This is a genomic window from Bradyrhizobium sp. SRL28 (assembly GCF_018596315.1).
In the GTDB taxonomy this organism is placed as follows: domain Bacteria; phylum Pseudomonadota; class Alphaproteobacteria; order Rhizobiales; family Xanthobacteraceae; genus Bradyrhizobium.
The window spans coordinates 169533-224915 of sequence record NZ_JAHEAG010000002.1 but is presented as its reverse complement, the minus strand read 5'-3'; the positions used below and the strand labels follow the sequence as shown (position 1 = coordinate 224915).

The 55383-nt window shown below is 62.2% G+C and carries 58 protein-coding genes (2 of these 58 running past the window's edge); 21 read left to right on the top strand and 37 right to left on the bottom strand.

The genetic code is table 11. The features are described from left to right. The 3 genes in view from tkt to KIP88_RS05480 are tightly spaced (at most 13 nt apart) and all read right to left on the bottom strand, a layout consistent with a single transcriptional unit that may run on beyond the window. Positions 1–230 carry the start of a transketolase gene (tkt, locus tag KIP88_RS05490; protein WP_214486843.1) on the bottom strand. It extends 1810 nt beyond the left edge of the window, so the window shows 230 of its 2040 coding nt (coding positions 1–230); its start codon is at positions 228–230; the stop codon falls past the left edge of the window. After that, on the bottom strand, positions 227–1102 hold the full coding sequence (locus tag KIP88_RS05485) for a phosphoribulokinase (RefSeq protein ID WP_214486842.1): 876 nt from the start codon (positions 1100–1102) through the stop codon (positions 227–229). Before KIP88_RS05485 ends, tkt begins: the two co-directional genes overlap by 4 nt. Before the next feature lie 13 nt (positions 1103–1115). Continuing rightward, on the bottom strand, positions 1116–2153 hold the full coding sequence (locus KIP88_RS05480) for a class 1 fructose-bisphosphatase (protein ID WP_214486841.1): 1038 nt from the start codon (positions 2151–2153) through the stop codon (positions 1116–1118). A gap of 148 nt (positions 2154–2301) precedes the next feature. Between KIP88_RS05480 and KIP88_RS05475 the strand changes: the two genes are divergently transcribed. Beyond that, positions 2302–3273 carry a LysR family transcriptional regulator gene (locus KIP88_RS05475; RefSeq protein WP_214486840.1) on the top strand — a complete coding sequence of 324 codons (972 nt, stop codon included), beginning with the start codon at positions 2302–2304 and terminating at the stop codon, positions 3271–3273. A gap of 335 nt (positions 3274–3608) precedes the next feature. Then, the gene (locus KIP88_RS05470) at positions 3609–4919 is read left to right on the top strand and encodes an ABC transporter substrate-binding protein (RefSeq protein ID WP_214486839.1); all 1311 of its coding nucleotides are present in this window, start codon (positions 3609–3611) and stop codon (positions 4917–4919) included. A 92-nt stretch (positions 4920–5011) separates the two neighbouring features. On the opposite strand, the gene KIP88_RS05465 is transcribed toward KIP88_RS05470, so the two are convergent. The 6 genes from KIP88_RS05465 to xoxF5 form a co-directional block, all read right to left on the bottom strand. Next, positions 5012–6181 (bottom strand): Gfo/Idh/MocA family protein, encoded by a 1170-nt coding sequence (locus tag KIP88_RS05465; protein ID WP_214486838.1) that lies wholly within the window; start codon positions 6179–6181, stop codon positions 5012–5014. A 34-nt stretch (positions 6182–6215) separates the two neighbouring features. Next, complete coding sequence (locus KIP88_RS05460) at positions 6216–7406, bottom strand: fumarylacetoacetate hydrolase family protein (protein WP_214486837.1); 1191 nt, start codon at positions 7404–7406, stop codon at positions 6216–6218. 447 nt (positions 7407–7853) lie between these two features. Next, on the bottom strand, positions 7854–8423 hold the full coding sequence (gene gfa, locus KIP88_RS05455; RefSeq protein ID WP_214486836.1) for an S-(hydroxymethyl)glutathione synthase: 570 nt from the start codon (positions 8421–8423) through the stop codon (positions 7854–7856). 33 nt (positions 8424–8456) lie between these two features. Beyond that, the gene (locus tag KIP88_RS05450; RefSeq protein ID WP_214486835.1) at positions 8457–9563 is read right to left on the bottom strand and encodes an S-(hydroxymethyl)glutathione dehydrogenase/class III alcohol dehydrogenase; all 1107 of its coding nucleotides are present in this window, start codon (positions 9561–9563) and stop codon (positions 8457–8459) included. Between the two features lie 73 nt (positions 9564–9636). Beyond that, on the bottom strand, positions 9637–10116 hold the full coding sequence (locus KIP88_RS05445) for a c-type cytochrome, methanol metabolism-related (protein WP_308163299.1): 480 nt from the start codon (positions 10114–10116) through the stop codon (positions 9637–9639). Positions 10117–10223: 107 nt separating this feature from the next. Next, positions 10224–12029 (bottom strand): lanthanide-dependent methanol dehydrogenase XoxF5, encoded by a 1806-nt coding sequence (xoxF5, locus tag KIP88_RS05440; protein WP_214486833.1) that lies wholly within the window; start codon positions 12027–12029, stop codon positions 10224–10226. Positions 12030–12431: 402 nt separating this feature from the next. On the opposite strand from xoxF5, the gene KIP88_RS05435 reads away from it, so the two are divergent. Further along, complete coding sequence (locus KIP88_RS05435; protein ID WP_214486832.1) at positions 12432–13400, top strand: helix-turn-helix domain-containing protein; 969 nt, start codon at positions 12432–12434, stop codon at positions 13398–13400. Positions 13401–13510: 110 nt separating this feature from the next. On the opposite strand, the gene KIP88_RS05430 is transcribed toward KIP88_RS05435, so the two are convergent. Both KIP88_RS05430 and KIP88_RS05425 read right to left on the bottom strand, forming a co-directional pair. Then, complete coding sequence (locus KIP88_RS05430) at positions 13511–15943, bottom strand: TonB-dependent receptor (protein ID WP_214486831.1); 2433 nt, start codon at positions 15941–15943, stop codon at positions 13511–13513. Between the two features lie 126 nt (positions 15944–16069). Further along, positions 16070–17437, bottom strand: coding sequence for a histidine kinase (locus tag KIP88_RS05425; protein WP_214486830.1), 1368 nt, complete (start codon positions 17435–17437; stop codon positions 16070–16072). A gap of 229 nt (positions 17438–17666) precedes the next feature. Between KIP88_RS05425 and KIP88_RS05420 the strand changes: the two genes are divergently transcribed. The 7 genes from KIP88_RS05420 (at position 17667) to KIP88_RS05390 (ending at position 23724) form a co-directional block, all read left to right on the top strand. Further along, entirely contained in the window at positions 17667–18287 is a 621-nt protein-coding gene (locus KIP88_RS05420) for a response regulator transcription factor (protein WP_214486829.1), read from the top strand. 33 nt (positions 18288–18320) lie between these two features. Next, positions 18321–19166, top strand: coding sequence for an S-formylglutathione hydrolase (gene fghA / locus KIP88_RS05415; protein ID WP_214486828.1), 846 nt, complete (start codon positions 18321–18323; stop codon positions 19164–19166). Positions 19167–19282: 116 nt separating this feature from the next. Beyond that, positions 19283–20464: an ABC transporter substrate-binding protein gene (locus tag KIP88_RS05410; protein WP_214486827.1), complete on the top strand. Its 1182-nt coding sequence runs from the start codon at positions 19283–19285 to the stop codon at positions 20462–20464. Continuing rightward, positions 20461–21453: a YVTN family beta-propeller repeat protein gene (locus tag KIP88_RS05405; RefSeq protein ID WP_214487286.1), complete on the top strand. Its 993-nt coding sequence runs from the start codon at positions 20461–20463 to the stop codon at positions 21451–21453. The genes KIP88_RS05410 and KIP88_RS05405 overlap by 4 nt, the downstream gene beginning before the upstream one ends. After that, positions 21450–22271: an ABC transporter ATP-binding protein gene (locus KIP88_RS05400; RefSeq protein WP_214486826.1), complete on the top strand. Its 822-nt coding sequence runs from the start codon at positions 21450–21452 to the stop codon at positions 22269–22271. The genes KIP88_RS05405 and KIP88_RS05400 overlap by 4 nt, the downstream gene beginning before the upstream one ends. Beyond that, positions 22268–23116 carry an ABC transporter permease gene (locus KIP88_RS05395; protein ID WP_214486825.1) on the top strand — a complete coding sequence of 283 codons (849 nt, stop codon included), beginning with the start codon at positions 22268–22270 and terminating at the stop codon, positions 23114–23116. The genes KIP88_RS05400 and KIP88_RS05395 overlap by 4 nt, the downstream gene beginning before the upstream one ends. Beyond that, positions 23113–23724 carry a hypothetical protein gene (locus KIP88_RS05390; protein WP_214486824.1) on the top strand — a complete coding sequence of 204 codons (612 nt, stop codon included), beginning with the start codon at positions 23113–23115 and terminating at the stop codon, positions 23722–23724. Before KIP88_RS05395 ends, KIP88_RS05390 begins: the two co-directional genes overlap by 4 nt. Positions 23725–23727: 3 nt before the next feature. Here the strand turns inward: KIP88_RS05390 and KIP88_RS05385 are convergent, their stop codons facing one another. Then, positions 23728–24294: a PQQ-dependent catabolism-associated CXXCW motif protein gene (locus KIP88_RS05385; RefSeq protein ID WP_214486823.1), complete on the bottom strand. Its 567-nt coding sequence runs from the start codon at positions 24292–24294 to the stop codon at positions 23728–23730. After that, entirely contained in the window at positions 24291–25175 is an 885-nt protein-coding gene (locus KIP88_RS05380) for a substrate-binding domain-containing protein (RefSeq protein WP_214487285.1), read from the bottom strand. Before KIP88_RS05380 ends, KIP88_RS05385 begins: the two co-directional genes overlap by 4 nt. Before the next feature lie 224 nt (positions 25176–25399). Here KIP88_RS05380 and KIP88_RS05375 point away from each other — a divergent pair, with 224 nt between their 5' ends. Together KIP88_RS05375 and KIP88_RS05370 are read left to right on the top strand one after the other, a co-directional pair. After that, the gene (locus KIP88_RS05375; protein ID WP_214486822.1) at positions 25400–26323 is read left to right on the top strand and encodes a quinoprotein relay system zinc metallohydrolase 2; all 924 of its coding nucleotides are present in this window, start codon (positions 25400–25402) and stop codon (positions 26321–26323) included. Positions 26324–26377: 54 nt separating this feature from the next. Beyond that, positions 26378–27193, top strand: a complete 816-nt coding sequence (locus tag KIP88_RS05370; RefSeq protein WP_214486821.1) for a quinoprotein dehydrogenase-associated SoxYZ-like carrier — start codon at positions 26378–26380, stop codon at positions 27191–27193. Between the two features lie 18 nt (positions 27194–27211). Here KIP88_RS05370 and KIP88_RS05365 read toward each other — a convergent pair whose 3' ends face one another. Further along, positions 27212–27571, bottom strand: coding sequence for a hypothetical protein (locus KIP88_RS05365; RefSeq protein WP_214486820.1), 360 nt, complete (start codon positions 27569–27571; stop codon positions 27212–27214). 85 nt (positions 27572–27656) lie between these two features. On the opposite strand from KIP88_RS05365, the gene KIP88_RS05360 reads away from it, so the two are divergent. Genes KIP88_RS05360 through KIP88_RS05340 form a run of 5 tightly spaced genes read left to right on the top strand, consistent with a single transcriptional unit; the run spans position 27657 to position 31309 of the window. After that, on the top strand, positions 27657–28631 hold the full coding sequence (locus tag KIP88_RS05360) for an ABC transporter substrate-binding protein (protein WP_214486819.1): 975 nt from the start codon (positions 27657–27659) through the stop codon (positions 28629–28631). Between the two features lies 1 nt (position 28632). After that, positions 28633–29370 (top strand): ABC transporter permease, encoded by a 738-nt coding sequence (locus tag KIP88_RS05355; protein WP_214486818.1) that lies wholly within the window; start codon positions 28633–28635, stop codon positions 29368–29370. Beyond that, on the top strand, positions 29360–30088 hold the full coding sequence (locus tag KIP88_RS05350) for an ABC transporter ATP-binding protein (protein ID WP_214486817.1): 729 nt from the start codon (positions 29360–29362) through the stop codon (positions 30086–30088). Before KIP88_RS05355 ends, KIP88_RS05350 begins: the two co-directional genes overlap by 11 nt. A gap of 47 nt (positions 30089–30135) precedes the next feature. Further along, positions 30136–30927, top strand: a complete 792-nt coding sequence (locus tag KIP88_RS05345; RefSeq protein ID WP_214486816.1) for a pentapeptide repeat-containing protein — start codon at positions 30136–30138, stop codon at positions 30925–30927. A gap of 37 nt (positions 30928–30964) precedes the next feature. Then, entirely contained in the window at positions 30965–31309 is a 345-nt protein-coding gene (locus KIP88_RS05340) for a hypothetical protein (protein ID WP_214486815.1), read from the top strand. Positions 31310–31336: 27 nt separating this feature from the next. On the opposite strand, the gene KIP88_RS05335 is transcribed toward KIP88_RS05340, so the two are convergent. The 10 genes from KIP88_RS05335 to KIP88_RS05290 all read right to left on the bottom strand — a co-directional run bounded on the left by KIP88_RS05335 (position 31337) and on the right by KIP88_RS05290 (position 41109). Continuing rightward, positions 31337–31573 (bottom strand): hypothetical protein, encoded by a 237-nt coding sequence (locus tag KIP88_RS05335; RefSeq protein ID WP_214486814.1) that lies wholly within the window; start codon positions 31571–31573, stop codon positions 31337–31339. Between the two features lie 109 nt (positions 31574–31682). Further along, the gene (locus KIP88_RS05330; RefSeq protein WP_214486813.1) at positions 31683–32555 is read right to left on the bottom strand and encodes a hypothetical protein; all 873 of its coding nucleotides are present in this window, start codon (positions 32553–32555) and stop codon (positions 31683–31685) included. A gap of 294 nt (positions 32556–32849) precedes the next feature. Next, positions 32850–32930, bottom strand: coding sequence for a pyrroloquinoline quinone precursor peptide PqqA (pqqA, locus tag KIP88_RS05325; RefSeq protein WP_108512900.1), 81 nt, complete (start codon positions 32928–32930; stop codon positions 32850–32852). 329 nt (positions 32931–33259) lie between these two features. After that, positions 33260–33583, bottom strand: coding sequence for a hypothetical protein (locus tag KIP88_RS05320; protein ID WP_249790537.1), 324 nt, complete (start codon positions 33581–33583; stop codon positions 33260–33262). 585 nt (positions 33584–34168) lie between these two features. Beyond that, a complete protein-coding gene (locus tag KIP88_RS05315; RefSeq protein ID WP_214486812.1) occupies positions 34169–35665 on the bottom strand; it encodes an ABC transporter substrate-binding protein in 1497 nt (498 codons plus the stop codon). 56 nt (positions 35666–35721) lie between these two features. Next, the gene (locus tag KIP88_RS05310; protein ID WP_374226431.1) at positions 35722–36750 is read right to left on the bottom strand and encodes an ABC transporter ATP-binding protein; all 1029 of its coding nucleotides are present in this window, start codon (positions 36748–36750) and stop codon (positions 35722–35724) included. Positions 36751–36752: 2 nt separating this feature from the next. Continuing rightward, positions 36753–37766 (bottom strand): ABC transporter ATP-binding protein, encoded by a 1014-nt coding sequence (locus KIP88_RS05305; RefSeq protein WP_214486810.1) that lies wholly within the window; start codon positions 37764–37766, stop codon positions 36753–36755. Between the two features lie 2 nt (positions 37767–37768). After that, entirely contained in the window at positions 37769–38665 is an 897-nt protein-coding gene (locus tag KIP88_RS05300) for an ABC transporter permease (RefSeq protein WP_214486809.1), read from the bottom strand. Beyond that, the gene (locus tag KIP88_RS05295) at positions 38662–39612 is read right to left on the bottom strand and encodes an ABC transporter permease (protein WP_214486808.1); all 951 of its coding nucleotides are present in this window, start codon (positions 39610–39612) and stop codon (positions 38662–38664) included. Before KIP88_RS05295 ends, KIP88_RS05300 begins: the two co-directional genes overlap by 4 nt. Before the next feature lie 66 nt (positions 39613–39678). Continuing rightward, entirely contained in the window at positions 39679–41109 is a 1431-nt protein-coding gene (locus KIP88_RS05290; protein WP_214486807.1) for an amidase, read from the bottom strand. A 104-nt stretch (positions 41110–41213) separates the two neighbouring features. On the opposite strand from KIP88_RS05290, the gene KIP88_RS05285 reads away from it, so the two are divergent. Continuing rightward, the gene (locus KIP88_RS05285) at positions 41214–42101 is read left to right on the top strand and encodes a LysR family transcriptional regulator (protein ID WP_214486806.1); all 888 of its coding nucleotides are present in this window, start codon (positions 41214–41216) and stop codon (positions 42099–42101) included. 86 nt (positions 42102–42187) lie between these two features. Here the strand turns inward: KIP88_RS05285 and KIP88_RS05280 are convergent, their stop codons facing one another. The 9 genes from KIP88_RS05280 to phnG are packed head-to-tail and all read right to left on the bottom strand — an operon-like array spanning position 42188 to position 49083. Then, positions 42188–42799, bottom strand: coding sequence for a pyridoxamine 5'-phosphate oxidase family protein (locus KIP88_RS05280; protein ID WP_214486805.1), 612 nt, complete (start codon positions 42797–42799; stop codon positions 42188–42190). 13 nt (positions 42800–42812) lie between these two features. Then, the gene (phnN, locus tag KIP88_RS05275) at positions 42813–43412 is read right to left on the bottom strand and encodes a phosphonate metabolism protein/1,5-bisphosphokinase (PRPP-forming) PhnN (protein WP_214486804.1); all 600 of its coding nucleotides are present in this window, start codon (positions 43410–43412) and stop codon (positions 42813–42815) included. Then, on the bottom strand, positions 43409–44560 hold the full coding sequence (locus KIP88_RS05270) for an alpha-D-ribose 1-methylphosphonate 5-triphosphate diphosphatase (protein WP_214486803.1): 1152 nt from the start codon (positions 44558–44560) through the stop codon (positions 43409–43411). The genes phnN and KIP88_RS05270 overlap by 4 nt, the downstream gene beginning before the upstream one ends. 15 nt (positions 44561–44575) lie before the next feature. Next, positions 44576–45274: a phosphonate C-P lyase system protein PhnL gene (gene phnL / locus KIP88_RS05265; protein WP_214486802.1), complete on the bottom strand. Its 699-nt coding sequence runs from the start codon at positions 45272–45274 to the stop codon at positions 44576–44578. 8 nt (positions 45275–45282) lie between these two features. Next, positions 45283–46083, bottom strand: a complete 801-nt coding sequence (gene phnK / locus KIP88_RS05260) for a phosphonate C-P lyase system protein PhnK (protein WP_214486801.1) — start codon at positions 46081–46083, stop codon at positions 45283–45285. Then, the gene (locus KIP88_RS05255; protein ID WP_214486800.1) at positions 46076–46960 is read right to left on the bottom strand and encodes an alpha-D-ribose 1-methylphosphonate 5-phosphate C-P-lyase PhnJ; all 885 of its coding nucleotides are present in this window, start codon (positions 46958–46960) and stop codon (positions 46076–46078) included. The genes phnK and KIP88_RS05255 overlap by 8 nt, the downstream gene beginning before the upstream one ends. Beyond that, complete coding sequence (locus KIP88_RS05250; RefSeq protein WP_214486799.1) at positions 46957–48060, bottom strand: carbon-phosphorus lyase complex subunit PhnI; 1104 nt, start codon at positions 48058–48060, stop codon at positions 46957–46959. Before KIP88_RS05250 ends, KIP88_RS05255 begins: the two co-directional genes overlap by 4 nt. A 2-nt stretch (positions 48061–48062) precedes the next feature. Continuing rightward, positions 48063–48668 (bottom strand): phosphonate C-P lyase system protein PhnH, encoded by a 606-nt coding sequence (phnH, locus tag KIP88_RS05245; RefSeq protein ID WP_214486798.1) that lies wholly within the window; start codon positions 48666–48668, stop codon positions 48063–48065. A gap of 1 nt (position 48669) precedes the next feature. Beyond that, positions 48670–49083 (bottom strand): phosphonate C-P lyase system protein PhnG, encoded by a 414-nt coding sequence (gene phnG / locus KIP88_RS05240; RefSeq protein ID WP_308163296.1) that lies wholly within the window; start codon positions 49081–49083, stop codon positions 48670–48672. Between the two features lie 173 nt (positions 49084–49256). Here phnG and phnF point away from each other — a divergent pair, with 173 nt between their 5' ends. Continuing rightward, entirely contained in the window at positions 49257–49988 is a 732-nt protein-coding gene (phnF, locus tag KIP88_RS05235) for a phosphonate metabolism transcriptional regulator PhnF (RefSeq protein ID WP_214486796.1), read from the top strand. Positions 49989–50087: 99 nt separating this feature from the next. Here the strand turns inward: phnF and phnE (KIP88_RS05230) are convergent, their stop codons facing one another. From phnE (KIP88_RS05230) to phnC, 4 genes are all read right to left on the bottom strand, one after another. Further along, a complete protein-coding gene (phnE, locus tag KIP88_RS05230) occupies positions 50088–50936 on the bottom strand; it encodes a phosphonate ABC transporter, permease protein PhnE (RefSeq protein WP_214486795.1) in 849 nt (282 codons plus the stop codon). Further along, the gene (gene phnE, locus KIP88_RS05225) at positions 50933–51817 is read right to left on the bottom strand and encodes a phosphonate ABC transporter, permease protein PhnE (protein WP_214486794.1); all 885 of its coding nucleotides are present in this window, start codon (positions 51815–51817) and stop codon (positions 50933–50935) included. Before phnE (KIP88_RS05225) ends, phnE (KIP88_RS05230) begins: the two co-directional genes overlap by 4 nt. 78 nt (positions 51818–51895) lie before the next feature. Beyond that, positions 51896–52831 (bottom strand): phosphonate ABC transporter substrate-binding protein, encoded by a 936-nt coding sequence (gene phnD / locus KIP88_RS05220; protein WP_214486793.1) that lies wholly within the window; start codon positions 52829–52831, stop codon positions 51896–51898. 77 nt (positions 52832–52908) lie between these two features. Beyond that, positions 52909–53724 (bottom strand): phosphonate ABC transporter ATP-binding protein, encoded by an 816-nt coding sequence (phnC, locus tag KIP88_RS05215; protein ID WP_214486792.1) that lies wholly within the window; start codon positions 53722–53724, stop codon positions 52909–52911. 193 nt (positions 53725–53917) lie between these two features. Between phnC and KIP88_RS05210 the strand changes: the two genes are divergently transcribed. Both KIP88_RS05210 and KIP88_RS05205 read left to right on the top strand, forming a co-directional pair. After that, positions 53918–54553 (top strand): DapH/DapD/GlmU-related protein, encoded by a 636-nt coding sequence (locus tag KIP88_RS05210; RefSeq protein ID WP_214486791.1) that lies wholly within the window; start codon positions 53918–53920, stop codon positions 54551–54553. A 26-nt stretch (positions 54554–54579) separates the two neighbouring features. Then, positions 54580–55383 carry the 5' portion of an alpha-D-ribose 1-methylphosphonate 5-triphosphate diphosphatase gene (locus KIP88_RS05205; protein WP_214486790.1) on the top strand. The gene runs 390 nt beyond the window's last position, so only the first 804 of its 1194 coding nucleotides appear in the window; it begins with the start codon at positions 54580–54582; its stop codon lies beyond the right edge, outside the window.

The following is a 55383-nucleotide window of genomic DNA, read 5'->3' as shown; positions in this document are numbered from 1 at the left end:
GCTGACAATACGAACCGGTCGCGATCCGGCCACGCCGGATCGGCGGCGTCGAACTTAAGGAAGCGCGAAAACAGCACGGTGGCGACATCGGCCATACCCATCGGCATGCCGGGATGGCCCGACTTCGCGTTTTCGACGGCGTCGATGGCCAGAAAGCGGATCGCGTTCGCCATTTCAGCATGCGAGACGACCGGCTGGGTGGCGATACGGGACAGGGCGGAATCGTTCATAGCGTGCGCCTCTTGCGTTCCATCAGTTGCAGGATCAGCGGGGTGAGGATGAGCTGCATCGCGAGATCGAGCTTCGATCCGTGGATCACGATCGAATTGGCCCGCGACATGAAACTGTTCGGAATCATCGACAGCAGGTAGGGAAAGTCGATGCCGCGCGGATTTTTGAGCCGGATCACCACCATCGATTCGTCGGGCGTCGGTATCCAGCGCGCGATGAACGGGTTCGACGTGTCGACCGTCGGCACGCGCTGGAAGTTGATGTCGGTTTCGGTGAATTGCGGGCAGATGTAATTTATATAGTCCGGCATCCGCCGCAGGATGGTATCGGTGACCGCCTCGGCGGTGTAGCCGCGGTCGCTGCGGTCGCGATGCAGCTTCTGGATCCACTCCAGATTGATGACGGGAACGACGCCGATCTTGAGATCGGCATGCTGCGCGATATTGACCTTGTCGGTCACGACAGCGCCATGCAGACCTTCATAGAACAACAGATCCGACTTTTCGGGCAACGGCGTCCATTCGGTGAATGTGCCCGGGTCTGCGCCATAGAGCTTGGCCTCGTCATGATCGTGGACATAGTGCCTGACGGTTCCGGTCCCGGACTCGCCGTAGTCGCGGAACAACTTCTCCAGCTCCTCGAACAGGTTTGTTTCCGGGCTGAAATGGCTGAAATGCTTGTTGCCGCGCTCGGCCTCCTCAGCCATTTTTGCGCGCATCTCAAAGCGGTTGTAGCGGTGGAAGGCATCGCCCTCGACATAGGCGGCCGCGACCTTTTCGCGGCGGAAGATGTTTTCAAACGTCTTCTTCACCGAGGTCGTGCCGGCTCCGGATGATCCGGTAATCGATATGATGGGATAGCTGCGCGACATCTGCTCTTTCCGGTCAGCGAAACAGGCCGCGCCGCGCGAACAGCGGCGCGTCGCTATTGTCGAACATCGGCTCGATACCTTCATGAATGGCCGCAACGTCGCGAACGCTGCGCATCGACCCCATGATCAACGGCACCCGCTGGTGCGGCGTTTTCGCCGAAAGTTCGAGAATGCGCCGGCGGCCGGTGGACGCGGCCCCGCCCGCCCACTCCATCACGAGGGCCATCGGATGCGCTTCGTAAAGCAGGCGAAGACGTCCGTCGCGATATCCCGGGCGCGCATCCGCCGGATACAGGAACACGCCGCCACGGACGAGAATACGAAGCGACTCCGCGACCAGCGAGCCGATCCAGCGCATATTGAAATCGGTCGAACCGTTGCCGCTGGTGCCGGCGAGGCAATCGTCGATATAGGCCCGCACCGGCCCATGCCAGTGTCGCTGGTTCGACGCGTTGATGGCAAACTCAGGCGTGTTGGGCGCAATCCTCACGCGGCGCGCGATCAGCAGGAATTCCCGGGCACGCCTGTCCAGAATGAAGATGTCGACACGCTCGTCGAACGCCAGAACCAGCGTGGTCTGAGGGCCGTAGACCACGAAACCTGCGGCACACTGCGCCGTCCCAGGCTCGAAGAAAGTGGAGATGATATCGTTGCCGCGCGAACGAATCGAAAAGATGGTTCCAACCGAGATGTTGTTCTCGAGGTTGGCCGATCCGTCGAGCGGGTCGATGGCGACGCAGAGCGACGCCTCGGCATTGAGCACTTCAGGCAGTTCCAGTTCCTCGGACAGGACGGCAGCGACCGGGGTGGCACGTAACGCTGTGCGCATCATCGCGTCGGCGGCGAGGTCGATATCCTTCTGATGGTCGCCGTCGGAATTGACGCCACGGGTTCGCCCGGTAATGCCCGCCAACGGTCCGTCGGCGATAAGATCAGAGAGGCCGATCGCCGCAGCGGCAATCGCCTCGATCACGGCGGCCACGGCCGGGCCGGTCGGCGTCTCCGACCCTGCATGGTCGAGATGCGAGCATAGGGTTATGCGTGCGTCCATGGCCGTTCCCCGATTGGCGCCCTCTTCGGGGCCACCCAACGCGTCATGCCATCAGGCACTCCGCGCTCCAAGAACAACCCAATTTGCAAAATTAGTGAAATTTTCTTATCTTTGGGTTTGGCAAAGTTTTTCTTATGTTGGTGGACCCATGGCAGGCAGGTTTCCGCGGGAATTGACCATTCGCCAACTGCGCGCGCTCGCAGCCGTTCACCGGGATAGGTCGGTTACCGCCGCCGCCAAACACCTGCATCTCACGCAGCCGGCCGTCACGCTGCAGATCCGCAATCTGCAGGAGCTTGCAGGTTTGCCGCTGATCCAGCGCACCAGTGATGGTATGCTGTTGACCGATGCCGGGCGCGAGGTGCTCTCGCTCTCCGAGCGTATCGAAGCAGCGATTGCGGACTGCGAGACCTCGCTCGAGATGATGGCGGGAAAGACTGCGGGCCGCATTTCGATCGGCGCCGTCAGCACCGCGAAATATTTCGTGCCGTTCATGATCTCCGGATTCTCAAAACGCCATCCGAACATCGATGTCACACTCTCGATCGGAAACCGGCAGGAGATCGGCGAGGCGCTACGCGGCTATGATCTCGATTTCGCGATCATGGGCCGTCCACCGGCTGATATCGACATGGACGTTCACCCGATCGGCGATCATCCCCATGTCATCATCGCGCCGACGAGCCATCGCCTGGTGCGAAAATCCCGCATCCCGCTGAGCCACCTGGCTGACGAAACATTCCTGACCCGCGAACCCGGCTCGGGCACGCGCGGCCTGATGGAGCAACTGTTCGAAACGGCGCGAATTCGGCCGAAAATCGGCATGGCGATGAGCAGCAACGAGACGATCAAGCAGGCAGTGATCGCGGGTCTCGGAATTGCATTCATTTCGGCGCACACGGTTGCTACCGAACTCGACGAGCGGCGGCTGGTGACGCTCGACGTGGTTGGTCTTCCCGTCATCAGGCAATGGTTCGCCCTTTCCCGAAAGGACAAGATCCTGCTGCCGCCGGCACGCGCCATGCTGGAATTCCTCAGCGCGCGAGGCGCGCAATTCCTGCCGCGAACCCAAGGCAGGATAAGGATCACCCGCACGTCGGCACGCGGCAGACGCCGATAGCGCGATATGCGAATGCCGACGGACTGGCTGAACGCCAAACTCGTCAGCCCGGCGCTCCAACACAGAGATGCGCTGGAGCCTCTTGAACATGATGGCCACGCATCGCGCTCTCGATTGAAAACCAAACTGGCGAAACAAAGTTCGCATCCTCCCTCCGCTATCAGACTTTAGTTGGTGAGCCCTGCCGCCCTTGCCTGCCTGGCCACACGTTTCCGCAGCCGTGAGCGGCCCATGACGCGCGCGCGCAGGTTGACTTCCGTCCGTATTCTCCAAATACTTGACCGAGAACTGGAAGAACCAGTCCCGGCGATAATAATAATCAGTGGGAGGACACGATGCCGACTTCACGCAGAACGCTGCTGAAGACTTCTGCGGCTGCTGCCGCCGCATTCAGCCTCGATTGGACCCGCGCGCAAGCACAAGCCGAGACGGTGCGCATCGGCCTGATCTACGACTTGACCGGGCCCTTTGCCGCCGGTGGATCGGTCGCCTCCTCGATCGGTGCGCAGATCGCCATCGACCTCGTCAACGAGAAGGGTGGCATCGGTGGCAAGTACAAGGTCGCCCCGATCGCCGCCGATTCCCAGAGCAAGCCCGACGTTGCGATCAATGAGGCCAATCGCCTGATCGACCAGGAGAAGATCGACATCATCAACGGCGTTTATGCGAGTTCGCACGCGGTCCCGCTCGCGGCCAAAGTCGAGCAGCAGAAGAAGATCCTCTGGATCACGACCGCGGTTTCGACCGCCGTGTTCAAGGACAAGAACCTGCAGTATGTGTTTCGCGCGCAAATCCACTCCGACCAGTATGGCCAGGCCTTCGCGGGCTTCATCAGCGAACACGCCAAGGCCAAGCTCGGCATGGAGCCCAAGGACGTCAAGGTCGCGCTGATCCACGAGGACGGCCCCTATGGGGTCGGCGTTGCCGCTGCCGACGAGGCATATTCCAAGGAGGCCGGCCTTCAGGTCGTGCTCAGGGAAGGCTATTCAGCGTCCGCACCCGACCTCTCGGTGCTGGTGACAAAGCTCAAGCGTGCCCGGCCAGATGTCATTTCGCACGCGGGATACAACCCTGATATCACCCTGTTCCTGCGCCAGGCACGCGAGAACGGCCTCAAGTTCAAGATGCTGTTCGGCGCCGGCGCCGGCTATAGCCAGCTCGACAAGCTGCGGGCGACGTTCGCCGCGGACATCGACAATTTCTGCAATATCGATCCGGTGCCCGCTCAATTGCTCGATGCTTCGAAACTCGCGCCCGGGATCGGCGACCTCACCAAGATCATGGTCGCGCGCTACAAGGAGAAAACCAGCGCGACCGACGTTCCGCCGCACTGTTCGATGGGATTCAACCAGACCTGGGTCCTGCTCAACAGCGTGCTACCCGTGGCAAAAGAGAAATACGGCGGCTTCGATCCCGAGGCCATTCGCAAGGCGGCGCTCGACGTGGACATCCCGCCAGGCGGCACCATCCAGGGCTACGGCGTCAAATTCTATCGGCCCGGCACGCCGCTCTCAGGTCAGAACGAGCGCTCGACCCCGGTCGTGATGCAGAATGCCGGCGAGCATATCTCGGTGGTTTGGCCGACCAATATAAGGACGCAGGACCCGGTCTTCCCGCTGCCGAAATCGTCGGTGTACGCCGCCTGACGCGGGAGTGACGAGGACTCTCCGCGCATTCACATCGTTCGAATTTGCGGAATTGCCCCTCACCCCGCGAGAGCGGGGCGAGGGAGATCAACTCACAGCGTAACGCGACGGCCTTCTTCGGCGGCCCAATAGCCGGCATAGTTGACCTTGATGGTCTCAAAGGCCAGCGCCAGATCCGAGAGCGGCTGCCGGCCGGTCGCGACGCACTCCATGAAATCCTGGATTTCCTGCACGTAGCCGCGCGTCCATTCCTCCTCGATGCAGACATATTGCCAGCCGGTCTTCCGATCGACCTTTTCGGTGATGTAGACGCCTGCGAGCTTCTCCTCGCTGGTCTGATAGCTCATCATGTGCGTATTCGGCGTGATGTTGGCGAACAGCGAGCCGCTGCTGGTATAGGTTTCGATCAGGTTGCGGACGCCGCCGAGGATCATGTCGCCGGAAAAAACCGTGGCCTTGGTGCCATCGGAAAAGGTGGCCGTGAGCACGCCCCAATCCTCGACATCGACGGGATTGGCTTTGAGCACGGTCCGTTCGTCCGGGCGCAGGCATGCCGTGACGTTGCCGACGTCGCACGTCACGCTTGCGACGCTGATCGCCTCGCCACGCGCCTTCGCCTCGACCTGCTTGAGATAGAGTATCGCCGAGAGCGGATGGCACCCCATCCGGATCAGCGAGCCGCCGCCAGTCATCGCCCATTGCGCGGCGTGCGCAGCATGCGAGCCGGAGTGACTCTCCTCCCCCTTCATGAACAGGATTTTGTCTTTCGTGGCCTTGAGGATCTCCACGGTTTTGGTCACCGCCGGCGCGTAGATCCAGTCCTCGGCATACATGAAGAGCCGGCCGGTCTTGTCGATCGCCGCGCGGGTGGCTTCCATCTGTTCCAGCACGCGCTCGTACATCAGCGCTTTCGACACATGCTTGCCGATCGGAAGCTTGTCGCCTTCGCGGCCGAAATAGCCGGCGAACGGCTTTTCGCAGATCACGTGCTTACCGGCCTGCATCGCATCAACGATCATTGAGGCGTGCAAATTGGGTGGCGTGCAGATGTCGATGACATCGATATCAGCGTCGGCGATCAAGTCGCGCAAGCTGCGATACGCCGTCGGGATATGGTGGCGACGGGCAAACTCGACGACATGATCGCCCCTGGCCGCAACGGCCCTGACTTCGACATCCACGCCGTAAACGCGCCGGTAGGCATGCATGTGCAGCTCGGACACGAAGCCGCAGCCGGCCAGACCAACCCTGATTTTCGCCATTGCGGAAGTGCCTTCCGGTTGTCGTGGCTTGAGGCTAATTGCCGCTTCGGCTGGCACCTTTGCGGCGCATCAACGCGGCGAAGAGCTCGGTCAGGCCGAATTTCCAGGGTTCGCAATCGCCGCTGTGGCGCATCCGGTTGGTCAGCCGGCCGAGCTTCGGCGTGGCGACCGTCACCAGATCGCCTTCTACATGGGTGAACCCCTGCCCCTTCGCGGCACGGTCCTGGATCGGCGCGAACATCGTGCCGAGGAACAACACGAAACCGTCGGGATATTGATGGTTCTCGTTGATCGTCTGCCCGACGATGTCGGTCGGATCGCGACTGATCTGGGTTAGCGAGGAAGCGCCATGCAGAACGAAGCCTTCCGGCCCCTTCACTTCCAGCGAGATTTCCATCTTCCTGACGTCGTCGAGCGAGAAGCCCGCGTCGAAGAAGCGCACGAACGGCCCGATGGCGCAGGACGCGTTGTTGTCCTTGGCCTTGGACAAAAGCAGCGCCGAGCGTCCCTCGAAGTCGCGCAAATTGACATCATTGCCAAGCGTGGCGCCGACGATACGGCCGTCGCTCGTCACCACCAGCACCACCTCGGGCTCCGGATTATTCCAGGTCGATTTCGGATGCAGGCCTGCATCCACGCATGTGCCGACCGCCGACAGGACGGGCGCCTTGGTAAACACCTCCGCATCCGGCCCGATGCCGACTTCGAGATACTGACTCCAGGCATTTTGGGAAACCAGCACGTCCTTCACGTGCTGCGCTTCCGCCGAGCCCGGCTTCAACCGCGACAGATCGGTGCCGACGATCCGCGTCACCTCGGCCCGGATGGCTTGCGCCGAATCCGGATTGCCGCGTGCCCGCTCCTCGATCACCCGTTCCAGCATCGATACGGCGAACGTGACGCCAGCAGCCTTGATCACCTGCAGATCGATCGGGGCAAGCAGCCATGGCCTGGTCGGATCGCGGGTGTCGGGCGGCGTGTTGTTCAACAGATCCTGCAGCGTCCCTACCCGCGCGCCGCGCGCAGCGCGCAGCGCCCCGGCCGGATCGGCAGCGGCGGCAAGCTGGCTGGCGGTGGGAAAATCCTCGGTGATGTCGAACACGCCGTCCTGGCGGATCGCGACCACCGACGGGCCGGCAAGATCGGGGCGCCAGATCCGCCCCATCAGCGCGGCGCCGGCGAAATCGTCAGGCAGAATGAATACGGCGTCTGTGGCGATCGGCATCGTGGGGAATCCTTGCGAGGTCACGTCTGTGCGGTCAGGGCAGCATCGTCCATAGAAGGGAACCGCGCGATGGGTCAACACCTTCGGAAGAAGCCCGCCATCAACATTTGCGGCTGCCACGGCAAATCCATCGCGGCGCAGCATGCAAAATCAGACCATCGGTCAAGTGCAGCCGACCGCACACGCCGCAACCTGCCATGGACGGCATAGCGACTGAGCAAGGAACTCAGGGGGCGATGTCTGAGAATTGTGCGCGGGATGGTCGCGCCAGAGAGCCGCGTCGCCGGGATGGCTGCACGACCTTGTTGGCCGGGCAGGCATTCACCCGCCGGCATCAACGAAGGAGTTGCACGCCCCTGCGGCGGCACCCGGCTCCGCTGATGGCGGCGGCCATCAGCGCGAGTTCGGTGTCGCGAGGATCAGGCTGGCGCCTGCTTCAAGCTGCCCTCAAGCCGCCTTGGCCTTGGCCTTTGCCACATGGCTCGAGATTGCATCCATCAAGGGCGGTGACAGGCAATCATAGGGTTCGAGCCCGAGTTCCTTCAGCCGGGCCCTGATTCCATCCATCTCGGCCGGCTGGACGCCGGACTCCAGAACGGACGACACGAACGCGGCAAACCCCGGGGCTGCCGATCCAGCTTCCTGGAACAGTTCGGGATGGATGAAGTCGAGGCCGAAGAATGGATGCCCCGTGTTCTCGATCCGCCCGTACATATGCGTGCCGCAGGCCTTGCAGGCATAGCGCTGGATCGTCGCCGACGCGTCGACGATCTGCAGCTTGTCGCCGTTCTCGGCCACCTTCACATTGTCGCGTGGGACGACGGCGACGACGGAGAAGATCGCGCCCTCGGGCTTCCAGCATTTGGTGCAGCCGCAGGCGTGGTTGTGGGCCACATCGCCCTTGATGGCGACCTTGACCGGCTTGTCCTGGCATTTGCAGACAAGGGTGCCGCCGGCGAAACTGCCCGACCCCTTTTTCACGCCGCTATCAACCGATGGATGGATATGAGCAGTCATGGGCCTGTCCTCCTTGTGTTTGAAGTCTTTAAATCAGAACACGACAACCGAACGGATCGACTTGCCCTGATGCATGAGATCGAATCCCTGGTTGATCTCCTCCAGCTTGAGGACGTGCGTGATCATCGGATCGATTTCGATCTTTCCGTTCATGTACCAGTCGACGATTTTCGGCACATCCGTGCGGCCGCGCGCGCCGCCAAAGGCCGTTCCCTTCCAGACGCGGCCGGTCACGAGTTGGAACGGCCGGGTGGCGATTTCCTTGCCGGACTCCGCGACTCCGATAACGACCGAGACGCCCCAACCGCGGTGGCAGGCTTCGAGGGCCTGCCGCATGACGGTGGTATTGCCGGTGCAGTCGAAGGTGTAGTCGGCGCCGCCATCGGTGAGCCCGACCAGATGCTGGACGATGTCGCTGACCTTGGTCGGGTTGACGAAATGCGTCATGCCGAAACGGCGACCCCAGTCTTCCTTGGAATCGTTGATGTCAACGCCGACGATCTTGTCGGCGCCCACCATCTTCGCGCCCTGAATGACGTTGAGCCCGATGCCGCCGAGGCCAAATACGACGACGTTGGCGCCTGGCGTCACCTTGGCGGTATTGACCACGGCGCCAACGCCCGTCGTCACCCCGCAACCGATGTAGCAGCTCTTGTCGAAGGGCGCGTCCTCGCGAATCTTTGCCACCGCGATCTCCGGCAGCACGGTAAAGTTCGAGAAGGTCGAGCAGCCCATATAATGGTAGATCGGCTTGCCCTGATAGCTGAAGCGCGAGGTGCCGTCCGGCATCAACCCCTTGCCCTGGGTGGCGCGGATGGCGGTACAAAGATTGGTCTTGCCGCTGAGGCAGCTTTTGCACTGGCGGCATTCCGGCGTGTAGAGCGGAATCACGTGATCGCCGGCCTTGACCGACGTCACGCCCGGACCGACCTCGCGGACGATGCCTGCGCCCTCATGACCGAGAATCGACGGAAAGATTCCTTCGCTGTCAAAGCCATCGAGCGTGTAAGCATCGGTGTGACAGATTCCGGTCGCCTTTATCTCGACGAGGACCTCGCCAGCTTTTGGGCCGTCGAGATCAACCTCGATGATTTCAAGAGGCTTCTTGGCCTCGAACGCGACAGCAGCGCGGGTCTTCATTGCAGGCTCCACATTTTCTCTACAAGCCGCTGCATCGGGGTACCGAAACGTACGCCGCGAATGTTCGGCATGATCATTTGTTCCCCATGCAGGCTGTTTCCGCCTTAGTGTAGGCGTCGGGTTTGTCCTCACGCTTGGGAGGTCGCACACGGCCGACCGCGTCATGCGCGCGGGCGCGCAGATAGACGTAGAGGTCGTCCATGTAGCAAGCGACATTCGGATTGTCGCCGAACGCCGGCATGACGCTCTCCTGCGCGGTATTGACGTTCTTGCGACCACTGGCGACAACTTCGAGGAAATCGCCGTAGCTCATGGTCTTCAGCGAATCCTTCAATGCCGGCGCGTAGGTCGACCCCATCCCATCAGGGCCATGACAGACGTGGCATTCCGAGTGATAGCGACGGAAGCCGGAATAAGTGTACCAATCGACCGTCCCGTCGGCCGCGACGTTGAAGGTCGGGTTACCTTCCTTGTCGAGATATTTGCCATCCTCCGACTTGACGGCCTTGGGATCGTCCGCAGCGTGGGCAACCAATCCCGTCGCCACAAGCACGAGAGTGGCGGTAATCAACCAGATAATACGCAAGAGCTCATCCTCGAGTTCGGTCTAGATCAACCGGCGCGTGGAACGAGCCACGCGCCGGACGAGGCGGTCCTGCTTTACTGCGGCAGCGCGAACACGGTGAGCGTGCCGCCTAGCGCGGTGTAGTTGCTCAGCGCGGCGTAGCCACCGACTGCGCCGAGGCCTTCAGTTGGCTCGGTCAGGCCTGCGGCAAGGCCGATACCCGCCCAGCCACCGACACCGGACAGCACGGCCACATACTGCCTGCCGCCCTGCTCATAGGTGTTGACGTTACCGATGATACCGGACGGGGTCTTGAACTTGTAGAGTTCCTTACCTGTCTTGGCATCGACCGCCTTGAGGTAACCTTCGAGCGTTCCGTAGAACACCACGCCGCCGGCGGTAGCGAGCGCACCTGACCACACCGAGAACGGCTCCTTGTTCGACCACACGATCTTGCCGGTCTTGTTGTCCCAGGCGATGAAGTTGCCCATGTGGCTTTCGCCCTGAGGAGGATACATCGAGAGCGTCGCCCCGACATAGGGCTGGCCTGCAGTGTAGCTCACCTTGAACGGCTCATAGTCCATGCAGACGTGGTTGGTCGGCACGTAGAACAGTTGCGTATCCGGCGAGTAGGCTGCCGGCTGCTGGTCCTTGGTGCCGAGCGCGGCCGGGCAGATACCCTTGGTGTTCTTGTCCTCGCCGCCCTTTTCGGTTGAATACTGATCGACCACCTTCGGACGCCCGTAGGTCGGCGAACTCTTGTTCATGTCGACGCCGGTGGTCCAGTTGACCTTCGGGTCATACTTCTCGGCCACCAGCAATTCACCGGTGTCACGGTCCATCGTATAGGCGAGCCCGTTGCGGTCGAAATGGGTCAGAAGCTTGCGTTCCGTGCCGCCGATCTGCTGATCGCTGAGGATCATTTCGTTGACGCCGTCATAGTCCCATTCGTCGTGGGGCGTCATCTGGTAGACCCACTTGGCCATCCCGGTGTCGGCATTGCGCGCGAAGATTGTCATCGACCACTTGTTGTCGCCCGGACGCTGCTTTGGATTCCAGGTCGAGGGATTTCCCGAGCCGTAGTAAACGAGGTTCAGGCCGGGGTCATAGGACAGCCAGCCCCATGTGCAGCCGCCACCGATCTTCCACTGGTCGCCTTGCCAGGTCTTGATGCTCGAATCCTTGCCGATCGGCTTTCCGAGATCGGTGGTCTTCACGGGATCGACCAGGAGCTGATCGTCCGGCCCTTCGGAGAAGGCGCGCCAGACCTGCTTGCCTGACTTGAGGTCGTAGGCGGTGACGTGACACTGAACGCCGAACTCGCCGCCGGAAATTCCAATCAGAACCTTGTCCTTGACGACCAGTGGCGCGGAGGTGCCCGTGGCGCCCTTGCCGGGATCGCCGTTCTTGACGCTCCACTCGACCTTGCCGGTCTTGGCATCGAGGGCAACCAGCGTGGTGTCTGCCTGATGCAGGAAGATCTTGCCGTCGCCATAGGCCACGCCGCGATTGACCGTGTCGCAGCACATCACTGGAATGACGTTCGGATCCTGCTTCGGCTCGTACTTCCAGACGATCTTGTTCTCCTGCGAAAGGTCAAGAGCATAGACCTTGTTCGGGAACGGCGTATGGACGTACATCATGTTGCCGATGACGAGCGGCCCGCCTTCATGGCCGCGCAGCACGCCGGTCGAGAAGGTCCAGGCGACCTGGAGCTTGCCCGCATTGGATGCGTTGATCTGGTTAAGCTTCGAGTAGCGTGTATTGGCGTAGTCGCCGGCCGGCTGCACCCAGTCCTTTGGGTTCTGCGACATCTTGATCAGTTCATCGTTGGCATACGCGACGCCCACGGCGAATGCCGCCATGACGCCGAGACAGGTAGCCGATAGCACCTTGCGCATCGTGGTCTCCTCCCAGATTAAGAGTTTTGGGGTTCCGCCGAGACGGCCCATTATCCACTCTTCGTCCCTGTTCTTATCCCGTTCGGAAACGGGAAACTTGCCCAAGAGCGAACCGCGTTTGCTCAAAAGCGAAACACAATGAACTTTTTAATTTTGAGCCGTCGGGAGCCTCATCTTATGCTGCGAAGCATCAATCGTGGGCTTGTTCCCACAAATACCACCGCTTCCCGGGGTCGAGGTTCCCCTTGACGCAGCCGAAACTAAGTTGGAGGATTGTCAAAGGGATATTGGGAAGAATCTGCGCGACTTTCCTAGGACTGCCTTAAGTTGAGTCAAATGTAGCGTCCTGTGACCGAAGCTTTTGCCGAGGTCGCGGCCTGTTCTCGAATCGGTGCTTGGGCCATGTCCGATCCAGTCCGCTCACTCAGCACGTCAGGGTTGGCGCCAAAGAAGCAGCTCCAAACTTGGTCAGATGCCCTGACCGATCTCTGCGGCCAATTCGATGTCGATCCGCTGGAAGGCTCTTCGCTCGAGGGGCGGATAAACTACACAACCGTCTCGCAGCTGAAACTGTGTCAGATCGAGGCGAGCCAGCATCGCATCGCGCACACGGTCTCAGGCACGAAACTGAGCGAACACCCCTACGTCAAGATACTGTTCCAGACCTACGGCATCTCGCATTTCGAACAGGGCGGCCGTCGCATCGACATCATGCCCGGCGATTGCCTCGCTTATGACGTCTCCTGTCCGCACACGATCGTCAGCCCCTCGTTGACCCGGCACGAGGTCGTGATCGTTCCAAAGGCACTGCTTCACGAGCGCGGCTTCCGCACGGCGAAGATGTTGCCGTGCAAGCTCTCCGCGCGTAACGGCACCGGCCGCATCGCCTACGACTTCGTGCACACCGCGTTTGACGAAGCGAACAGACTGTCGCCCTACAACGCCATCGGCGTCGCTGATTCGCTGATCGATCTCTTGCTGTTGCCGCTGCGCGAGGCCGACACGATGTTCGATCGCGTCGGTCCCGAAGCGATGTACATCCGGGCCCAGGCGTTCATCCGCGAGCATTTGCGAGACCCGGAGCTTTGCATCGACCAGATCTCGGCGGCATTGGGCTGCACCAAGCGCTATCTGCACATGCTGTTCAGCGACAAGGGCATGACCGTCAGCGATTATATCTGGCGGGCGAGGCTGCTGCACTGCCGGCAGGAGCTGGAGACCCAGAACGGAAAGACGATCACGGACGTCGCATTTTCGTGGGGCTTTTCCAGTTCGTCGCACTTCAGCCGCGTGTTCCGGAAGCATTTCGGGTTCGTTCCCTCCGCCATCCACAAGGCGCACTGCGCCGATCCGGCGCCGGACGTTTCCTGAAAAGAGCGTCAAAGCCGCACGGTAAGCTGACGCGCTGCCGCGGATCTTTAGTCGCGACGAATCGCTTCGTATCCTCCCGCCGTGTCTGCCGCGATGATTGCCCCACGACACTACCAAGTTGCCTTCAGGCCCGCGTAAAAGGCGCGCGGCCGCGCCGGGCTGACCGTGCGAGGGTCGGTGAAAGCCGCGCCGCCATTGGCGAAATTCGGTATGTCCCCGGTCTCGAAGAACGTCCCGTACGTCGCATAGCGATTGTCGAAGATATTATCGACGCGGCCGTAGAGCTGATACGTCTTGTTGATCTGATACGAGGCGTGCAGGTTGAAAACCGAATACCCGGGCAACCTCGCCGCCTGGTTGGATTCATCGCCGGCAAAATACTGGCTGGCGACGAACAAAGCGTCGCCGCCGACCTTGAAGGCATCGGTGACAGAATAATCGATGCCGAATTTGACCCGGTTGCGAGGGATGGCCGGAATCCGGTTTCCCGGCACGACTTGGATAATGCCGTCGACGGCGAACGGGCTGCGGGAGTCAAGTTGTAGGGCGTCGAGGAAGCGCGCATCGACGAGGGCATAGCTGGCGTGTAGTTGCAGCGTCTTCGACGTCAGATTGACCTGGGCCTCGATACCCTGGCGCCGCGTCCTGCCCACGTTCTGGAAATAGCCAAAGCCCTGCACCTCCGGACTGGGAATCGCCAGGATGTCATCGGCATTGGTCGCGCGGAACGCGCCGATCTTCCATCCGAGCGTTCCGATATTCAGCTCCTTGGTGCCGCGGAATCCGGCCTCAACGGTACGGGATATGACCTGCTTCAGCGGCGGATCCGCGATCAGGAATGCCGCGACGATACAGGGGCGCGCAGGGTCGGAGCATGCGAGTTCCAGCGGGGTCGGCGCCCGATTGGCTTCAGAATACCCGGCATAGGCCGTCACTTCAGGCGTAATTTTGTAGGTGCCGCCGATCATTGGGTTAAAGCGGCTGAACGTGTGGTTGCCGTTGAGGTCGGTGCCGATCTGATCTTGAAGCACGATGCTGGCATAGTTGAACCGGCCACCGCCCGCGATTGAGAACCTGTCCGTCACGTCGAACGTGTCGAGCGCATAGATGCCGGTGTACTGGTTAGTGGCTCGAAGCGAGACAGGTCCGATCGAAATCGGTTCGCCGGACCGTCCGAGAAATATCCCGCTGCCATTGACGACGTAATTTGAGCCGATCGTGCCCAGTTCCGCGCTGGCTCCGAAGCGGGTGACGCCGGAGTCGAAACTGGTGCCGACCATGAATTGGTTGTTGTGTCCGAATAACTGGTCGGTGTTGGTTGCCTGCAGGGTAGCCCCTGTCGTCGTCGAACGGGTCGTTGTCCGATCGATCTGTCCCAGCACCGCGTCCGCGGGGAAAGGATTTGCAAGCTGGACTCCGTTGAGACCGTTTGCCGGCACGTCATCGTCGTTGAAGCAAAGCAGCCCCGGATCGGCGGCACATCGCTCCGTCTCGGTCGGGTTTCCGTCCACAGTCTTCTGACGGAACGTGCGGACGCGCACAGAACCGTCGATCGTCCAGGTCGGCGTCACCTCGACCTTTCCGGTCAGATTGGCGTAGGCAACACGATTGTCGGTGGTCTGCGGTGTTGTATAGGTCGCGCCCCAATAGTTCTGCAGCAGTTCGACCGGCACCGCCGCCGATGCGCCGAAATTGTTTTTGGCAACGCCTACATTGAGGTGAAATTCGCTGCTATCGGTCCGGTAGCCGACATCGCCATAGAAACGCCGAATAGCTGATTCCGAAAAATTGCGGTATCCGTTGTCACGCACGCCTTCGAGCGCACCGTAGACCGACCAATTGCCGAACTGCTGGCCATACTGCGCCGAACTCTGGATGCGCCCGAACGAGCCCCCCATCGTGTTGATTTCGGCACCCTTATAGTTGAAGCCGTCCTTCATCAGTACGTTGACAGCTCCGCCCAGCGCATTGAGACCGAACGCGGGATTGTTGGTTACGACGGTGACCGATCTGATCGCAGCGGTCGGGATCAAGTCCCAATTAACAGTGTCGCCGAACGCTTCGTTGATGCGCATGCCGTTCTGGTAAACCGCCAATCCCTGAGGAGTACCGGCGACCGGAGACGAATCAAAACCTCGAAACTGTATGCCCGGCATAAATGGATTTCCGGTAGTGTCGCTGACGATGAGGCCCGGCACGTGTTGCTGCAGGGCGTCGGTAATGTTCAGCGAGTCGGTTCGCGCAATCTGCGCGGCACCAACGGCATTGATCGCTGCCGGCACCTTGTCGACATCAATTCCCGTACCGGCGACCGGCGTAGGCGCGGTCGGATAGACATAGACCCTACGCACATTTCGGGTGGCTCGAGGTGCGGTACTGCCGCGGGCTGGTCGGGCCGCTGGTCTGGCTGATGTCGTTGGGGCAGTGACCTCGATGGCGGGCAAGACTTCGCTATCTCTGGACGCGGTTTGGGCCTCGGCACGTTCGATCCCGGGAACGAGACATAGCGATAGTGTCCCAATATACAGGAATCGAGCGCCCATTCTGTTTCATCCCCATTCCATACCGGCCGCATTGGTCCCCGCCGGTTGGTTGCGGATGATCTTAGGACGCCAATCGGATCTCGCACCATTCAAAACGTCCCGACCACGGCGGGAAAAATTCCCGAATCAGTAACGCGCGTCCCTCGGAACCACCGCCTCCACGGTTACGCCGCTGTCTCCGGAAGCAATCGTGAGCGAGCCCCCCAGCGCCAGAATGCGCTCCCGCATTCCCGTGAGCCCAAGACCAAGCTTGTGATCCGGCCTCAATCCGCCGCCATTGTCGCGGACCCGCACCAAAGCGCCGCCTCGTCCGGTCAATCCCGACGACAGCTCAATGGGCTCAACGGTTACGTTGACAGAGGTGGCGCCCGCATGACGAAAGACGTTGGTCAGTGCTTCCTGAATGGTGCGGTAGATCGTCAAATCGGCCGTCTCGCCTGCGTCGCCCAGCGACTGCGAGATTGCCGTTTCGATAGCGATTTCGGGATGCGACTCCCCCCATAGACGCAGGAGCGCGCCAAGCGCTTCGCGAAGACCAAGCTCCGTCAGCCCCACCGGCCGCAGCTTTTCAAGAACCCGCCGATTGGATTGCTGCAAGGCATTCACCTGTTCCAGTATGGCGTTGCCGTGCTTTCGCGTGGCCTCCACGTTCGGATCCCTTGCATCTGCGATCCGCGTCAACGCACTGGCGTGCGCTCGCAAAGCAAAGAGATAGGGCCCAAACTCATCGTGCAGCTCGCGTGCAATTTCCTTGCGTTCGACATCCTGCAGCGAGACGACGCGCTCGGCCAGACGCCTCTTGTCGTCAACGGCGTTGCCCAGAGTGGCCGCAAGGTGATTCAACTTGTCGCAAATGACAACGAGTTCTGGTGGGCCATCCGGTTTCACGCGCGTGTCGTAGCTACCGGCTTCGATTTTCGTCATTGCTTCCGAAAGCGTCTGGATTGGCGCAAGCGCCCGGCTGACGACCCTGGTCGTAATGAGGAAAAGAACGATGGCAATCACCGTGCCGATCTGGAGTTGGGTGATAATTCCATCCCAGATCTCGGCCACCTCGTCGTTCGGATGCGATGTGATCAGGAGCGATCCCGGCTTTCCCTGGATCGAAATCGGCACGTTCACCGTGGTCTTTTCGGGGTGAACAAGCGTGACAAACCATGCCGGCGGCGAGCGTGCATCGGCATTGTCGTCCGGGTTGGCCGCTGCCCCGGATCTCTCGACCGCTTCACCCTGCCGCGTGATACTGACGTGGCGAAGCCGGTTGAGGTCGTGAACAATCTGGTTCAGCCGCACGTCTGCGTCCGGCGCCTCCTTCAGTCCCGCAACGATCGTGTCGATAAATTCACGCGCCAGCCGTATGACGCTTTGATCTTCGGCCTGGACGCGGGGCCCGGCCTCGAGCACAAGTCGCGTAATATTGACGGCTAAGCCGAGCGCGAGGACGAGCGCGAGCAGCAAGTTGATCCGGTCTCGCAACGAAAATTTTTGCCACATGGCCTTTGTCCAGGAGTGAAATCGCCTTTGTCTGGGAGCGAAGTCGTCTTCGGTTCCGCATCCAGGGGAGCGTTGACAGATAAAATAGGCGTCTATCTAATCGAAGCGTACAGCAACATCGCTCGGGTTGCATGACCATCGACGGCAAGTATCGCTCCGACATCGGTGCCGCGTCTCACCTGATGTGGTGCAGCAACGGGATCGACGCGGGTATTCGGGACCAATGCCAATGCGCGTTCTGATCGTTGATGACCATCGTATCGTTGCTTCGGGGTGCCGTGCCCTGTTCGCGGACGACCCCGAGATCGACATATTGGAGGCCTCCGACGCGGAGAGTGGCGAGCGCGTGTTCGGCGAACGTCATCCTGATATCTGCGTGCTCGATATCAACCTGCCGACGGTGTCCGGGTTTGAACTGGCGCGACGCCTCCTCGGGCGCGATGCGTCGGTACGTATCATCATGTTCAGCATGAACGATGATCCGGTATTCGCCGCGCGCGCCATCCAAGTCGGCGCCAAGGGTTATGTTTCCAAAACCGGGGATCCCCAGGACCTGGTTGAGGCCATCCGTGAAGTTGCAAAGGGAGGAGTTTATCTGCCGCCGGCGATGGCGCGAAGTATTGCATTCGCGAGACCCTCGTTCGCCCAGAGCCCGCTTTCAAAACTGACTTCGCGCGAGATGGAAATATTGCGCCTGCTCAGTGCCGGAAAAAGTCTGTCCGAAATTGCTTGGTTGGTCCATTCCTCCTACAAGACGGTCGCCAATACATCCTCGATCATGCGCCAGAAGCTCGGCGTGCGTACATCTGCCGAACTGGTGCGGTTAGCAATCGAGAACCGCGTGGCTTGAGATGACGTGGCGCGGCGCTGGAGTGGTCAATTCATGAAGATGCAAACCGTTTCGCTCAACAAATCGCACAACGGTGTGCAGGGCGTTTACAAGCACTCCAGCCGCGAAACCGGGACCGACATGACCTTCTCGGTCTATGTCCCTCCGCACGCCGGCGGCGCCAGGCTGCCGGTGGCCTGGTATCTCTCCGGCCTGACCTGCACCCACGCCAACGTGACGGAAAAGGGCGAATTCCGCAGCGCCTGCGCCGCGCTTGGATTGATCTTCGCTGCGCCCGACACCAGCCCGCGCGGCGAAGGCGTGCCCGGCGATCCCGCCAATGCCTATGATTTCGGACTTGGCGCCGGCTTCTATGTCGATGCGACGCAGGAGCCATTCGCCCGCAATTACCGGATGTGGAGTTATGTTACGGAAGAACTGCCGAAACTGGTCGCCGAAAATTTTCCCGTCGATCCCAATCGGCAATCCATTCTCGGCCACTCCATGGGCGGCCACGGTGCACTGACGGTCGCGCTGCGCCATCCCGACCGCTATCGCGCTGCAAGCGCGTTTTCGCCGATCGTCGCTCCCTCGCAGGCGCCATGGGGCATCAAGGCGCTCGGCGGCTACCTTGGCAACGACCGGCAGGCATGGCGCAAGCATGATGCGGTTGCGTTGATCGAGGATGGCGCCAGAGTGTCCGATCTCTTGGTCGACTACGGCGATGCCGATCAGTTTCTGACGGAACAGCTCCGCCCGGAGCTGCTGCAAAGCGCCTGCGAGAAAGCCAAAATCCCCCTCACCTTGCGCCGGCAACCCGGCTATGACCACAGCTACTACTTCATCTCCACGTTCATGTCCGATCATCTGCGCTGGCACGCCGAGCGCCTGAAGGGCTGAAGCGGCGTGATGCCGCCCCAACGGAGAATTGGGTTGCAAGCCAAGACAATTCGGTCATGGTTCAAGCCTAGGGCCTTTCACGCGGCAGCGTGAAAAAGGCCTGTCAGGGAGGAGCCATGATCCGATGGTTGGTCGCTGCGATCGGTTTTTGCATCGCGGCCACCCCCGTGCTCGCGGCCGACCCCATCGAGATCGGCATCGGCTACCTCGGCCGTACCGGCGTCAAGCCGAAATTGTCGCTCGTCGAACTGCCGGCCGAGAATGACGGCCTTGCCGGCGCACGCCTTGCCATCGAAGACAACAACACCACGGGCAAGTTCCTCAATCAGCACTTCACGCTGGAGGCAGTCCGGCTCAAGGACAATGAGGACGTCGCGAAGGCCGCGGCAGCGCTTGCCGAGCGCACAGGTTTTATCATTGCCGACCTTCCGGCGGACGATTTATTGAAGGCGGCGAACACGCTTCGCGATCGCGGAACGCTGCTGTTGAATGCCGGCGCGATCGACGACCGGTTGCGTGAACAGGATTGTCGCGCCAACGTGATCCATGTCGCGCCGACGCGCTCGATGCTTGCGGATGCGCTCGCCCAGTATCTGGTGTGGAAGCAATGGAAGCGCTGGCTGTTCGTCGTCGGCTCGCATGACCAGGACAAACTGTACGCCGACGCATTGCGTCGCGCAGCGACGCGCTTCGGCGCCAAGATCGTTCAGGAGCGAACTTTTGAGGATACCGGCGGCGCCCGTCGCACCGACAGCGGGGTCACCTTGATCCAGCGGCAAATACCGGTATTCACCCAGCAGGCGCCGGCCTATGACGTCCTCGTCGCGGCTGACGAAAGCGAGGTGTTCGCGTCCTACCTGCCCTACCGCACCTGGGACCCGCGGCCAGTTGCCGGCTCGGCGGGGTTGATTCCAACGAGTTGGCATGCCGCACAGGATCAGTGGGGCGCGATCCAGATCCAGAACCGGTTTACAAAATTGAATTCGCGACACATGACCGCACTGGACATGCAAGCCTGGACGGCCGCGCGTATGATCGGCGAAGCGGCGTCCCGCACGAAGTCTGGTGACCCAAAAGCGGTATCGGAGTTCCTGAAAGGGCCCGACTTTTCCATCGCGGCGTTCAAGGGCCGGCGGCTGACGCTGCGGGACTGGAACCTGCAGCTTCGTCAACCGATCCTGCTGGTCGATGGACGCATGGTGGTCTCGGTTTCGCCGCAGGAGGGATTCCTGCATCAGGTTTCGGAGCTCGACACGCTTGGCGCCGATCGGCCGGAAACCAAGTGCAAGCTGCAATGAAGGAGGAGAAATTGCATATGTGGCGGTGTTGCCTGCTTTCCGGATTGGCTGCCTGGCTCGCGGCGGTGAGCCCTGCCTCGGCCTTCATCGCCTATGTGTCCAACGAGAAGAGCAACACCGTATCGGTAATCGATACGAACAGTTGGACAGTGACCAAAACCATCAAGGTCGGCCAGCGGCCGCGCGGCATCGAGTTCACGAGGGATGGAAAGTTTGTGTTCGTGGCCGTCGGCGACGACGACAGCATTCAGGTCATCGACGTTGCCAAGCAGGAAGTGGTCGATACCCTGCCCTCCGGCCCGGACCCCGAACTGTTCGCCCTCGATGCTGACGGCAAGATCCTCTATGTCGCTAACGAAAACGACAATACGGTGACCATCATCGACGTCGAGAAGCGCGCCCGTCTCGGCGAAATCCAGGTCGGTGTCGAACCGGAGGGCATGGCCATCAGCCCGGATGGGTCAATCCTGATCAATACTTCCGAGACCACCAACATGGCGCACTTCATCGACACCAAGACGCGCCAGATCGTCGCCAACGTACTCGTCGATGCGCGCCCGCGCTTCGCCGAGTTCAAGCGCGATAATTCCGAAGTGTGGGTATCGTCGGAGATCGGCGGCACCATTTCAGTGATCGACCCGATCAAGCGGGAGGTGACGAAGAAGATTACGTTCGAGATTCCCGGCTTGCGAAGCGAAGCCATCCAGCCGGTCGGCATCGGCATGACCAAGGACGGCAAGACCGCTTTCGTCGCGCTCGGCCCAGCCAATCGCGTCGCGGTCGTCGATGCCACCAGCCACAAGGTCATCAAATATCTGCTGGTGGGGCAGCGGGTGTGGCACATGGCATTCACCCCGGACGAGAAATATCTGATGGTTACCAATGGCGTGTCGAACGACGTCTCGGTGATCGACGTCGCCGCGCAAAAGGTCATCAAGACGATCCAGGTCGGCGAGCTGCCCTGGGGGATCACGATTGCACAACCATGACGGCCACTGACGCATTTTCCGCCGGTCAGAACGCGCAGGACGTCCCTCCCCGGCCCGAAGCCGCGGAGATACCTGCGTTGTCGATCGACGGCGTCAGTCATTCCTATGGCACCCGACAGGCGCTGATCGACATCGGCTTCACCGTCGCACCGGCAAGTTTCACGGCGCTGCTGGGCCTGAACGGCGCCGGCAAGAGCACACTCTTTTCGCTGATCACGCGACTGTTCGGAATCCAGCGCGGGCATATCGGAATTTTCGGCCACGACGTCGCGCATGCCCCGGGCGAAGCGTTGCGGCTGCTCGGCGTCGTGTTTCAGCCCCGCACGCTCGATCTCGACCTCTCGGTGACGCAGAACCTGCTTTATCACGCCGCCTTGCATGGCATCGGCCGGCGCGATGCCCGCGAACGTAGCCGCGAGGTGCTGGCACGCATCGGCCTTGCCGACCGCGCCGGCAGCAAGGTGCGTGATCTCTCCGGCGGCCAGATGCGGCGCCTGGAAATCGCCCGCGCGCTGCTGCACCGCCCGCGCCTGCTCCTGCTCGACGAGGCAACCGTCGGCCTCGACGTCAAGGCCCGCGCCGACATCCTCAATCATGTCCGCCAGCTCGTTACCGAACAGGGAATAAGCGTGTTGTGGGCGACGCATCTGTTCGACGAGATTGGTTCGAACGACGATCTGGTTGTCCTGCATCAGGGCCGGGTACTAGCCCAGGGCAAGGTGGCGCGGGTCATCGCCGACGCCGGCGGCAGCGATATCAACACGGCATTCATGCGGCTGACCGGCTCCACCGCACAAAGCGGGGGCCCAACGTCATGACATCAGCAACCATGAGGCCGATCCGGAGCGGCTTCTCGCTCGCCGAATATCTCATCTGCCTGAACGGCATTGTCTGGCGCGAGGCGCTTCGCTTCCTGCATCAGCGCGAACGCTTCATCTCCGCACTGGTGCGGCCCCTGGTATGGCTGTTCATCTTCGCGGCCGGCTTCCGTCAGGTGCTCGGCCTTTCCATCATCCCGCCATATGAAACCTACATCCTGTACGAGGTCTACATTGCGCCTGGCCTGATGGCGATGATCCAGCTCTTCAACGGCATGCAGTCTTCGCTCTCCATGGTCTATGACCGCGAGATGGGCAATATGCGGACGTTGCTGGTGAGCCCGCTGCCGCGATGGTTTCTCTTGTCCTGCAAGCTTCTGGCGGGAACCGCGGTCTCGCTGCTTCAGGTGTATGCCTTCCTGCTGATCGCCTGGTTCTGGGATATCGCGCCGCCGCCGACCGGCTATCTCACGGTTCTGCCCGCGCTGGTCCTGTCCGGCCTGATGCTCGGCGCCTTGGGGATGCTGATCTCCTCCGGCATCAAGCAGCTTGAGAATTTTGCGGGCGTGATGAACTTTGTCATCTTCCCGATGTTCTTCGCTTCCTCAGCGCTCTATCCGCTGTGGCGTATCCTGGAGAGCAGCCCGATGCTCTACTACGTTTGTCAGTTCAATCCGTTCACCCATGCCGTGGAGCTGATACGTTTCGCGCTGTATGGGCAAGTGAACTGGACGTCGCTCGCGGTTGTCGGCGGCTGCACGGCGGTCTTCCTGATCGGCGCGATTTACGCCTACGATCCATCGCGTGGCCTGATCCGCCGCGGACCGGCTGGAGGCGAGACATGAGGCATCGGATCGCGATCGCAGCATTGCTCGCCGTTACGGTGACGGGTGGATTCTGCCACGCCGCCGATCCGCGCTATCCGGACTGGCCATGCGTGCAGGCCAAGGTGCCCGAGATTTCCCTCGCTGCGGTGTGGGCAGGCCCGCCGCTCGACGACATCTCCGGCAAGTGGAAAGAAGACGACAAGGTCAGTGCGCTGGTCGCGAAGCTGGCGGCAAGGCGTACCCCACTCGAGGAAGCGCAAAAAGCGATTACGGAATATCTGAACGGTGCAGCCGACAAGACCACGAGCGGGAAACTGCTGTTTGCCGGCCTGTTCGACTCCCTCAATGCCCAACGCTCCCAGGTTCTGAACGGGCTGGAGCGCGTGACACGCAAACAGCGCGCGGCGGCGGATAAAATCCGCGCCGATACTCTTTCCCTGCAGGCACTGCAGGGTGAGTCCCAGCGCGATCAAGCCAAGATCGACGATCTCGGAAATCAGCTTGTTTGGCAGACACGCATCTTCGAGGACCGGCAGCGCGTCATCAAATTCGTCTGCGAGGTGCCGACGGCGATCGACCAGCGCCTGTTCGCCCTCGGACGAACGATTCAGCAGGAGATAGAATAGTCCCTAGCGCGGCGATTCACCCGTCCGCGCTTCCGGTTGCGACTCAGCGAGATCCAGGCCGGCCCGTTCCCAGCCATCGGTTCCTTCGGGATACCACGCTACATTGGAATAGCCGTATGCCAGGATTCGCCTTGCCGCGTTCCAGGACATCCAGCAATCGGCCTGACAGTAAACCACCACCAACGCGGTAGTATTGCCCGCCGTCGCGCGGATGAGCCCTCGCTGCAGGTAATCTTCCGTCGCCGCCGCCAGCTTTCCGTAGCCGGTGTCCGGCAGCCACACGCTGCCGGGAATGTTGAGCCGCGGCTGATCGCGCCAGACCGTGCCTTGGGGAAGATTTGGCGGCTTCGGCGCGCGGGGCATTACGTCGATGAATACACCCGTCTTTGCTCGCCAGATCGCGCCGGCCTCGGCGGTCGTCAGAACACGCACGCCGGCGAGGGTCGCGGGTACCGGCGCACGGTAATCCTCCATGCGATACCCGTCGGGCTCGGGAGGCTTGTCCTGCGCTGATGTCGAGACAATGAATGTGAATGCCGCAAGGATCAGGCCTGCGAGCGTTTCCTTCATGGGGCTTTCGTTGCCGTCTCCGCGCCGATCGGCCGGTCGTTCTCGTCCAGCAAGGGCACGCCGTAATCCAGCAGTATCTTGTTGATGGCGGGCTGGTTCTCCTGGATCAGACGGTTGAGCTGCCGCTTCCAGTTCTGGTCGGCCCCGCGCACGCCCATGCCGATACGAAACGCCAATCGCGGCCCGGTCTTTTCCTTCACGAGGGGCGTGACATGGAGCGGCGGGTTCGCCTTCTTCGCATAGAAGCCAGCCATCGGCCCCCAGAGAATGCCAGCGTCGATCTTGCCCGATGTCAGGTCGGCAATCATGGCTTCCGCTGACGAGTCCAGGCGTGTATCGACCATCAGCTGATACGGCTTGGCATTCGCCATCAGGCCGTTGACCGCCATATTCGTAGCGGGCGGTGTACCGGCCACGATGCCGATATGCTTCCCCTTCAGACGCTCGTCTTCCAGCGTCGTCACTTCGTCGAGGCCGCTGCCTCGCTTGGCAACCAGCGCATAGGCGGTGCGGTAATAGGGATTGGTGCCTTGAACCAGATCGTCGCCTTGCGGGAAGCCCATGATGACGTCGCAACGATGGGCACCCAGCGTCATCCGGACGAAGCCGGTCGCCTGTGGGAAGTACATGTAGTCCAGCTTCTTGTGCAGCTTCTCGGCGAACAGTTCGGCGAGCTTGTTCTCGAATCCCTCGCCCTTGTCGTTGGAGAACGGCAGGTTATGCGGATCGGCGCAGACGCGCAGCACCTTTGGATCGACGAGCTCGATCGACAGATCGCCGCCCTCCTTGATCTGCGCGTGCGCGACATCGCGCCCGACAAGCATGGCGAGGATCGTGAGTATCGAAATCGTCAGCCAGCGCTTCTGGCCGGCATATGTCATCAAAAGCTGCTGCACTTCCGGCCCACCATGGTTGCCAACTTCGAGAAAAGTATCGGCAACCCCGACGAACGAAGTTCCGACAAGCAAAATGCTAAGCTTGTCAATTGGAGCCTGCAACAGGAATAATCCCCATAGGGTCTCGTCGCCTGTGCTGCGACGCAAACGTAGGCGCGATGAAACATGGACTTGCCGATAGTGCTTCGTGGTGCGACAGAGGCCGAAATATGGCCCATCCCGCATTGATCCTTGCCGCGCTCGCGATGCTCGCGACAGTGACAGCTTCGTTCGCGCAACAGCGGGAGTTGCCCGTCAATTCCATTGCGGATGGCGTATTCGTGCACAACGGCCAAACCGCGCAGATGACGCGAGAGAATGACGGCGCGATTGCCAATGTCGGTTTCATCGTTGGCGAAGAGGCCGTCGCCGTGATCGATACGGGCGGCAGCCTGCGCGAGGGACGACAATTGATGGCGGCCATTCGTGCCCGGACCGGCAAACCGATCCGGTACGTCATCAATACGCACGGCCATCCCGATCACGTTTTCGGCAATGGCGCCTTCGTGCAGGACGGAACGACCTTTGTCGGCCACGCGAACCTGCCACGCGCGCTAGCCGCGCGCGGACAATTCTATCTCGATGCATTTCGCCGTACCATGGGCGACCAGTTGATCGACGAGATCCGCATCGTGTCACCAACGCTGCTCGTCAGCGGCACGCTCAACCTGGATCTCGGCGCACGAAAGCTCGTGTTGCGGGCGTGGCCCGCCGCGCATAGCGATTGCGATCTCACGGTGCTTGATGAAAAAACCGGAACCCTATTTGCGGGTGACCTGGTGTTTCTGGCCCACACGCCCGTGCTGGACGGCAGCATCCGCGGCTGGCTGGGTGCACTCGGCGAGCTCGGCGCCCTGCCCGCGCAACGCGTGGTTCCCGGTCACGGCCCTGTGAGCGGATGGCCGAGCGCGCTCGCCGACGAGCGCCGCTATCTCGAAACGCTGGCCTCAGACGTACGCGGGCTCGTCACAAGCGGCAAGCCGATCGCGGCGGCTGGCACGGCAGCGGGCTCCGAGCGATCCCGATGGGAATTGTTCGACGACTTCAACACCCGCAACGCAACCGCAGCATTTTCGGAAATTGAATGGGAATAGCGCGCGCGTTGCCCTATATTGCGTGCGTTGCTTCCATCCCAATGAAGGTGGTGCATGCGCGGATCTCTTTTCCACCTGCTTGGCGTCGCTGGCTTGCTGCTGTTCGGCGCACCGCTAACGCATGCCGCAACGCCAGACCCCTGGCCCGGCCTGGTCCAGGACATCTTCAACAATCGCCCGATGAGCGATGGCAGCGACGTGATCGCCATCGAAATGCCGACCCGCGCCGAGGATGCCGCCATCGTGCCGGTGACCTTGCGAACGAAGCTGTCGCCCGGTGACATCAGGCAAGTGCGGAGCATTACGCTGGTCATCGACCAGAACCCCGCGCCGATGGCGGCAAAATTCCAGCTTGGGCCGGACGCCAAAGTGTCTGAGATATCCACCCGCGTCCGCGTCAACAATTACACCGATGTTCATGCGGTGGCCGAACTCAGCGACGGCAAACTTTACATGGTCAAGACTTATGTGAAGGCGTCCGGCGGCTGTTCGGCGCCTGCCGCCAAGAACGCCGACGAAGCCAAAGGCAGGCTCGGCCAGATGCGCTACCGGCAGTTCGCAAAAGCCGGTGAAGGCCCCGCCAGCGGCGCACGCGAGGCCCAGATCATGATCGGGCATCCCAACAATTCCGGCCTGCAGATGAACCAGGTCACGCACCTGTATGTCCCGGCATTCTTCGTCAATGAACTGCGGCTTTGGCAGGACGACAGCCTGGTGCTGACGATGGAAGGCGGCATTTCAATCTCGGAAGATCCCAATATCAGGTTCACCTACGTGTCGAATGGCGCGAAAAATTTCCGCGCCGAGGCCAAGGATACCGAGGGACACGTCTTCCAGCGCGAATGGAAGATCGACGATTCCGGGATGTGATCAGGCGGTGTATGCCGTTCAAAAACAGCGCACTTCCGCTTCCGCCTGCGCGCGCCTGAGATCGTTGAGCGCGCTTGCCGCCTGCTCTGAGGTGCGGAACGGGCTCCCCATATCGCCCCGGACCTGCGACATGCTGAGCACAGTTTCGGCCGTGATATAGCGTTGATAAGGCAGGAGCGAAGCCACAACGTCGATCGAACAGGAGCATTGTTCGATCGCCTGCCGCGTCTCACCATTCGCTTTCAGGCAGCCGAAGACGTATTCGACCCGCGCAGACGTCGGGTAATCGTTGATATCCTGGGCGTGCGCGATTACTGCCACGGTCGGCAGTATCGTCAATACGGCGACAATACGTCGTACCGATCGGGCAAGCATCATCGTCTTCCTCCAGCTGCTAACGTGCAAGCTATGCTATGACTGATCCGTTGAAAAGCAGACGTTCGAGGAAGCGGTTCAAGGCACCATGAAGCATTTTGTTCGCATGCTGCTTGCTACGATTGTTTCAGTCTCGCTCGGCACGTGCTGCAGCGCCGAGGCTTTACGCGTTGCGGTGCAGAAGACCGGAACATTTGCCTGGGAACTCGCAGTGATCCGCGCCCACGGCCTCGACAAGAAGGCCAACCTTTCGGTCCGGGTTCTCGAACTAGCGAGCCCCGAGGCGGGCAAGATCGCGCTTCGCGCCGGGAATGCGGACATTGTGGTCACCGACTGGCTTTGGGTGTCGCGCGAACGCGGACTTGGCGCCAAGCTGACATTCTATCCTTATTCGAGCGCGCTCGGCGCCGTGATGGTGCCTGCCTCATCGCCGATCCAGAGCTTGGCCGATCTCAAGGGCCGCAAGCTCGCCGTCGCGGGTGGCCCGATCGACAAGAGCTGGCTGCTGCTGCTGGCGTGGTTGAAGCAGGACGGCATCGACCTGAAGTCGGACGCGACGATCGCTTACGGCGCGCCACCGCTGCTGGCTGCGAAGACGCTCAGCGGGGAAATGGATGCGACCTTGAACTATTGGAATTTCTGCGCCGGACTGGAAGCGAAGGGTTTTCGCCGCATCGCCGGCATTGAGGACCTGCTGCCAAAACTCGGCGCCAAAGGCCGCACCGCGATGATCGGCTACGTCTTCGACGAGAAATGGGCGAACGCAAACCAGGACAAAATTGCCCGCTTCATCGCCATGACCCGCGCGGCGAAAGAGATCCTATCGACCTCGGATGCGGAGTGGGAGAAAATTGCGCCATTGACCGGCGCTCCCGATGCCGCAACGTTGCGCGCCTATCGTGATCGCTATCGGGAGGGAATTCCGCGTCGCCCGGTCGTGGACGAAGAAGCCGACGCACGCATTCTCTACCGCGTGCTGGCTGACATCGGCGGCCGCGAACTTGTCGGACCGGCGCGTGAACTCGATTCCGGAACATTCTATCACGCGATCCCGGGAGACTGAGGTGCCGCGCCTGCTGTCATTCGCCGTGCTGCTCGCAACCTGGTGGATCGCCTCGCTATTTGCCGGAGACGCGAAGCTGCCACCTCCCCCCACCGTGCTCACGGCCATGATTGCGGAAGCGCGGTCCGGTGACTTATTCTTCCATCTCGGCGTGACATTGGCGCGCGTTGCGCTCGCCTTCACGCTGGCGATGACGCTGGGCGCCGCCATCGGATACCTGATGGGCCGCGTACGGCTTGCCGATCGGCTGGGCGACCCCTGGCTGATCCTGCTGCTCAATTTGCCGGCGCTCGTGGTTATCGTGCTCGCCTACATCTGGGCTGGATTGACTGAAGTCGCTGCTATTGCGGCAATCGCCATCAACAAGCTCCCGACCGCTGTCGTGACGCTGCGCGAGGGCGCGCGCGCCCTCGACGCGACGCTCGACGAAATGGCGACAGTATTTGCGCTGCCGCGCTGGAAGAAGTTCCGGCACGTCATTTTGCCGCAACTGTCGCCCTATATCGCAGCCGCCGCGCGATCAGGGCTTTCCCTGGTCTGGAAGATCGTCCTTGTTGCGGAATTACTCGGACGTCCGAACGGTGTTGGTTTCGAAATTGGCGTGGCGTTCCAACTGTTCGACATTCCGCTATTGCTGGCCTATTCACTGAGCTTCGCGGCGGTCGTGCTCCTCATTGAAACCTTGTTGGTGCAGCCATTTGAGGCCCGGCTATCCCGGTGGCGTCCCCGTGCGGCTTGAGGTCGATATCGCCAGCAAGACGTTCAAGAATGCGGCGGGCGAACAGCACGACGTGATCGATGGCGTCTCCTTTGCGCTTGATGCCGGAGAGGTCGGCGTCTTCGTCGGTCCATCCGGCTGCGGCAAGAGTACGATGCTCAGGATTCTCGCCGGCCTCGACCCCGACTTTCAAGGGCGCGTCTCGCGTCCCGCCGGCGCGCGTATCGGCTTCGTGTTCCAGGAGCCACGGCTGCTGCCCTGGCGATCGGTCGAAGAAAATGTACGACTTGTCGCGCCCTTGGCCGATGAAGCGAAGCTTTCAGCACTGTTCGAGATTCTGGAGTTGAACGCGCATCGCAACCACTTTCCCGGCGAACTATCGCTAGGTCTGGCCCGGCGCGTTGCGCTCGCCCGCGCGTTCGCCGTCGAGCCGGCGTTCCTCATTCTCGACGAACCGCTGGCCTCGCTCGATGCCGCCCTCGCCGCCCGTATGCGCGATCAGATTGCCGTGTTGATGGACAACCGTTCCATGATAACGCTGCTGGTTACCCATGACGTGGACGACGCGGTTCGCCTCGGCGACCGCCTGTTCCTGCTGTCGCCGCGCCCGGCCCGGATTGTCGCCGAGCTACCTATCCGCACACGGCGCGGCGAGCGCGGAGACGCCGAGATCGCCGCAATCAAGTTGGATGTCATGCGGCGCATCAATGGCGATCCCTCCGAGCGGGAAAGCGCATAGGCAGTGCCTGAGGCCGGTGCTAGGATACGTCATCGGCGGGGTTGGAGATGAAACGCTCGATCGGAACTGCAGCGCTCGGTCTTGCTCTTGTGACCATGACGGCAACGGCGCAGGACATGATGCGTCACGTGGACCTGTCGTCGCCCGATATGGTCTCTGCCGAAATGACCCGCGGAGAAGTCGAAGCCGCGCTCGCTGCGGCGACCGCCGCCGCACCCGCCGATTTCACAGGAAAGAGATTATCCGGCCTCGACCTCTCCGGGCTCAACCTGTCCGGTGCGAATTTCCGCGCGGCACGGCTCAACAAGACAAAGCTCGCCGGCGCCAAACTCGACCGTGCAATCCTCGACCAGGCATGGCTGCTCGAGGCGGACCTGACCGGCGCAAGCCTCAGGAGCGCAAACCTGTTCGCCTCGCAGATGGTTCGCGCCCGTCTGGACGGCGCCGATCTCTCGGGAGCGCGCATCGCTGCTGATCTCACCGGCGCCAGTCTTGTCGGAGCTTCGATCGCAGGAGCAAATTTGGGCGCGGACATGCGCAACCAATCAATGGGCCTGATGCGCGGGATTCTGAAATCCGCCAATCTGGAACGGCTGAACGCACGCGGCGCCGACCTGTCCCGTGTCGATCTCGAATTTGTCGCGCTGAAGGGTGGTGACCTCACCGGTGCTTCTCTCAAGGGGGCCCAGCTCGGTGGAGCCGACTTGACCGGTATCACCGTCATCGATACCGATTTCGATGGTGCCGATCTCGATTCAGCCAGGTTGATCGCCCCAATCGGTCTTGATCGGGCGAGAAATTTCGATAAGGCAAAAAATCGAGACCGTCTGATAAAGTAATGACGGCTCTAAACGCTCGCGATGAAAGGATTGCCCGATGCGATGGACCCTGGCTTTGGTGGCCCTGTTGTCAGCAAGCGCCAATGAAGTGGCCGCGCAGGGAAAAGGCATCCGATTGTGGAATCTGACCACCGCGACCATTTCGGAGTTTCAGCTTTCCCCGGCCGGAAAGAACGACTGGGGTCCCAACCAGACCCTGAATGACAAAGACAAGGAAGTCGACCACGACGAGCGCCTGCGTATGACCGGGGTGGAGCCGGGACGCTATGACGCCAAGGTCGGCTATCGCGGCTCGAAACATTGCTTTGTGCGCGGCATCGAGATCAGGGCCGACGCCGTGTTTTCGATCGCGGACAAGGATTTGAAGGACTGCAACAAGTAGCCGCCACAGCCTTCTTGCTGCAATGCTTCAGCCCGCGGACCACACCGCGTCCTGGAATGCCTTTTGGTTGTTGCGCGGATATTCGCAACGCCATTTCACCGCGGTCCATTTCGGATGTTCGGCAACCCACTGCGCGATGTAGGGCTGCGCCGCCATGGTGCACTGCCGTAACGAAACATTTGAAGAAAAGACCAGATGGGTTTCCTCGCAGGTGGTCGGCGAGAGCACCGCACAGACGGTCACGACCAAATCTATCGGAGTCATGGCTGATATCCCTTGAATTGCTCCGGAATTAACAACGCCAAAAGCTACGGTAACGGGCGACGTAAAGTTTCGCTACCCGTGAAAAGCCGGAACTGGGGCGCGCAGCAGCCTAAAAGTTGACGCCAAATACCAGCCGGGCCTGGTGACGTTCGAAATTGACGAGATCAAGGCCGGCGGTTGACCCCGCCGGACGCCCCCACGCCTGAACGCTCCAGCTTGCGGTCAGCCGCGAGCGTTTCGACAATTGGAAGTATGCCGTTGGACCGACAAACAACGCCTGCCCTGCAAGTTCCTCCAAACCGATCCCTTCGTATTTCCGCAAGTAACGCGCTTCACCGCCCAACAGGAAACCGGGACGCAACTGCGCCATTAGCCCAAGCGCTGCGCCTGCGGTGGATTCCCGCTCCATCACGCCACTGCCGACAAGGCGCGTCCACTCCGGTTCGTAGATCAGATTGAACGCCCCGACGACGCGGTTCGGCACGAGTTCCCGGTCTAACGCCAGCCTGAATTCCGTCCCGAAACTGCGGACCGTTTCAGCCGTCGTCTCATCGACCCGATGCGCGTGCGCTTCCGCCGCGAAAGTAAGCCCGAATGCGGCCGTTTCCCGATCGAGAAAGCGGTAGCGCAGATCGAGCGACCCGCCCTGCCACGATAACCGGTGCTGGTCGTCAAGGCCCGGCACGCCACTGATCTGATGCGACGCAAACGTGCTTCCGATCTCTATTCGAAAATTCCGGACAGGCACGAACTCCAGTTCGAACTCCTGGCCGACCGCCCGATAGCGGCCGCCGTTCTTGCCGAAGCGCCCGGTCGTCTCGCTTTGAAACTCCCGTTCACCGACATTGCCGACATCGGTGCCGATCATGAAGCCGAACAGATGCTCGGTATCGATGCCCTCGGCATGGACGCAGGCCGGCAGCAGCGCAGCAAGAGACACGACCGCCGCCTGGAAGGTCTTCGCGCGCGCAAATATTCGCATTCAGCGGGTCATGGGGTTGAACCGGTAAGTCCGGCGGAGTCGGCCGAGGACATACCCTAGCATGATGCTGGGACGATCGGCGAGCCATGGGAACGCTTTGAATGCAAGGTTGGACGGGGCAAGTAATCTGGAGCGACTCGCCTTCCAGCAGCCACTCAGGCGATTCCTGTCCCTTTGGCAGGATCCGCGCCTTGCTCTTGATGCAGGTCGTGGAGAACTTCCTGGGGATCGCACAGCTTGCCCGACCCGCAGCAACAAGCTGTTACCGGAGCCGGGCAGACCGTTTCGACGCGTCTATTGACGCGCCGCGCAGGCGTACATGTTGATTTCCATGCCCACCGGCACTTCCACAATCTTCGGAGTTTTCCAACTCATCAGGGTTTCTCCCAAGCAGTGCTGGCACGACGTTCGTGCCGACATCAAAACTAGGTTGACCTCGAACATAGCGCAAGCTCGGAACATCCGATGTCGACGGCATACCGACGCATCTGACACCGGAAACTTCCCTCTCGGGCAAAGCTATTTCTCTCTCGGACAAGGCGAACGAACCGCGAGCGACGGATCGACGCATGAGGCAGGGTCGGTCACAGTTCGCGAATTCGGTTTGCCTGCCCGAAGCCGTTTGTCAAAGATGGAGACTTCGGTCGAGATGCCGACGGACCGGCCGAAGCGGCGACACTTCGTCACCGCCTCAGCTTGACGCCTCAGCAATCCTTGTCTGCGGTCTTGCTGCCAGCCTTGGCGCCTTCGGCCTGCTGTGCAGCCGTCGGCTCGCCTTGCATCTGCCGCTGCGCATCCTGCGAAGACGCAGCAACGTCTCCGGTCTTTTGATTCATCGATTCGGTCGGCGGATGTTGACCGGTATTGGCAGCCATGCCTGTTGTCTGGCTGTCGCCCGTCTTGGCCGGTCCAGAGCCTGCATCCTTCAGGCTGGCGGAGCGGCCTGTGTCACAGGGCCCAGCCAATGCTGCGCCGGTGCTCAAAACCAAGATGGAGCAACCAGCAATCATGAGCCGTTTCATTGTCATCTGTCTCTCCTGCTCTCGTGAAGCATGCACACCGTGATGAGAGGCAACCGACACGTTGTCTGCAGGTTCCGGGTGGCTACGCGAATCCTGGCATGTTTAATCTGACGCCCGAGATTTTTGGTGAGGACAGCCGATGGAACCGATTCACCGAGGGTTGGTCAGTTTTCTTTTCGCGATATGCTTTGCATCGGGGGCCTTTGCGCAGGACAGGAAGCCTGACCAAACCGCACCAAACGCCGAAACCGCCGTGCCCGCCAACGGCCCATCACTGACCGGAAAAGAACGCATGGGCAGGAAGTGGATGGACGAGCAACGGATCGACAATTGCAACGTGCCCATCGACAAGCGCGGGAGCCGGTTACGATCCAGCACCTGCCCGCATGCTCCTTCGGGATGATCAGCGACGACGGAGCGACGGCGCGGCTGCGCAAATGTGATCCGGCGCCGGCGCCCTTGTCCGCGACACGACGACACCGGCCAGCTGAACTCATGCGGTGCCACGGTTCAGCCGCACGGCATCAGCCGTGCGATGCGAGCCAAAGCAGCGACAGGCCCGTCGTGCCCGCCGCGGCTAATCCCAGGCGGTTAATCCCAAGACCAGGCGGAGATGTCATTCTCGAATTGCGGGACTTCCTTCCACACGCCCTTCAGCTTCTTGTTCGCAATCGTGATCCATTGTGGCTGGAACAGGAAGCCCGCTACCGCGTCGGTCGCCAGCATGCGCTGTGCGTCGCCGAGCAGCTTGGCGCGCTCGGCCTCAGCCGGCGTTGCCCTGATCTGATTGTAGAGCGCGTTGAAGGCTTCGTTGTTATAGCCGAGATAGTAGTCGGGCTCGGTTATCTTCACGAGATCGAACGGCTCGACATGCGAGACGATGGTGAGATCGAAATTGTGCGGACCGTTACCGGCAAACACCTGCGATAGCCACTGCGCCCATTCGACGTTCTCGATCTTGGCGATGATGCCGACCTTGGCGAGTTGGGCCGCGAGGACTTCGCCGCCCTGCCGCGCGTATGGCGGCGGCGGCAGCTTGAGGCTGAGCTCCAGCGGCGTCTTCACGCCGGCTTCCGCGAGCAGCTTCTTGGCCTTTTCGGGGTCGTAGGGATTGATGCCTGTCGTGTCGACATAACCCAGCGATCCCGGCGTATAGAAGCTGCCGATCGGCGCGCCAAAGCCATCGACGGCGCCGTCGATCATCGCCTTGCGATCGATGGCGGCTAGAATGGCGCGGCGAACCCGCACATCGTCGAGCGGCTTCTTCCGTTCGTTGATGCCGACGATGGTCTTGGCCCTGGAGCCACCGATCAGCACATTGAAGCGCGGATCAGCCTTGAACTGCGCCACGCTCCGCGCCACTGCGGCGCGCGGAAACGCGTCGACGTCGCCCGACAGCAGCGCCGCGACCTGCGCTGAGGGATCGCCGATGAAGCGGATGGTCACCTTGGAAAGCTTGATCGCGGCGGCGTTGCGATAGTTCGGCCATTTGGTCAGGGTGATCGACGATCCCTTGGCCCAGGCGCCGAGCGTATAGGGTCCGGTGCCGACCGGCTGCGTCGCATTGGTCGGCGCGCTCTTCGGCTCGACGATCGAGCCGCCCGCCTGACCCAGCAGGAACGGCAGGTTCGGTTCGGAATATTTCACAACAACGACGATCGTATCCGCATCGGGCGCGGTGACCGATTCAAACGCCTGGTACAGGCTCTTGTCCTTGTTGGTGCTGGTCGGCGCCGCGTTGCGATCATAGGAGAACTTTACCGCTGCGGAATCGAACGGCTCGCCATTATGGAATTTGACGCCCTTGCGGAGCTTGAACGTATAGGTCTTCAGGTCGGCCGACGCCTGCCAGCTCTCAGCGAGCAAGGGCGATACCGAACCGTCCTCGTTGATCTTGGTCAACGTCTCATAGAGGTTATAGAGCGTGACCTCGGCAATCGCCGCAGCGGCTGCGTTGGTGGGGTCGAGCCCCGGCGGCTCCAGCGTCATGCCCATGACGACGCTGTCCTTCTTGCCCTGCGCGAGACTCGGCAGCGGCATCGCGGCGAACGCGGCGATAAGTGCAAAAACAGCCAGTTTCCTAAACATTCGCTTGCTCCCCTGACATATCGCGTGACCAGACTAAGCCAGTCCCGCACAAAAGACTAACTCCCCTCCGCCGCGACCGATGGCAGCGCCATCACGGCTTCGGCGTGGTGGCATGCGGCAAGGTGCGCCGTGCCGACGTTGCGTAGCGCCGGCGCAGTGTCGCGGCAATGCTGATCGGCCAGTGGACAGCGCGATGCGTAGGCGCATCCTGTCGCACCGGTCGACTGCGAAGCGATCGACTGGGCGCCGCGGCGGCGGCGCACCCCGCCGGCGCGGGCGCGCGGCACGGCCTCGAGCAACGCCCGCGTGTAGGGGTGGGCGCAATGCGCGAACAGATCCTCAGGGCTCCCCTGCTCGACGATCCGGCCGAGATACATCACCGCGATCTCGTCGCAGAGATAATCCACCACCGCGAGATCGTGGCTGATCAGGACGTAGCTCAACCCAAACTGATCCTGCAGGTCCTGCAGAAGATTGAGTACCTGCGCCTGCACGGAGACGTCGAGTGCGCTGACCGGCTCGTCGGCGACAATCAGTTTTGGCTGGGTGATCAGCGCACGCGCGATCGCGATGCGCTGGCGCTGGCCGCCGGAGAATTCATGCGGGAACTTGTCCATGTCGGCGTCGCGCAGTCCGACCTGCCGCAGCACGCCGGCAACGCGCTGACGCAGCGTGGCGCGATCCATGCGTCCGAGCGCGGTCAAAGGTTCCGCAACGATACGCGCAATGGTCTGTCGCGGGTCCAGCGAGCCATAGGGATCCTGAAACACCATCTGGAAATCACGCCGGGCGCGGCGCAGCTCGTTAGCCGGCATCCGGTGCAGGTCACGGCCCATCAGCGACACCGACCCCGATGACGGCTGTTCCAGCGCCATCACCAGCCTCGCAAAGGTCGACTTGCCCGATCCGGACTCGCCGACCACGCCGAGGCTTCGGCCTGCCATCACCTGCGCGGTGACGCCGTTGAGCGCATGCACCTGCCCGGCCGGCTTGAACATGCTTTCGCGCGGCAGCGTGTAGCGCTGCGCCAGATCCTTCACATCGAGTAGCGGCAGTTCGGCGGGTGACGGCGTCTGCTCCAGCATGGTCATGCGCCCAATGCTCCTACCGCCTCAGCCATCGAAACATCCGTCCGGAGACAGCGCACACCATGGCCGGCGCCGACGTCCACAGCGGCGGGCAGCGCCACGCGGCAACGATCTTCGACGATCGCGCAGCGGCCGGCGAAGGTGCACCCCGAGGGCAGATCGGCCAGTTCGGGCACGGTGCCGGCGATGGTCTTCAGCCTTGTGCCCTTCCGCGCACCAAGGCGCGGGCGAGCGCGAAACAGGCCCTGCGTATAGGGATGTCCCATGCGCGTGAACACGGCATCCGTCGCGCCGCTTTCGACGACGGTGCCGCCATACATCACCATCATGCGCTGCACGTTCTCGGCGATGACGCCGAGATCGTGCGAGATCAGAACCATCGACATGCCGCGCTCGGCAACGATATCTGCGATCAGATCGAGGATCTGTCCCTGGATGGTGACGTCGAGCGCCGTGGTCGGCTCATCGGCGATCAGCACGTCGGGCTGGCAGGCCAGCGCCATGGCAATGGTAACGCGTTGGCGCTGGCCGCCGGAGAACTGGTGCGGATAGGCATCGACGCGTTTCGCCGCATCGGGAAGCCCGACACGATCGAGCAAGGCGATGGCTTCCTTGCGTGCCTCTGCCGCCGAGCAATTGGTGTGGCGCCGCAATGGCTCGGCCACCTGGCGCCCGATCGTGTGCATCGGATTGAGCGCGGTCATCGGCTCCTGGAAGATCATGCTGATGCGATTGCCGCGCAGCTTGCAGTAGTTCGCATCCGACAGGCCCACCAGCTCGCTGCCGTCGAGGCGGATGCTGCCGCTGATGACGGCGCTCTCGGGCAGCAGGCCCATCAGCGCGAGAGCGGTGACGGATTTGCCGCAGCCGGTTTCGCCGACCAGACCCAGGGTCTCGCCGCGCTTCAGCGTGAAACTGACGCCGCGAACGGCCTGCGCGGGCCCGCGGCTAGTGTTGAGACGGACGCCGAGATCCCTGACTTCAATCAAAGGCGCGTTAGCTGATACGCTCATGTTCAACGCTCCCGCGCCAGCCGGGGATCGAGCAGGTCGCGCAACCCGTCTCCGAAGAGATTGAGGCCAAGCACGGCGACGGCGATCGCAGCGCCCGGATAGACCGCGAGCATCGGTGACTGGAACAGCAGCGTCTGCGCGTCGTTCAGCATGCGGCCCCAGGACGGCTGCGGCGGCTGCGTGCCAAGCCCGAGATAGGACAGCGCCGCTTCGGCCAGGATCGCGAGTGCAAACTGGATCGTCCCCTGCACTATCAGGATCGGCAGCACGTTCGGCAGCACGTGCTCGATCGTGATGCGGAAGCCACCCTTGCCGGACGCGCGCGCGGCCAGCACGAACTCCCGCGCCCAGATCGCATTGGCCGATCCTCGGGTGAGCCGGACGAGGGTTGGAATCTGGAAGATGCCGATGGCGATGATCGAGGTCACCATGCCCGGGCCGGCGACGGCAGCCAGCATGATGGCCGAGAGCACCGCGGGAAATGCAAAGGTGAAGTCGCTCATCCGCATGAGGAGCTCTTCGGTCCAGCCCTTGCGCGCGGCGGCGATCAGCCCGAGACACACCCCGAAGGTGAGGCCGATCCCGACGGCGATGACGCCGACCATGATGGTGGAGCGGGCGCCTACCAGCAGCAACGAGACGATATCGCGGCCGAGCACGTCGGTGCCGAGCCAGTGCGCCGCCGACGGCGGCTGCAGCTTGGAGGCCACGTCGATTTCATAGGCTGACCACGGCGTCCAGACCAGCGACAGCAAGGCGGCGCAGAGTACCATCAGGCTGAGCGTGCCGCCCGCGACAAAGCTGCGATGGCGCAGCGCGCGGCGCCAGAACCCACTTGCGGGCCGCGGAGGCGCGGTGGCGGCCCCAACCTCGGCCGAGGCGCTCAGCGGGGTGCTCATAGGTTGTGTACCTTGATGCGCGGATCGATGAAGGCATAGAGCACATCGACCACGAAGTTGACGATGACGACCACGGCAGCCAGCAGCATCACGCAGTTGCGCACCACGATCAGGTCGCGATTGGCGATCGACTGGAAGATCAGCCGGCCGAGACCCGGCAGATAGAACACGTTCTCGATCACGATCGTACCCGCCAGCAGATTGGCGAATTGCAACCCCATCACCGTCATGACCGGGATCATCGCATTGCGCAGCACGTGCCGCCACAATACGTCGCGCTTGCTCAAACCCTTGGCGCGCGCGGTGCGCACGAAATCCTCACGCAGCACCTCAAGCACCGCCGAGCGCGTGACCCGTGCGAGGATCGCCGCCTGCACCACCGATAGCGAGATCGCAGGCAGCAGCAGCGACTTGATCCCGGCGATGATGCTTTCGTCCCAGCCCGCAAATCCGCCGGCCGAAAGCCATTGCAGCTTCACCGAGAACAGCAGGATCAGCAGGATGGCGAACCAGAAATTGGGAAGCGCTATGCCGAACTGCGTCAGCGACATCACACCCACATCGCCGAGCTTGTTGTGATTTGCCGCCGTATAGATGCCGGCAGAAAGGGCCAGCACCACCGTCATCGACATGGACATGATCGCCAATGGAATTGTCAGCATGAGACGCTCCGCAATCAATCCTGCAACAGGCGTGCCATAGGCATAGCTGTTGCCGAGATCGCCCGTCAGCAGCCCCTTGATCCAGTGGACGTACCGATAGTGCAGCGGTTGATCCAGCCCGAGCTTGACCATCAGCGCCCGGACCGCATCAGGCGAAGCATCCGCGCCCATCAGCATCTGTGCGGCGTTGCCGGGCAAGGCATCCAAGACAAGGAAGATGATCAGCGACGCGCCGAACAGCGTCGCGATCAGCGTCAGAAAGCGGCGGAAAATGAAGACGCTCAAGTCCCGATTCCCTTGTTAGCGGCCAGATCTGTTACCGACCATGTGTGGTGACAGCCGCATTTTCGCTTAGCCGGCCAAGCTCGGCCACCGGCCGAGAAGATCTTGCGAGGCCTCAAATAGCGCGCTGACGCGCAGCAATTCGATGTCTCCGCGGAATTTGCCGACGAGTTGAATGCCGATCGGCAGGCCGTCCGCATCAAAGCCGCAGGGCAGACTGACCGCGGGATGGCCGGTCATGTTGAACGGCATTGTCCAGGGAAACCAGCTCGGCCGCACGTCGCTGAATACCCGGCCGTCGATTTCTATCGTACCGAACAGGTCCTGATCGATCGGAAGCGCGGTGCGGGTGATGGTTGGCATCGCGAGAATATCGACCCTCTGCAGCAACATCTGAATCCGCCGGAACAGCGCCGTACGGTCAAACATCGCCTGCTGATAGTCAACACCGCTGATCTTCGTCGCCAGCGCCAGTTGCTTCATGAAGGTTTCGCTCAGCACGTCGCCATGATCGGCCGCCAGCTTCTCGAACCGCGCGCGCCAGGCGGTGTGATTGATGGCGCGCCAGATCGGCTCCACTTCAAATCCGTCGCCGGACATTTCCTCGACCTCGGCCCCGAGCGCCTCAAGCCTGGCAAGCGCGACCTTGAATGCAGCGACCACATCGGCCGCGACCGGCCGCCCGAGCGGCGCGAGGCAGAATGCAACCTTGCGCCCGCGCAGATCGCCGTTTGGCGCCGATCCCTCGACAAAATCCCACTGCGGAAATCCGATCGACCACGGATCAGAAGCGTCTTCTCCCGACATCGCCTGCATCATCAAGGCGGTGTCTGCGACGGTACGCGTCGTCGGGGTCACATAGGTCTGGTTACCGAACGCGTCCTGCACCTGACTGTGGGGAATAACGCCGTTGCTTTGCTTCAGCCCGACAACGCCATTGCAGGCTGCCGGAATCCGCGTCGAGCCGCCGCCATCCGTCGCGATGGCAAGCGGCGCGATGCCACTGGCAACCGCAACCGCCGCTCCCCCGCTCGACCCGCCGCTCGAGCGCGCGCCACTCCAGGCATTGCACGTGCGGCCGAACAGCGGCGAATCCGTCAGGCACTTGGTGCCGAACTCCGGCGTCGTGGTCTTGCCTACGAGGATGGCACCCTCTGCCCGCATTCGCGCCACGGCGACCGCGTCATGGTCAGGCACGTTATCCTTGTAGGGGATCGCGCCGAAGGTCGTTCGCACTCCCTTGGTGTTGACGATATCCTTCACCGTGAACGGAATGCCGTGAAGAAGGCCCAGCGCGCCTCCGGCCATGACCTCACGCTCCGCCTTCCTCGCCTCGGCCATGGCCTCATCGCCGCACAACGTGATGAAGCAGTTCAACTCGGGCTGCATTCGCTCGGCGCGCGCAAGAACAGAACGCGTAATTTCGACCGGGGAAACATCCTTGCGGACGATCCGCGCGCGGAGTTCGGTCGCAGGCAGGAAGCAGAGTTCATCGCTCATCGCGCTAAAGTCCCTGGGGTCGCATGACGCAAGGATGACATTCAGATTGACTTCAGGTCCAATACCATCGCACAACTCACCCATACGAGTTCGGTATAGCAAAAATGGACCTCCGGCGTCTCCGCTATTTCGTTGCCGTCGCAGAAGAGCGCAGCGTTGGCCGGGCGGCCGTCCGCCTGCGTATGGCGCAGCCGCCACTGTCGGTCCAGATCCGCAAGCTGGAATCGGAAGTAGGAACCCCGCTGTTTCGCCGCGGCACGCGGGGAATGGAGTTGACGGCGGCCGGTCGCGCCTTGCTGTCGCGCGCGCGTGAAGCGCTGGCCCTGACGGCTGAAGGTTTTGAGGCCGCCCGCGCGGTGGCGGCCGGGCGCCGGGGAAGATTGTCTGTCGGTTACATGTTCGCGCTGGCCCACGCCGTATTGCCCAAGCTCGTTCCTGAACTTCGAAGGTCCCTTCCCAAGGTCGATCTGGAGTTCATCGAACTGAGCGCATCGACGCGTGAGGCGCGGCTGCTGGATCACAGCGTGACTGTCGCGCTCTGCATGCCCGCCATTCGTCATAGCGAGATTGAGGTCTCCACGATCGGAAAGCAGCGAATGATGCTGGCCATGCCGGCCGCCTCACAGCTGGCGCGCGGGGCGGCCGTACCGGTGAAAAAGCTGCAGGGCCGCCCGCTGATAAGCTTACCCGGGCCTGCCGAGGATCCGGCGACCTCCGTCGTGGCGTCGCTGCTGCGGCGGCATCAGGTCAGCATGCCGGTCGCGAACCGGGTCGAGACGGCGCACTCGGCGCTCAGCCTCGTCCTCGCCGGAGAGGGCATGGCGATCCTTCCCGCCTGCGCCCAGCTCGGATGCCCGACCGGCGTCGTCTTCAGGCCCTTCCTCGACGCCGAGGACGCCATCGACGTCGCCGTTTGCTGGCGGAGGGATTCTCTCAATCCGCTGGTCCGGAATTTTCTCAAATGCGCGGAAAAGGTGATCCGCGACGCCTGACACCATCGGCTTTAAGGTGCTCGCGTCGATCGCTCTGGATTGCTTGCCGCATGCCCGCTGCCGGATCGCGATGCGATATCAGCGCATCACCACATCGTCTGCCGCGCACGATCCGGCCATTCCCGATCGTAGTTCTCGCCGCCGACATTGTTGTCGCTCATCTCGGCAAGGATCTGACCGGGCGTCGGCAGGCTCCTGGGATCGACGCGCTTGTCGGGATTCCAGAGATCGGAGCGCACGATGGCGCGCGCGCACTGGAAGTAGACCTCCTCCACCGTCATGACGATGACGGTACGCGGCGCCTTGCCCTCCATCTTGAACGACGCGAGCAGTTCCGGATCGGCCGAGACATGCGCGCGGCCATTGATGCGCAGCGTGCTGCCGGAGCCCGGGATGAGAAACAACAGCGCCACCCGGGGATCACGCACGATGTTGCGCAGCGAGTCGCAGCGGTTGTTGCCGCGGCGATCCGGCATCATCAGCGTCTTCTCGTCGTGGATGCGAACGAAGCCAGGCAGGTCGCCGCGCGGCGAGCAGTCCAGCCCCTCCGGCCCGCAGGTCGCCAGCGCCGCGAATGGCGACTTGTCCATCAGCGCCCGATAGGCCGGCGTGACCCGGTCCGCGACCTTGACGGTCGAGGCATCGTTGGGAAAGCCGTAGATGGCCTCGAGCTGCTCGATGGTCGCGACAACGGTCATTTCGGGTCTCCTGTCATTCGTGCCACTTCTCTCCCTTGATGACGCGGGCTAGTTGGCGGGCATGGTATTCGGCACTGCTGATGTTCACGATAGTCACGTCGGGCGCAGCCGAGGCGTCCTCGACCGTGCGGCGCAGGCGGCTTTCGACCATGCCGTCGCTGCTTCGTGCGCGCATCGCAATCCGTTCAGCCAGAACGTTTGGCGGCGCCGTGATTGAAACCACCACCACGTCGGCATAGGCGCGGCGCATTGCGCCAATGACGGTTCGCGATACGTTGGCGACGATGGTCCGCCCGGCGCGAATTTCGTCGTCGATCGCGCGCCACAGCGCGTAGCAGTGGCCGTGGGCTTCCCAATGCATGGCATAGTCACCACGCGCCGACGCCTCCTGAAACGTGCCGATGCTGACCTCTTCGTTTTCCTCCGATGCCGACGCTTCACGCGTAATCACGCGGCGTGGAAATACCACGTTGCCATCATCGGCACAGGCTGCCTTGGCAAGGCCGAGCAGCGTATCCTTGCCCGCGCCGCTCGGGCCGACCACGAGCACCAACCGGCCCGGCCCGATTGCAGCGGTCTGATCTGCTGTTGCAGTCGTCAGCGTCTCCGTCATGCGACCCGCCGCCCTTCCCGCCAGACGCTGCGCACTACCGGAATGTCTCGCGCGACATGCACCCGGATCACATCTGCGCGCTTGCCCGCTGCGATCTCGCCACGGTCGGCAAGGCCCACGGCTTCGGCCGGAGTCTTGGTGACCGTGCGGACGGCGGCGGCCAAGTCGATCGCCGGAACATGCCGCGGCAATTGCAGCGCGGCCATCAGCAGGCTTGAGGGAATGTAGTCGGACGACAGGATATCCAGAAGCCCCTCGCGGGCGAGATCGATGGCGGCGATGTTGCCGGAATGCGAGCCGCCACGGACCACGTTCGGCGCTCCCATCAGGATGCCGATGCCGGCCTGATGCAATCCGCGCGCGGCTTCCATCGTGGTCGGAAACTCCGCCACCGAAACGCGATCCTGGATCGCGTCAGCGACATTTTCCTCGGTCGTATCATCGTGGCTGGCGAGCGGAATTTCATATTGATGCGCAAGGGCCACGATTTCGCGCATGTTGCTTGCGGCATACGTCTTCTGATAGTGGAAGCGCTTCTCGAACAGTGCATCGAGCTCGGCGTCGGTCTTGCCGCCCCCCTTGCCGCGATAATAGTCGCGAAGCTTGACCTCGTCGCGGAACTGGCGCTGCCCCGGCGTGTGGTCCATCAGCGACATCAGCCGCACGTCCGGCCGGTCGATCAGCTCCTTGGCCTCCTCGACCACGCTGGGCATCGGGATTTCGCAGCGCAGGTGCAGGAAGTGATCGGCACGAAGCAGGTTGGCATCGCGCGCGGATGTGATCGCCTCCGCCAGCACGCCTGCCCTGCCGTCAACTTCCTCGGCGCCATCCTCGCGCCAGACCCGCAGCGAATCCAGCACGGTGGTGATGCCCGAGGTGGCCAACTGTCCGTCATAGGAAACCACCGCCGCGATCGGATCCCAAAATACTTTCGGGCGCGGCACATAGTGCATTTCGAGATGGTCGGTGTGCAGCTCGATCAGGCCGGGCATGATCAGGTCGCCGCCGGCGTCCTCGCTGCCTGCCGGCGCACTCCCCTCGCCGAACTCGGCGATGCGGCCGTCGGCGAAAGCAACCCAGCCGCGCTCGATCACGCGATCGGCCAGCACGACGCGGGCGTTACAGAGAACCGTTTCTTGCGTAGTCATCACACATCTCTTCCTTCAAGCGGCGGCGGCAAATGACGTCACGTCGACAATCCGGTCGGCGATCAGGTGGCGAATTTCGTCATCATGGACGATCGCCACCATCGCGACACCCTGTCGCTTCTTCTGCCCGATCAGCTCGACGACAACGGCGCGATTGGCCGCATCGAGCGAGGCGGTCGGTTCGTCCAGCAACAGAATTGGCAGATCGGAAATAAAACCGCGCGCAATGTTGACCCGCTGCTGTTCGCCGCCGGAGAACGTCGACGGCGGCAGCGCCCACAGCCGCTCGGGAATGTTGAGGCGGCGCAGCAGCGCGCCCGCCTTGTCGCGGGCTTCCGCGCGTGCCGTTCCATTCGCAATCAGAGGCTCCGCCACCACATCGATGGTGGCGACCCGCGGCACCGCGCGCAGGAATTGACTGACATAGCCGATGGTCGAGCGGCGCACGCTGAGCACCTGCCGCGGCTCGGCCGTGGCAAGATCGATCACCGCGCCTTGATGGCGGATGCCGATCCGCCCACCATCGCAGCGGTAATTGCCAAAGATCATCTTCAGGATCGAGGATTTTCCGGCGCCTGATGGCCCCGACAGCACCACGCATTCCCCCGGCTCGACGTGGAACGAGACGCCGCGCACCACGGGCAGCTCGACGCCGCCCTGCAGATGCATGGTGAAGGTCTTTTCGGCGTCGGTGATGTCGATCATCGCAGTCATTGGCGCACTCATGCCGGCAAAATCGAGGAAACGAGCAACTGGGTGTAGGGCTCGCGGGGGTCGTCGAGCACCTGATCGGTCAGGCCGGTCTCGATGACGCGACCGCCCTTCATCACCATCACGCGATGCGACAGCAGCCGCGCCACGGCGAGGTCATGAGTGACGACGATGGCGGCAAGGCCGAGCTCGCTGACGAGATTGCGCATCAGATCGAGCAGCCGTGCCTGCACCGATACGTCGAGCCCACCGGTCGGCTCGTCCATGAATACCAGCCGCGGCTCGGTAACCAGGTTGCGCGCGATCTGCAACCGCTGCCGCATCCCGCCCGAATAGGTCCGCGGCGCATCGTCGATGCGCGCGGTGTCGATCTCGACGCGCTCCAGCCAGGACGAGGCGGTATCGCGAATGCGGCCGTAGTGATTCCAGTCCACCGCCATCAGCCGTTCGCCGACATTGGCGCCGGCCGAGACCGCCATCCGCAGACCCTGCGCGGGGTCCTGATGCACATAGCCCCAGTCCGTGCGGAACAAGAAGCGACGCTCGGCCTCACCTAACGCGGCCAGATCGCGCAACACGCCATCGCGCATCCGATACGACACGCGGCCGGCGCTCGGCGCGAGCTGCGCCGACAGTAGTTGCAAGAGCGTCGACTTGCCCGATCCGGATTCGCCTACGATGGCCAGCACTTCACCGGGGTAGAGCGCAAAGGACACATCGCGGCAGGCGGTCAACCGGCCGTAGTTCTTGCCGAGGTGTTCGGCAACCAGCAGCGGCTGGTCGTCCGGCGTGAGGTCTTGCAGCTCAGCCATGCGCCCTCTCCTTGTGCGGCGCGGCGCTCTCGCTGCCGCGATGACCGGCCAACTGGCGAGACTCGCAATAGTCGGTGTCGGAACAGACGAACATGCGGCCACCCTTGTCGTCGGTGACGATTTCGTCGAGATAGGAATCGCCGGCCCCGCACAACGCGCAAGGCGCGTCGAACCGGTAGCGCGTGAACGGGTGATCCTCGAAGTCGAGCGAAACCACATTGGTATGTGGCGGGATCGCATAGATGCGCTTTTCGCGGCCGGCGCCGAACAGTTGCAGCGCCGGACAATTATCCATTTTCGGATTGTCGAATTTCGGCGTCGGCGACGGGTCCATCACATAGCGCGCATTCACCTTCACCGGATAGGCATAGGAGGTCGCGATATGGCCAAAGCGCGCAATATCCTCGTACAGCTTGACGTGCATCAGGCCGTATTCGCCGAGCGCATGCATGCGCCGCGTTTCGGTCTCGCGCGGCTCCAGGAAACGCAGCGGTTCGGGGATCGGCACCTGATAGACCAGCACCTGCCCGGCGTGCAGCGGCGCCTCGGGAATTCGGTGCCGGGTCTGGATCACGGTGGCGTCCGCCGTAGCTGTCGTCGTTGCGACGCCTGCCGTCTTGCCGAAGAATTTCCGGATCGAGATCGCGTTGGTGGTGTCGTCCGAACCCTGGTCGATCACCTTGAGCACGTCATCAGGCCCCAGGATCGCCGCCGTCACCTGCACGCCGCCGGTGCCCCAGCCATAGGGCATCGGCATCTCGCGGCTGGCGAACGGCACTTGATAGCCGGGAATCGCAATCGCCTTCAGGATGGCGCGACGAATCATCCGTTTGGTCTGTTCGTCGAGATAGGCGAAATTGTAAGCCGGCGCGTTCATTCCGCGGCCTCCTGCATCGGCGGGGCCTCGTTCGCCTCGGCAAATTCTTTCCGCAATTTGCGCAGCAGGCCGAGCTCGGACTGGAAATCGACGTAATGCGGCAGCTTGAGATGCTCGACGAAGCCGGTCGCCTGCACATTGTCCGAGTGCGACATCACGAATTCCTCGTCCTGGCCGGGCGCGATCACTTCCTCGCCGAGCTCGCGGGCGCGCAGGCTGCGATCGACCAGCGCCATCGACATGGTCTTGCGCTCGCTTTGCCCGAAGGCGAGACCATAGCCGCGCGTAAAACACGGCGCTTCCGTCGCCGATCCCTTGAACTGATTGACCATTTGGCATTCGGTCAATGCGACCGAGCCCAGCGGAACGGCAAAGCCGGCATCCTCGGCCATGAACTCGACCTCCACCTCGCCGAAACGAATCTCGCCGGCAAAGGGATGATTGCGGCCGTAGCCGCGCTGCGAGGAATATCCGAGCGCCAGCAGAAAGCCCTCATCGGCGCGCGCCAGGTTTTGCAGGCGCAGATCACGATCCGCCGGAAAATTTAGCGGCTCGCGCGTCAAGTCGCCGACGGGAGCGTCAGCATCCGCAACCGGCGACGGCTCGATCAGGCCATCGCGGCCCAGAATATCGGTCACCCGCGGGGTTGCGCCTGTAGACGTCTCGCCCGTCGCGGGAGCCTCGGGCGCGAACCCCTCGGCGAGCTGAGGGTCGAGCAGGCGATGTGTATAGTCGAAAGTGGGACCGAGAATTTGCCCGCCCGGAATATCCTTGAACGTCGAGGAAACCCGGCGGCGCACCTGCATCGCGCCGGTGTCTACTGGCTCGGTCGCGCCAAAGCGCGGCAGCGTGGCGCGGAACGCCCGCACCAGGAAGATCGCCTCGATCAGGTCGCCACGCGCCTGCTTGATGGCGAGCGCCGCAAGTTCGCGATCGTATAGCGAGCCTTCGGTCATGACGCGATCGACGCCGAGCGAAAGCTGCTCGGAGATCTGGGCCAGCGTCAGTTCGGGAACGTCGCGGTCACCGCGCCGCTCATGCGCGAGCAGACGATGGGCATTCTCGATAGCGCGCTCGCCACCCTTGACGGCAACGTACATGCTCAGCCTCCCCTCACGAGCCGCGTCGTGCGCGGTATGGCGACAATGGAATCGTCATGGACCAGCACCACGTCGATACCGCGCGGAAACAGCGCGGCGTTTATGGCCAACCGTTCGAACAGATCCCACGGCCGGATTAAAGCGCGAAGCGCTGTTGAGCCGTCGATGCCGGGGCCCTGCAACTCGATAACGGGGCCATCCGTCAGGCTTTCGACCTGCAGAACCAGCGTCGTCGAACGGTCCGGATATTCATTGCTGCCAGACGCGAAGCGATCGAGCACCGGAAGGTTTTCGGGATCGCCCACCAGCGCAAAACTGGCGATCGACGAATCCGTAACGACCGGCGCGCTGGTGTGAAACTTGAGCCATTTGGCGACGTCCGGTGTTGCCGACATCCGCGAGTCCAGCCAGATCGGCGTATCGTGATCGAACAAAGTCAGCGCAATCGCGGCGGTGCCACGCATCATCCCGACGGGCGCACCAGCCGCGGGCCCGATACGTTGAACGCTGCCGGGACGCGCCATCGCATCCATCACGGAACGGAAGACCGATTGCGCCGACAACACCTTGTCGGCAAATCCTGCGCGCAATTCGGCAACGGTCGTCATGTCAGCCCTCGCCCCGCACCAGTGTGTAGAAATCGACCCGCGTTGCGGCAGCTTCCACCGCCTTGCGATTTCGCCTTTCGACCATCGCCGCACGCAACGGTGCGACGACTTGGGTTTCGATCGCGCCAGCGAGTTCAGCCGACTGCACCATGGCATCGCACAGCGCGATCAGCCTGGCCTTCTCCCGGTCGCGGCCCAACGTGTAGCCGAAGCCGACCTCGCCGGTCGACAGCCGCACCGCGGCGCGCGACACCGTGGCCTCTCCGAGGTTGAAGGGCGCGCCGTCGCCGCCAACGCGGCCGCGCACCATGACGAGCCCATTCTCGGGCTCACGCAGGTCTTCGTGCGCCGGCAACGCGATCGTCCCGAGACGCCCTTCTATATCGGCCGTTGCCGAATGAGCCAGCACCGCCATCACGGCCTTGCGCCGCGCCTGCCCGCCGCTTTCGTCTGCCAGACTTTCGTTACCCGTCATCACATCGACCTTGCCGGACTCAAGTTGTCTATGATAATAGACAACTTCATAACGAAGCGCCATGACGGATTCGTGACAATGAGGTGATTTTTGCCGATGCCCCATTTCATTCCATGAGCATCCAGGACACCCCCTCCGGCGTTGCGCTGTGGCGGCAGGTCGCCGACGGCATCGAGCGCGGTATCGCTGACGGCCGCTTTGTTGCCGGCGAGAAACTGCCGGGCGAAATGGAGATCGCCGAGACCTATCGGGTCAACCGCCACACCGTTCGCCGGGCGCTCGCCACGCTCGCCGAACGCGGCCTGGTGCGCGCCGAGCGCGGCAGCGGCACCTATGTCGAGACGCGGCGCCTCGCCTACCCCCTGCACTCACGAACGCGGTTTTCCGAGATCGTCGGCGCCGGCGGCCGCGAGCCGCGCGGCCAACTCATCGATTCGACGGAAGAAGAAGCCACGCGCGAGCTGGCGCGGGAGCTTGGATTGAAGACCGGCGCATCCCTGATCCGGATCGAATCCGTACGGCTTGCCGACCGCGCGCCGATCTGCGTGAGCACCACGTGGCTTTCAGCCGTACGCTTCCCCGACGCCGGGAAGGTGTTCGCCAATGTGCGCTCGATGACCAAGCTGCTGGCGCATTACGGTATCCGCGATTTTCGCCGCGTCTCGACGCGGATCACCGCCGCCATCGTGGACGGAACCGACGCCGCGCGGCTCGACCTCGCGCTAGGACGCCCGATCCTGGTGGTCGACGCTACCGACGTCGACACCGACGGCAGACCGCTGGTAACCAAGCGCTCGCGCTTTGCAGCCGAGCGTGTGGAGTTTCTGGTGGAGAATGGTTTGTAGTTTGTAGGGTGGGAAAAGCGTAGCGTGCCCACCATTACTAACCCCAATGCGGAACGATGGTGGGCATGGCGCTCGCGCGCCTTTGCCCACCCTACGGAATCACGCGATCGCTCGCTGTCCGATGATGGCAAAGCGCAGTTTGCCCGAGATCCAGTCGATCGCGGCCACCGCGACCAGAATCATCAGGATCAGGAACGAAACTTTCTGCCACTCCAGCACGCGGATCTGTTCGGCCAACTGCAGACCGATGCCACCGGCGCCGACGATGCCGATGATGGTGGCCGAGCGGGTATTCGATTCGATGAAGTAGAGCACCTGCCCCGCGATGACAGGCAGCACCTGCGGCATCAGGCCGAAGCGTATCTCATGCAGCGCGTTGCCGCCGGAAGCCCTGATGCCTTCGACCTGCTTCTTGTCGGCGGCCTCGATCGCCTCAGAAAACAATTTGCCGAATGCACCGAAATCCGCCACCGCAATCGCCAGCACGCCGGCAAACGGGCCGAGGCCAACGACATTGATCCACACCAGCGCCCAGATCAGCGTATCGACGCCGCGGATGGAATCGAACGCGCGGCGCACCGGAAAGCGGAGCCACCCCGAGGGAATGACGTTCCGCGCCGCCAGCAGGCTGAACGGCAGCGCCACAATGGCGGCGATGGTGGTGCCGAGCAGCGCAATCGACAGGGTTTCCCCCAGCGCCGAGAGATAGGCCGGCAATGATGAGCCCGGATCGGGCGGGATCATCATGAGCGTGATCCAGCCGAGTTGGCTCAGCCCGGCGAACAGTTTCGCCAGCGAGAAGTCGAGATCGACCAAACCGAAGATGAAGACGGCGAAGGCAGCGACGATCATCGCCGGCATGGCGAGCCGCGTCGCGGCAGGCCTGTCGAACACATCGGGATATTTCGCCCGCAATTGCTCCCGGTCCGGCTTCGGCAACTGGCTCATGCCCGCGCATCCTTGCCGAACAGACGGCCACGCAGCCAGCCGGTGGCAATGTCGATGATGAAGACGGTGACGATGATCGTAATCAGGATCGCGCTGACGTCGGAGTAGTAGAATTTTCGGATCGCGACCACGAGTTCCTGCCCGATGCCGCCGGCGCCGACAAAGCCCATCACCGAGGCTTCGCGAACGTTGATCTCGAAGCGCAGCAGCGCATAGCTGGCGTAGCCGGCCGACACCTGCGGCAACACGGCAAACCGCATGCAGGACAACCAGCTTGCGCCGGTCGAGCGTACGCCTTCGACCGGCTTCATGTCGGCATTCTCCACGATCTCGGAAAACAGCTTTCCAAGCGCCCCGGTGGAATGGATCGCAATCGCCAGCACGCCGGCCATCGGGCCGAGACCGAAGGCGATGACGAAGATCAGCGCGAACACGATGCCGGGAACGGTGCGGGCAAATTCCAGCAGGCGGCGAATGACGAAACGAAGCCACGGCGCCGGCGATGTGTTTTGGGCGGCGAAGAAGTTCAGTGCAAAGGCAAGCACCGCCCCGATCATGGTGCCGACATAGCTGATCAGGATGGTCTCGGCCAACATCCACAGCCATTTGCGCCAGCCCCAGAACCATTCGGCCGGGTTGCTCCACACCCTGGTGCCGTCTTCCAGCGTCAGAATGCGGTCGAAATAGTTGATGAAGTTTCCAAAATAGGTGAACAGGGTGCGCAGATTCACTTCCGCGCCAACCGCCGCCACGACAAGCGCGGCAAGAAAAGCCGCCGCCGCCAGCGCAAGCCGCAACCGCTTGCGCGCCACCGCGCCGCGATAGGCCGCGTTGAGAATGGCCAGTTGCGCGCCTGGAAGGATGGATACGGCTGATGTCATTGAGGCGTTCTGCGCGGGGCTCTAATTCAAAAAAAGGCCGGGCCACGCGGACCCGGCCTCATTTGTTCTACCGATCGATCAGGACGCCTTCTTTTTACGCAACGCATCGACGAACTTGATCAACTCGATAGTACCATCCCAGTCCTTGGTGGTCGCCGGGTTGAAGCCTTTCTTCTGACCGTCGGACAGGCGGTCGAACGCGGCCTTGTCCTTGGTCGGCGATTCCGTGAACGCCTTGGCGATCGCCGCCTTCAGATCGGCGGGGAGATCCGAATTATAGGCGTAGGGTCCGTTGATGATCGGGGCGGACTTGTGGACGATCCGGAAATCGTCCTTCTTCATCGCCGACCCGTCGGCGTTCTTCAGCATGCCCTTGTGGAGCATCTGGGCGAGCGTGGAATCGCCGTCGTTGGTCCACTGGTTGGCGGCGACCTCGACGGTACCCTGCGACAGCGCCAGCATGGCGTTCTCGTGGCTGCCGGTGAAGACGACCTTGCCGAAATAGCCATCGGCATCGGAGATGCCCAGCTTGTCGAGTTCAAAGCGCGGCACGTTGTTGCCCGAGGTCGAGTTCGGATCGACCAGGCCGAGATTCTTGCCCTTCAGTTGATCGATGCTCTTGTAGGGGCTCGACGCCTTGACGAAGAACACCGAATAATAGCCGGTCGAGCCGTCGGCGTTGATGTCGTTGGCGAAGGCGTCGGTCTTGACGCCGGTCAGGCGGGCGCGGGCAAACGATGCCGAGCCGTAGCTTGCGATATGGATGTTGCCGGCGCGCTGGCCTTCGATCACGGCAGCATAGTCATTGGCGATGCGCAGCGTGACCTTGATGCCAAGTTCCTTGGAGAGATAGGCTACGAACGGCGTCCAGCGCTCGGTCACCCCCGAGGCGTTTTCGGCCGGCACCACCGCAAAAGTCAGTTCCGGATATTTGCTCTTCCAGTCCTGCGCCGAGGCGGAAGCGGTGAATGCCAGCGCGGCCGCGCCGGCCAGAACGATACGACGAGTGATCATGGTGAGCCCTCTTGTTGTGGTTACGCCTCTTCGCCGATTGCAGGTTTGCAACCGGCTACCCTGTACAGAAATGACACTCAGGCTGCGGCAGCCGTGCCGAGTTCAGGCACCACCGCACCGTCCGGCACCTGCGCGGGCGCAGTACCCATGACGTCGTTGGCTTCGAGATCGTAGAGCTCGCGCGCGATATGATCGGTCAGCGTCTCGGGGGCGCCGTCGAACACCACCCGTCCCGCGGCCATGCCGATCAACCGGTCGCAATAGCTCCGCGCCAGATCGAGCGAATGCAGGTTGCAGACGACGGTGATGCCGAAGTGCTTGTTGATGCGTAGCAGTGCATCCATCACGATGCGCGTGTTGCGCGGGTCGAGCGAAGCGATCGGCTCGTCGGCAAGAATAATGTCAGGCTCCTGCACCAGTGCGCGCGCGATCGCGACGCGCTGCTGCTGGCCGCCCGAAAGCTGGTCGGCGCGCTGGGCCGCGACCCCGGCCATATCGAACTGGTCAAGCGCCGACAGCGCCAGCGCCCTGTCCTCTTCCGGCCAAAGCTGCGTCAGCGAGCGCCAGGACGGGATTTCCGCCAGCCGCCCCATCAGCACATTGGTCAGAACGTCGAGCCGGCCGACAAGATTGAACTGTTGAAAGATCATCGCGGAGCGCGCACGCCACTGCCGCAAATCCTTGCCGCGGAGCGCAGTCACGTCGACGCCTTCAAAGAGGATGCGCCCCTCGGAAGGTTCGGCGAGGCGGTTGATCATCCGAAGCAGCGTGGACTTGCCGGCGCCGGAACGGCCGATCACGCCGACGAAGCTCCCGGGCTGAATCGAAAATGATGCGTTATCCACTGCGGCTTTGGTGCCGAACCGGCACGTCAAACCTTCTACCACCAGCATGCACTGCTCCAGAGTTCCGGTCGTGGAGCATGGCTAGCGGCTCGATCTAACAGTTGTGTGACACGACTGCTGCGGTGCGGCGTTCGTCCACAGCGCTGGCCGACGTCACGCACCTGTCATGATCCTGTCATCAAGCGCATCGAAGACGAGCGCGCACCAATGACCCTTCCTCGATTGCTGATGGACGCTACCGATGGCCGGCAAGATGCTTTCCACTGAACCGGCCGTCGACCCCACCGCCTCGGTACGCGACTGCCAGCTTGGCGCCTATACCGAGGTCGGCGCCCGGACCATCCTTCTGGAAGTCACGATGGCCGATTATTCCTACGTCGTGAACGACGCGCAAATCACCTACACCACGATCGGCAAATTCTGTTCGACCGCGGCGATGACGCGGATCAACCCGGGCAACCACCCGATGCATCGGGCCTCGCAGGCGCATTTCACCTACCGCGCCAGCAGCTATTTCCAGGGCGAGAGCGACGATACCGAATTCTTTGCATGGCGGCGCGGGCATCACGTCCATATCGGCCATGACGTCTGGATCGGCCACGGCGCGGTCATTCTGCCCGGCCGCTCCATCGGCACCGGCGCGGTGGTCGCGGCCGGCGCCATCGTCACCAAGGACGTCCCCGCCTATACGATCGTTGCAGGCAACCCGGCCAGGCCGATCAGGCGGCGGTTTCCGGAATCCATCGCCGGGCGGCTTGCCGAACTCGCATGGTGGGACTGGGACCACGAGACGCTGCGCCGTGCCCTGCCCGATTTCCGCAAGCTCGATGTCGAGGGCTTTCTCGAAAAGTACGAAGCCGCTGCCGCATCGGGCTGACCCCATTTTAACCAGAGTGCCGCATCGTGACCGAACTGTTCATTGAAGGTGGCCGGGCACTGCTCGGCCACGAGATCCTCGAAACCACGTTGCGGATTGCCGGCCGCGAGATCGTCGCTGTTGATACGGACAACAGCCATGGCTCGCCCGGCATCGATGCCGGCGGCTTGCTGGTGCTGCCGGGCATTGTCGATCTGCATGGTGATGCGTTCGAGCGCCAGATGATGCCGCGCCCCGGGGTTGATTTTCCGATCGACGTCGCACTGATCGACAGCGACCGGCAGGCGGTCTCCAACGGCATCACGACCGTCTATCATGCCACGACCTGGTCGTGGGAGCCCGGCCTGCGCAGCGCAGACAATGCTCGGAAATTGCTGGAGGCGATCGAGCAGATGCGGCCGCAGCTCGCCGCCGACACCCGTTTCCATTTGCGCCACGAGACCTACAATCTCGACGCGGAAAGCGAAATCATCGACTGGCTGTCGGAAGGCCGCGTCGACCTGTTCGCGTTCAACGACCACATGAACTCAACCGTCGCAAGCCCGACCAAGCCGCTGAAGCGCAGCCGAATGGTCGAGCGCACGGGGCTCACCAATGAGGCGTTCGACCGCCTGGTGCAAAGCGTGGTCACCCGCAGCCACGATGTGCCGGCCTCGATTGCCCGGCTGGCGCAGGCAGCGCACGCGGCTGATGTCCGGATGCTCTCGCATGACGACGAAAGCCCGGCGATGCGGCAGGCTTTTCGTGCGCAGGGCGTTGCCATCGCTGAATTTCCGGTCAATGAGGAAACCGCCCGCGATGCCGCCGAATACGGCGATTTCATCGTGTTC

Excerpts from the sequence above, each read along its gene's own strand:
- pqqA (WP_108512900.1), bottom strand. The coding sequence starts at position 32,930 with ATGAGTTGGAAAACTCCGAAGATTGTGGAAGTGCCGGTGGGCATGGAA.
- KIP88_RS05315 (WP_214486812.1), bottom strand. The coding sequence starts at position 35,665 with ATGTTTAGGAAACTGGCTGTTTTTGCACTTATCGCCGCGTTCGCCGCG.
- KIP88_RS05410 (WP_214486827.1), top strand. The coding sequence starts at position 19,283 with ATGATCCGATGGTTGGTCGCTGCGATCGGTTTTTGCATCGCGGCCACC.
- KIP88_RS05385 (WP_214486823.1), bottom strand. The coding sequence starts at position 24,294 with ATGAAGGAAACGCTCGCAGGCCTGATCCTTGCGGCATTCACATTCATT.
- KIP88_RS05210 (WP_214486791.1), top strand. The coding sequence starts at position 53,918 with ATGGCCGGCAAGATGCTTTCCACTGAACCGGCCGTCGACCCCACCGCC.
- KIP88_RS05435 (WP_214486832.1), top strand. The coding sequence starts at position 12,432 with ATGTCCGATCCAGTCCGCTCACTCAGCACGTCAGGGTTGGCGCCAAAG.
- KIP88_RS05460 (WP_214486837.1), bottom strand. The coding sequence starts at position 7,406 with ATGCCGATCGCCACAGACGCCGTATTCATTCTGCCTGACGATTTCGCC.
- KIP88_RS05290 (WP_214486807.1), bottom strand. The coding sequence starts at position 41,109 with ATGAGCGATGAACTCTGCTTCCTGCCTGCGACCGAACTCCGCGCGCGG.
- KIP88_RS05380 (WP_214487285.1), bottom strand. The coding sequence starts at position 25,175 with ATGACATATGCCGGCCAGAAGCGCTGGCTGACGATTTCGATACTCACG.
- KIP88_RS05420 (WP_214486829.1), top strand. The coding sequence starts at position 17,667 with ATGCGCGTTCTGATCGTTGATGACCATCGTATCGTTGCTTCGGGGTGC.
- KIP88_RS05425 (WP_214486830.1), bottom strand. The coding sequence starts at position 17,437 with ATGTGGCAAAAATTTTCGTTGCGAGACCGGATCAACTTGCTGCTCGCG.
- KIP88_RS05335 (WP_214486814.1), bottom strand. The coding sequence starts at position 31,573 with ATGACTCCGATAGATTTGGTCGTGACCGTCTGTGCGGTGCTCTCGCCG.
- KIP88_RS05365 (WP_214486820.1), bottom strand. The coding sequence starts at position 27,571 with ATGATGCTTGCCCGATCGGTACGACGTATTGTCGCCGTATTGACGATA.
- phnN (WP_214486804.1), bottom strand. The coding sequence starts at position 43,412 with ATGACGGAGACGCTGACGACTGCAACAGCAGATCAGACCGCTGCAATC.
- KIP88_RS05475 (WP_214486840.1), top strand. The coding sequence starts at position 2,302 with ATGGCAGGCAGGTTTCCGCGGGAATTGACCATTCGCCAACTGCGCGCG.
- KIP88_RS05485 (WP_214486842.1), bottom strand. The coding sequence starts at position 1,102 with ATGTCGCGCAGCTATCCCATCATATCGATTACCGGATCATCCGGAGCC.
- KIP88_RS05395 (WP_214486825.1), top strand. The coding sequence starts at position 22,268 with ATGACATCAGCAACCATGAGGCCGATCCGGAGCGGCTTCTCGCTCGCC.
- fghA (WP_214486828.1), top strand. The coding sequence starts at position 18,321 with ATGAAGATGCAAACCGTTTCGCTCAACAAATCGCACAACGGTGTGCAG.
- KIP88_RS05430 (WP_214486831.1), bottom strand. The coding sequence starts at position 15,943 with ATGGGCGCTCGATTCCTGTATATTGGGACACTATCGCTATGTCTCGTT.
- phnH (WP_214486798.1), bottom strand. The coding sequence starts at position 48,668 with ATGACGACCGTTGCCGAATTGCGCGCAGGATTTGCCGACAAGGTGTTG.
- KIP88_RS05330 (WP_214486813.1), bottom strand. The coding sequence starts at position 32,555 with ATGCGAATATTTGCGCGCGCGAAGACCTTCCAGGCGGCGGTCGTGTCT.
- KIP88_RS05470 (WP_214486839.1), top strand. The coding sequence starts at position 3,609 with ATGCCGACTTCACGCAGAACGCTGCTGAAGACTTCTGCGGCTGCTGCC.
- KIP88_RS05255 (WP_214486800.1), bottom strand. The coding sequence starts at position 46,960 with ATGAACGCGCCGGCTTACAATTTCGCCTATCTCGACGAACAGACCAAA.
- KIP88_RS05375 (WP_214486822.1), top strand. The coding sequence starts at position 25,400 with ATGGCCCATCCCGCATTGATCCTTGCCGCGCTCGCGATGCTCGCGACA.
- KIP88_RS05360 (WP_214486819.1), top strand. The coding sequence starts at position 27,657 with ATGAAGCATTTTGTTCGCATGCTGCTTGCTACGATTGTTTCAGTCTCG.
- KIP88_RS05405 (WP_214487286.1), top strand. The coding sequence starts at position 20,461 with ATGAAGGAGGAGAAATTGCATATGTGGCGGTGTTGCCTGCTTTCCGGA.
- KIP88_RS05450 (WP_214486835.1), bottom strand. The coding sequence starts at position 9,563 with ATGAAGACCCGCGCTGCTGTCGCGTTCGAGGCCAAGAAGCCTCTTGAA.
- KIP88_RS05310 (WP_374226431.1), bottom strand. The coding sequence starts at position 36,750 with ATGCTGGAGCAGACGCCGTCACCCGCCGAACTGCCGCTACTCGATGTG.
- xoxF5 (WP_214486833.1), bottom strand. The coding sequence starts at position 12,029 with ATGCGCAAGGTGCTATCGGCTACCTGTCTCGGCGTCATGGCGGCATTC.
- gfa (WP_214486836.1), bottom strand. The coding sequence starts at position 8,423 with ATGACTGCTCATATCCATCCATCGGTTGATAGCGGCGTGAAAAAGGGG.
- phnE (WP_214486794.1), bottom strand. The coding sequence starts at position 51,817 with ATGACATCAGCCGTATCCATCCTTCCAGGCGCGCAACTGGCCATTCTC.
- KIP88_RS05305 (WP_214486810.1), bottom strand. The coding sequence starts at position 37,766 with ATGAGCGTATCAGCTAACGCGCCTTTGATTGAAGTCAGGGATCTCGGC.
- phnL (WP_214486802.1), bottom strand. The coding sequence starts at position 45,274 with ATGACTGCGATGATCGACATCACCGACGCCGAAAAGACCTTCACCATG.
- KIP88_RS05285 (WP_214486806.1), top strand. The coding sequence starts at position 41,214 with ATGGACCTCCGGCGTCTCCGCTATTTCGTTGCCGTCGCAGAAGAGCGC.
- phnE (WP_214486795.1), bottom strand. The coding sequence starts at position 50,936 with ATGAGCCAGTTGCCGAAGCCGGACCGGGAGCAATTGCGGGCGAAATAT.
- KIP88_RS05465 (WP_214486838.1), bottom strand. The coding sequence starts at position 6,181 with ATGGCGAAAATCAGGGTTGGTCTGGCCGGCTGCGGCTTCGTGTCCGAG.
- KIP88_RS05480 (WP_214486841.1), bottom strand. The coding sequence starts at position 2,153 with ATGGACGCACGCATAACCCTATGCTCGCATCTCGACCATGCAGGGTCG.
- KIP88_RS05340 (WP_214486815.1), top strand. The coding sequence starts at position 30,965 with ATGCGATGGACCCTGGCTTTGGTGGCCCTGTTGTCAGCAAGCGCCAAT.
- KIP88_RS05320 (WP_249790537.1), bottom strand. The coding sequence starts at position 33,583 with ATGACAATGAAACGGCTCATGATTGCTGGTTGCTCCATCTTGGTTTTG.
- phnG (WP_308163296.1), bottom strand. The coding sequence starts at position 49,083 with ATGGCGGTGCTGGCTCATTCGGCAACGGCCGATATAGAAGGGCGTCTC.
- KIP88_RS05390 (WP_214486824.1), top strand. The coding sequence starts at position 23,113 with ATGAGGCATCGGATCGCGATCGCAGCATTGCTCGCCGTTACGGTGACG.
- KIP88_RS05345 (WP_214486816.1), top strand. The coding sequence starts at position 30,136 with ATGAAACGCTCGATCGGAACTGCAGCGCTCGGTCTTGCTCTTGTGACC.
- KIP88_RS05370 (WP_214486821.1), top strand. The coding sequence starts at position 26,378 with ATGCGCGGATCTCTTTTCCACCTGCTTGGCGTCGCTGGCTTGCTGCTG.
- phnC (WP_214486792.1), bottom strand. The coding sequence starts at position 53,724 with ATGCTGGTGGTAGAAGGTTTGACGTGCCGGTTCGGCACCAAAGCCGCA.
- KIP88_RS05300 (WP_214486809.1), bottom strand. The coding sequence starts at position 38,665 with ATGAGCACCCCGCTGAGCGCCTCGGCCGAGGTTGGGGCCGCCACCGCG.
- phnD (WP_214486793.1), bottom strand. The coding sequence starts at position 52,831 with ATGATCACTCGTCGTATCGTTCTGGCCGGCGCGGCCGCGCTGGCATTC.
- KIP88_RS05250 (WP_214486799.1), bottom strand. The coding sequence starts at position 48,060 with ATGTACGTTGCCGTCAAGGGTGGCGAGCGCGCTATCGAGAATGCCCAT.
- KIP88_RS05270 (WP_214486803.1), bottom strand. The coding sequence starts at position 44,560 with ATGACTACGCAAGAAACGGTTCTCTGTAACGCCCGCGTCGTGCTGGCC.
- KIP88_RS05280 (WP_214486805.1), bottom strand. The coding sequence starts at position 42,799 with ATGACCGTTGTCGCGACCATCGAGCAGCTCGAGGCCATCTACGGCTTT.
- KIP88_RS05400 (WP_214486826.1), top strand. The coding sequence starts at position 21,450 with ATGACGGCCACTGACGCATTTTCCGCCGGTCAGAACGCGCAGGACGTC.
- phnF (WP_214486796.1), top strand. The coding sequence starts at position 49,257 with ATGAGCATCCAGGACACCCCCTCCGGCGTTGCGCTGTGGCGGCAGGTC.
- phnK (WP_214486801.1), bottom strand. The coding sequence starts at position 46,083 with ATGGCTGAGCTGCAAGACCTCACGCCGGACGACCAGCCGCTGCTGGTT.